The sequence below is a fragment of the Nevskia soli DSM 19509 genome, assembly GCF_000711955.1.
GTDB classification, from domain to species: Bacteria; Pseudomonadota; Gammaproteobacteria; order Nevskiales; family Nevskiaceae; genus Nevskia; species Nevskia soli.
The window spans coordinates 57,672-115,342 of sequence record NZ_JONR01000015.1 but is presented as its reverse complement, the minus strand read 5'-3'; the positions used below and the strand labels follow the sequence as shown (position 1 = coordinate 115,342).

Sequence of the window (57,671 nt, the reverse complement as noted above, 5' to 3'; positions counted from 1 at the left end):
GCTCAAGAGTGATTGGTATCAGTACCTTAAGGTGAACGACGATTTCAGTGGGGTTTTTTCCTACTCATTTGGCGAAGAGCCCATCACATTGCGATTTAGCCCCGGCGATGTGATGCACGAGGACGGTCTTGTGGTGATTCGCCTAAACCGCCCAGGAGGCTCTCCCTTCAGGCTGGTATTGGCAGGATGGCGGATGGCCAGCGGAGAAGGGCTGGTAACAGGGACATTGTTCATGTACCAAGAAGAACTTGGCCGCGAATATTTATTCAACAGCATCCCTGTAAGGCTTGAATGGTTAGTGCCGACGAGACTGAAACAAGATGCCGTTCCTACTATCCAAGATATCAAGAAGGGACTGGGCCGACAATGATCACCATCTCATCCTTCTACCTGGAACCATCAGTCCACGGCTCCGGGCAACCATTGAATTTTAACGCCTGATGCCTCTATAACATGCTAGCGCTCGACAGCCCCCGTTGGTCCGAGCTTCAGCACGCTTACGGCTCGGCGTCCGATATCCCGGCGTTGTTGCAACAGCTTGAGAAGTTCCCGGACGGAGATGGGCAGGAAGAGCCCTGGTTCTCTCTGTGGAGCGCCTTGGCGCATCAAGGCGACGTCTACTCAGCCTCGTTTGCCGCAGTTCCACATGTGATCGAAGTTCTCTCAAAGGCACCGGAACGAGCGGGCTCTGCTTATTTCCATTTTCCGGCATGGGTTGAAGTGTGCAGGCACCGCAAGGGTATCGCCATTCCAGACGATCTAGAATCCGCCTATACGGAGGCTCTGCGAAAAATCCCTGCTCTTGTAGCGACTGCCGCCACACGGGAATGGAGTGAAGACCTTCTTGTGTGCGCCCTGGCCGCCATTGCCGCAGCAAAGGGTTATGTTTCAGTTGCGGAAGCAACCATGGAATTGACTCCAGATGTCGCGACGGAATTCATGGAGTGGTTCTTTGAGAGGTAGCTCTTCAATTGTCGCCGTCTCGGGGCGATCTTTGGTCATGCAAAACTAGGTATTTAAGATGAAAGCCCTAGTCCAGGAAGAGCTTTCGGGTTGTGGTATAGCCAGCGTAGCCGTTCTTGCCGGCATCAGCTACAAACAATCGCAGCGTATCGCCAACAGACTCGGCATCCATGCCGAGGATACTCGTTTGTGGTCGGATACACGGCACGTTCGCACCTTGCTCAAGCAGCATAGGATTCAGTGTTCAGCGAAGGAAAAGCCGTTTACCTCTTGGGAGGCTTTGCCGGACACCGCCTTGCTTGCCATCAAGTGGCATCTCGAACGCAGCATTCCATTTTGGCATTGGGTGGTTTTCTGGCGCAGCCCGGAGGGGCCGCTGGTGCTGGATTCCAAAGCGGCGCTGCGTACCAATACCCGTACCGACTTCGGGCGCATCAAGCCGAAGTGGTTCATTACTATTAGCGGCGCGAAACTCCCGGCTGTCGATCCGGCCGCGCCAAGGCGCCAATGAAAATATCCACTGTAGCCGGCTGTGCCTTCCTGAGTTTGATCGGCGGCTGCATTGCGGCCTACCCGATCGACCACGCAAGAGTTAGCAACTACTGCGCAACGACGAAAGCAGGTGAATCGGCAATTAGTGCCCGACAGCGTGCCCTGGATCGATTCGAATTTGGCGCCACTCCAAACTCGGAGCATCAAGGCAAGATGTCCTTCCTTGTATATACCACTCTGTCATTCGGTCGATATGTGTGTTTCGTCGATAACGATGGCTCCAAAGTGATCACCACGCGATTCAATGATGTCGATTGACTTGAACGTGAGGTTGTGCCGAAATCAACTTGTAACAGCATTCCCCGCATCGCTGCGACAGCTGGAGCGAAGGGCAAACACCGAAGAAATTACCCAATACCTCTCGCATATCGTAGGGGAGCACATGGGCATGGGGCAATCAGGAATTACTTATTCCAGGCCACATGAGTTTGCTGAACACCTTCAACAATGGTTCTCAGGCAAATGGATTGGCGCCCACATCTGACCTCGAGACCATGCGACATGGGCGAGGACATCCCGCCTTACGAAAGTCCAGCATTAATACGGAACTAGGGAAACAATCGGATCCATGGGAATAGTGTTGTGCTCCAAGCATGGAAAACAGCAAGGCCCGATGTGGTGCAAACATGTGAGAGAAGCTTGTGTTGCATTGCGCACTCAATCGTTACACCGCTTGACCTTGATTCGATTCGATGTGGATATCCTAGACGACGGAACGTCTCTTTTGGATTTCGTCGTCTGCTCGAATTGCGCCAAGGACTATGAGTTGACTGACGAAACTGTTCTTCCCGGAAAGTATTTTGAAGAGGGCAGATTGTCCTATACCTCTCCGAGTTGTGAATTCTGCCTTGTGGACTTCATATCTAGTTTGGACGGCTAAAACCCATTCTGGATTCGACCGTCTCTTTACCAGGGATCGATGTAAGACCGCTTCCTACCTTCCCGCACATCCGCGGCAGGCACCGATGACAGGCCGCGTAGCAACCATTTGCGCGTATCCGCCGGGTCGATGACGTTGTCGATTTCCAGGTAGGAGGCGGTGCTGAGGGCCTTGCCGCGTTCGTAGAGGGCGGCGACGGCTTGTTTGAACATTTTCTCCCTTGCTTCGGGGTCCTGGATGGCTTCGAGTTGTTTGGCCAGGCCCAGGCGCACCGCCCCTTCGAGGCCCATGGCGCCGAATTCTCCGGTGGGCCACGCCACGGTGAACAAGGGGGAATGGAAGTGGCCGCCGGTCATGGCCTGGGCGCCGAGGCCGTAGCCCTTGCGCAGGACCACGGTCATGAAGGGGACCGTGAGGCTGGCGCCGACGACGAAGAGGCGCGAGGCGTGGCGGACCATGGCGGTCTTTTCCGAGTCCGGGCCGACCATGAAGCCGGGGGTGTCGCAGAGAGAAACAATGGGCAGGCGGTAGGTTTCGCAGAGCTGGAGGAAGCGGGCCATCTTGTCGGAGGCGGGGGCGTCGATGGCGCCGCCGAGGTGCCTGGGGTTGCTGGCGACGAGGCCCATGGGGCGGCCTTCGATGCGGATCAGGGCGGTGACGACGCCCGGCCCGAACTCGCGGCGCAGCTCCAGCACCGAGCCGGTGTCGGCCAGGGTTTCGATGACGCCGCGCACTTCGTAGGCCTGGCGGCGGTTCTCGGGGATGCACTGGCGCAGCAGGCGCTGGTCGGCGGCGCTCCATTCCTTGAGCGGGCCCTGGAAGTAGCCGAGGTACTGCTTCGCGGCGGCGACTGCGGCTGATTCGTCGGCGACGCGGATGTCGACCACGCCGTTGGCGCTCTGCACGGCGATGGGGCCGACCTCTTCCGGCCTGAAGCTGCCGAGACCGCCGCCTTCGATCATGGCGGGGCCGCCCATGCCGATGTTGGAATCCTCGGTGGCGATGATGACGTCGCTGCAACCAAGCAAGGCCGCGTTGCCGGCGAAGCAGCGGCCGGAGACGATGCCGACGAGGGGCGCCACGCCGCTGAGGGCGGCGTAGTTCTTGAAGCTGGGGGTGTCGAGGCCGCCGACGACGTTGAGGTCGGTGTCGTTGGGACGGCCGCCGCCGCCCTCGGCGAACAGCACCACCGGCAGGCGCCATTGCGCGGCGAGGCCGAGCATGCGGTCGAGCTTGCGGTGGTTGGTGAGGCCCTGGGTGCCGGCGAAGACGGTGAAGTCGTAGGCCATGACCAGGGCGCGGGCCTGATCGGCGCCGAAGTGGGCGGCGTTGACGGTGGCGGTGCCGCAGACGAGGCCGTCGGCGGGGCTGGTCTTGATCAGGGTGGAGACGGTCTGGGTGCGGCGCTGCGCCGCGAGGGCGAAGCCGCCGTATTCGCTGAAGCTGCCGGGGTCGCAGAGGTCGTCGATGTTTTCGCGGGCGGTGCGCTGTTGGCGCTTGCGGCGTTTCTCCACCGCGTCCGGACGCGCGGCGTCCATCAGGCCGGCGGTGCGTTGCAACACTTCGGCGAGGTCGGCGCGGATGTGGTCGAGGTCTTGCTCCTGCTCGCTGAGTGCGGCTTCGCCGGCAACCTCCGCCGGCTCGATGTGGAGCAGCGGCTGGCCTTCGACGATGGTGGCGCCGGGTGCGGCGGCGACCACGCGCACGATGCCGCTACTGGCGGCCTTGACCACGAATTCCATTTTCATCGCTTCGAGCACGGCAACGCCCTGGCCGGCGGCGACGGCGTCACCCTCGCCTACCGCCAGGCTGACCAGCACACCGGTGTTGGGGGCGTTCAGCGCCACCGTGCCGGGCGGAGCGTCCGCGACTGGCGCAGTGGTTGAGATCGATGCAGCCGCCTGGGCGAAGTACAGGTGTGGGTGGGCTTGCGTTTGCGGCGCCAGGAGTTGTTCGAGGTGCTGCCCGACGAAGGCCGTGCTGACGGTGTTGCTCGCCACTTCGGGCAGGCGCAGCAGGTTTTGCAGCAGGTGCAGATTGCTGGCCACGCCTTCGAGACGGAATTCGCAGAGGGCGCGGTAGGCGCGGCGCAGCGCCGCGGGATAGTCGTCGGCGTGGACGATGAGCTTGGCCAGCAGGGAGTCGTAGCTGGGGCTGACGGTGTAGCCGGCGTAGCCGTAGCCGTCCACGCGCAGGCCGGGGCCGCTGGGCGGCTCGTAGGCGCTGAGGGTGCCCGCGGCCGGGCGCGTAGTGCCGTCCGGGTTCATGCTTTCCAGATTGATGCGCAGTTGCACGGCGCAGCCTTTTGGCGGCGGGGCTTGCGACAGCTTCAGGTCCGCCAGCGTGTGCCCGGCGGCGAGCAGGATCTGGGTCTGGACGAGATCGACACCGGTGATCTGCTCGGTGACGGTGTGCTCGACCTGGATGCGCGGGTTGGCTTCCATGAAGCAGAAGACACCGGGCTGCTCGTTGTCGAGCAGGAATTCGAAGGTGCCGAGGCCGCTGTACTTCACCGCACCCGCCAGCTTCAGGGCGGCGGCGATGATGCGCTCGCGTGTTGCGGGAAGCAGGCCCGGACTGGGGGCGATCTCGACCAGCTTCTGGTGGCGGCGCTGCAAGGTGCACTCGCGCTCCCACAGGTGGCTAACGGCGCCGCTGCCGTCGCCCAGCACCTGCACTTCGATGTGTCGGGCGCTGCGCATCAGTTGCTCGACATAGACCTCGCCGCGGCCGAAGGCGGCGCGGGCTTCGGACTGGCAGCGGGTGTAGGCCTCGGCCAGTTCGCTTGCCGCGAACACTTCGCGCATGCCGCGGCCACCGCCGCCGTGCAGGGCCTTGAGCATCAGCGCGCCGCCGGGGCCGAGGCTGGCGAGGAAGTCGCGGGCTTCGTCGAGCGTGACTGCGCCGTTGATGCCTTTGAGCAGGGGAACCGCGCAGCTTTCGGCCAGGGCGCGGGCCTGGGTCTTGTCGCCGAACAGTTCCAGCGCTTCGGCGCCGGGACCGATGAAGCGGATGCCGGCGGCCTCGCATTGGCGGGCGAAGGCGGCGTTCTCGGCGAGGAAGCCGTAGCCGGGGTGGAGGGCGTCGCAGCCTTCTGCGCGCGCTATTGCGATGAGCTGCTCGGCGTCGAGGTAGGCGGGGACGCCACGGCCGCGCAGGGGAATGGCGTGATCGGCCTGGCGTACGTGCAGCGAGCCTGCATCGTCTTCGGCATGGACGGCGAGGCTGGGCAGGCCGAGGCTGGCGGCGGCGCGGGCGATGCGGATGGCGATTTCGCCGCGGTTGGCGATGAGGAGGCGCTTGAAGGGGGGCTTCATGGGTTGGCGCTCTGGATGCCTTGGCGCATCGATTCCGGATTGTTCTTGGATTGAGATACGCCCCTCACCCCGGCCCTCTCCCCATGTACATGGGGAGAGGGGGAACAACGGAGGTGTGGAGAGGGGAGTTTGGTGCTTATGCTGGAGTTCGCGTTCGATCCCGCAGGGCTTCAGGCCTGGGCTACTCGCGCCTTTCCGGTCAGGCCCTCGGTGGCGATGGTGGTGTCGCCGCCGTCGTCGGTGTTCCCGGCCGGCAGGACGCGGATCGGGACCGATTTGTAGGAGGGCGTGAGGCTGTCCGGGTCGCAGTGTTCCAGCGGGACCAGGCTGTTGGCTTCCGGGTAGTAGGCGCCGCAGCTGCCTTCGGGCAGCGGGTAGTTGACGACGGTGAGGCCGCGCAGGACGCGCGGGCGTGCGCCTGCCTTGGGCTGGTGGAAGGCCCAGAGGTCGACGCGGGCGCCGGGGGTGAGGCCGGCGCGCTGGATGTCCTGGGTGTTCATGAAGACCACGTCGCGGCGGCCGAACAGGCTGCGGTAGCGGTCATCCAGGCCGTAGATGGTGGTGTTGTACTGGTCGTGGGAGCGCATGGTGGTGAGGCGCAGGACCAGGGGGTCGTTGTAGTGCTCGTCTTCCTCGACGCCGCGGAAGGGGACGAAGTTGGCCTTGCCGGTGGGCGTCTTCCAGACGCGCTCGGAGGCGGAGTTGTAGAGGCGGAAGCCGCCTGGCTGGCGGATCTGTTCGTTGTAGGCGCGGAACAGTTCCGGGATCACCACCTCGATCTTGTCGCGGATCAGGTCGTAGTTGCCGATCATGCCATCCCAGTCCACCGCCGCCGAAGGCTTGAGCGTGGCCTTGGCGATGCCGGCGATGATGGCCGGCTCGGAGCGCAGGTGTTCGCTGGCGGGTTTGATGAAGCCGCGCGAGGCGTGGACCATGGACATGGAATCCTCCACCGTGACCGACTGCTGGCCGCCGGCCTGCTTGTCCATCTCGGTGCGCCCCAGGCAGGGCAGGATGAAGGCCTCGCCGCCGGTGAGCAGGTGGGTGCGGTTGAGCTTGGTGGCGATGGTGACGTTGAGCGAAAGCTGGCGGAAGGCGTCGAAGGACACGGCGGTATCCGGCGCCGCCACGGCGAGGTTGCCGCCGAGGGAGATGAGGGCCTTGCACTGGCCGTCGCGCATGGCGGCGATGGTGTCGACCACGGAACGGCCGGGCTGGCGCGGCGGCTCGAAGCCGAAGGCTTCGCCGAGCTTGTCGAGGAAAGCTTTCGACGGCTTCTCGGTGATGCCGACGGTGCGGTCGCCCTGCACGTTGGAGTGGCCGCGCAGGGGGCAGATGCCCGCGCCCTCGCGGCCGATGGCGCCGCGCATCAGCAGCAGGGCGACGATCTGCTCGACGTTGGAAGTGCCGGTACGGTGCTGGGTCAGGCCCATGCCGTAGCAGATGATGGGACGCTCGGCCTTGGCGTAGACCTCGGCGATGCCTTCCAGCGCCTCACGCGTAAGGCCGCTGGCGCAGGCGATGGCGCTCCACTCCGTGGTGCGCAGATCCTGAGCGAAGGTTTCGAAGCCGTGGGTATGCTCGGCGATGAAGGCGGTGTCGAGCACGCTGGGGCGGCCGGCCTGCAGCGCAGCGTCGTCGATGGCGAGCAGGGCCTTCATGATGCCCTTGAGCGCCGCGGCGTCGCCGCCGACCTTGACCTGATGGTATTGCGTGCTGATCGGTGTGGACGAACGCGTCAGCATCTCGATCGGCTCCTGCGGCGCTTCGAAACGCTCCAGGGCGCGCTCGCGGAAGGGGTTGATGACGATGATCGGCGCGCCGCGGCGGGAGGCCTCGCGCAGCGGCGTCATCATGCGCGGGTGGTTGGTGCCGGGATTGTGGCCGATGCAGAAGATCATGTCGGCGTGGTCGAAGTCCTCGATGGTCACGGTACCCTTGCCGATGCCGATGACGCGCGGCAGGCCCACGCTGCTGGCCTCGTGGCACATATTGGAGCAGTCGGGGAAGTTGTTGGTGCCGTAGAGGCGCACGAACAGCTGGTAGAGGAAGGCGGCTTCGTTGGAGGCGCGGCCGGAGGTGTAGAAGTCCGCGAGGTCGGGCGACGGCAGGCTGTTGAGGATCTGGCCGATGCGGCTGAAGGCTACCTCCCAGGAGACGGCGACGAAACGGTCGCTGGCGCGGTCGTAGGCCATGGGATGCGTCAAGCGGCCCTGGTCTTCGAGCCAGTGGTCGCTTTTCAGCCACAACTCGCTGACGGTGTATTTGGCGAAGAACTCCGGCGTGACGCGCTTGCTGGTCGCTTCCCAGGACACGGCCTTGGCGCCGTTCTCGCAGAATTCGAAGGAGGAGGTGTGCTTGGGATCGGGCCAGGCGCAGCCGGGGCAGTCGAAGCCGTCGGGCTGGTTCTGCTTGAGCAGCAAACCGGCGCCGGTCACCGAGTTGCGGGAGTGGGCCAGCGCCGCGGCGGTGGCGCGCAGCGCGCCCCAGCCGCCGGCGGGTTCGTGGTAGGGCTCGACGCCCTTGATGTCGGTTTCGCTCATGAGCGGCATCCTGGCAGTTGAAGCAGGTTGAAAGGGGTGCAAGCCGGTCCCCGCGAGGGACGGCACCAGCGTAGCACTGTGTGTTGGCGGTGAAGTGCCTTGATGAAATCTTGATCAAATCGGCGCCTAGACGGAGGTCCGGGGTTCGGTGCTTACGACCCCTGGATTCCGGCTTTCGCCGGAATGACGATTCTTGAAATTGTTCGGAGCTTCCCTAGCCCGCCGGCTGCGGCGCGGCGCGCGCATCGCGGGCCTGGCGACGGTAAGCCCCAGGCCCGACGCCGTAGTGCTGCTTGAAGACGCGGCCGAAGGCGGCCTGCGAAGCGTAGCCGCATTGCTCGCTGACGCGCTCGGCGGAGAGGCTTTCCTGGGTCAGCAGGCGGGCGGCGAGTTCCATGCGCAGGCTGGTGACCAGCTCCAGCGGAGTCAGGCCGCTGAGCTGGGCGAACTGGCGGGCGAAGGTGGCGCGCGACAGGTTGCACACGGCGGCCATGCCGGCGATGGTCCAGGGCTGGGCCGGTTCGCGCAGCACGGCTTCCACGGCGCGCGACAGGCGCGCGTCGCCGAGCAGGGCCAGCAGGCCGTGGCTGGCGCCGCGCTCGGCCATCAGGGCGCGCAGCAGCACGGTGAACAGGGCGGTGGAGAGTTCGCCGATGACGGCGGCGCCTCCGGCGTTCGCGGCCTCGCTCTCGTAGCGCATCATGCCGATCAGCGCGGCCAGCCAGGCGCAGTCGGCGCGCTGCGCGGTGCGGATCAGCAGGACTTCGGGCAGGGTGCGCAGCAGCGCCCCACCCGAGCCGCCGACGGCGAAGTTGCCGCACAGCATGTCCAGCGGCTGCCCCTCGCCTTGCAGCGTCACCTCGGTCAGCACGCCGTTGAAATGCCGCGCCGCCAGGCTGTTGTACGCCGGGTCCTCGCCGTCGCCGTCGCCACCGCCGACGCTGCGCAGGATGTGGGCGGCGCCGCGCGGGAACAGCAGCACGTCGCCAGCCTCCAGTTCCAGGGAGTCCCGGCCGATACGGGCGCGGCCGCGCCCTTCGAGGATGACGTGATACGGCACCTGCCCGGGCGGCGCCGGGTCGTGGGCGACGAACCAGTCGCCGGCAAAGCGGCAGCGCAGGTCCACCGAGCCGGTGGGCGCGAGCATGCGGACCAGGTGGCTGAGACTATCCATGGCAAGACGCGAGACGATCCAGTGTCAAATCGAGACTTTTATGTGCGGATGGTAGCACCCTGCCGCCCTAGGATGGCGCATCGCTGCATCGTCAGCAGCGCCCACGAAAGGAGCCGTCATCATGAATCGTCTGCATACCGTCAACGTCGCCGAGGCCGGCGAGGAAGCCGCCCCGTTGTTTTCCGCCATCCGGCAGGCCATGGGCAAGGTGCCTAATGCCTATGTCACCGTGGGCAGCAACGCCCCGGCGGTGCTGGGCCTGGCGCTGCAAGGCGCCGCCGTGCTGAAGCAGGGCACGCTGGGCGCGCGGCGGATTGAAGCCATCAACCTGGCCGTGAGCGAGGCCACCCGTTGCGACTATTGCGTGGCGGCGCACACCATGGCGGCCAGGGCCGCCGGCTTCACGGCCGAGCAGGCGCGCAAACTGCGCAGCGGCGCTTACGACGAGGATGCCAACATCGACGCCCTGGTCCATTTCGCCGCGAACCTGGTGAAAACCTCCGGCCCGGTGCCGGCCGAGGCGGTGGAGCGCCTGCATGCCGCCGGTTACGACGACCGCCAGATTGTCGAGGCGATCTACACCATCAGCCACATCTTCTTTACCAACATGGTGAACCGGGTCAATGACACGCCGCTGGATTTTCCGAAGGTGGCTTGAGGGGCCGGGAGCCACGTCTTTTCCCGGTCGCGGGAGAAGGTGTGGTGGAATATTCGTAGGGTGGCCCGTGGCCGCCCTACCGCTGAGCGCGTGGCTTTTTGATGGTGTGCGGCCAGATCCTTCGCTCCGCTCAGGATGACAATGGGCGGGGTTTTGGGGCGGGGTTTTGCTGGCCTGGCAGGAAGGGTGTGGATAGCAGCGGACTGTAATGAGCCGCGTGCTAAATTAGGGACATGCTCGAACAGTCCGCGGAAAGAGTGTTCGCCTCGATCATGGGCGCGCACCAGATCTCCGCCCGTATCACCGATAACGTCACCTACTGCGGCGAGTGGATCGAACGCGAGCCGCAGATGGATCGCGGCATCTTCCACCTGATCAGTTCGGGCAGTTGCCGCGTGGAGGCGAGTTACCTGCCCGCTCCGCTGACCCTCGGCGCCGGCGACCTGATCGTGTTTCCGCGCGGCGGGCCGCATACGCTGTGCCAGGTGATGCGCACGGGAGCCGAGCAGCCGGCGGATACGGCGATGCTCTGCGGTGAATTCACCTCGCAGGGCGGCAAGCGCAACGCGGTGCTGGATTCGCTGCCGGAGTTCTTCGTGGTGCACGAACCGGACGAGGCCGGGCATTTCCGCGCGCTGGGGCAGATGATGGCGGCACAGTCGAGCCAGTCGCTGTTCGGCAACCAGCTGGTGCTGAACAAGCTGGCGGATTCGCTGCTGGTGCTGGCGATCCGCAGCCATGTGGTGAAGGATCTGCCGCGGCAGGGGTTGCTGGCGGCGCTGAACGATCCGCGGCTGTCGCGGGCCCTGGCGGCGATGCATGACGATGCGGGGCGCAACTGGAGCATCGCCGAGCTGGCGGAGATCGCGCTGCTGTCGCGCACCGCGTTCTGTGAGCATTTCTCCGAGGTGCTGGGCGTGGCGCCGATGCAGTACCTGACGGAGTGGCGCATGGCCGAGGCGGTGCGCCTGCTGCGCGATCCGAACCAGAGCGTGGCGCGCATCGCCGAACGCCTGGGCTATCAGACCGAGGCGGCGTTCCGCCGCGCCTTCAAGCGGGTGCAGGGTTTCGCACCCGGCAAGGTGCGACAGGAGGCCTAGCAACCGACAAAAAAAGGACGGCGGTCCGCAGTCCCCCTGCGGACCGCCGTCACGCTTCAGGGCGCCTTTTCGCCTGAATTGTTGCCCTGGCCGGGAGCGCGATCACGGCCAGGGCCGCCCGGGGGAGGGAGTTCGTTGAGATGCTGCAGGCTTTCGTCCAGGCTCTGCTTGAGCGTGGCGACGGCCTTGTCGGTATCCGCCGGCCGCAATTGCGCGTGGGCGATGGCCTCGTAGGCGAAGTGGCGTACCAGGGGGTCCTTGGTCTTGCCCAGCACGCCCTGGTACAGGGACACGACTTCTTTCGAACGGCCTTCCTCGCGGTACAGGCGCTCGATCTCGATCAGGGTGTGGATGACTGCATCCGCGGGGCCGTCGAAGCCTGGGCCACCCATGCCAGGGCCGGGACCCGCGCCGGGGCCGAACCCGGGATTCCCGAACCCAAGCTGCAGCCGCGGGCCGTGGGGTGGCGCGTCCGGTGCGAATGGCTGGCCGGGGCCAGCGATGGGCGGCGGATGCCCCTCGCCGGGCTCATCGGCACTGGCGATGGCAGCCCAGCCAGACAGGCCGATGGCCGATGCCAGCAGCAGGCTGCCCAATGTTTTCTGGTGCATGGGTCTCTCGCGTGTTGAGCCGAGGTCGCCACGTTACGCGCGGCGGAGGCCGCGGCCGGCGGAATTTACATGAGGTTTACCAATCGGCGGCGAGGTCCCCGGCCGCCCCCGCATCCAGCAGTCGCAAGGCCCGGACCTGGGCGGCCGGGGCCTTGCGACCAAACGCGATACAGCGTACGTCAGACCTGCGCGACCCCACCGTCGACGAACAGCTCGATGCCGGTGATGAAGCTGGAATCGTCCGAGGCGAGGAACACGGCGACGGTGGCGATCTCGTCCGACTCGCCCATGCGCGCCATCGGCACACCGGCGACGATCTGGGCGATGGCTTCCTTGGGCAGCGGCGCCAGGATCGGCGTGTCGATGGTGCCGGGGCTGATGACGTTGGAGCGGATCTTCCGGTCCTTCAGCTCCAGGGTCCAGGTGCGGACGAAGGAGCGGATGGCGGCCTTGGTGGCGCTGTAGACGCCGAAGGCGGGAATGCCTTTGACGCTGGCAATGGAGCCGGTGAGGATGATGGAGCCGCCGTCACGGAACAGCGGCAGGGCCTTCTGCACGGTGAACAGGGTGCCGCGTACGTTGACGCCGAAGGTCTGGTCGAAATGCTCCGGGGTGATGGCGCCGATCGGCAGGAATTCACCGATGCCGGCATTGGCGAAGAGGATGTCGATGTGGCCCTTGCCCGCCTTGACCGTTTCATAGAGACGGTCGAGATCGGCGAGGTTGGAAATGTCGCCGCGCACGCCGGTGACGTTGGAGCCGATCGCCTTGACCGCGGCGTCGAGCTCGGCCTGGCGGCGGCCGGTGATGTAGACGTAGGCGCCTTCCGCGACGTAGCGCTTGGCGGTGGCCAGGCCCATGCCGGAACTGCCGCCGGTGATGACTGCGACTTTGCCTTGCAGCTTGCCCATGTTGTATCTCCTTTGATTCGAAGTGCTGGTGAGCCTTCGCGGCGGTCTGGGCCGGTCCCGGTTCACCCTGGAACGCAGTCTCCGCCGATTGCCGGTGTCTGATAAGTCCATGGGAAAGGCATAATATCCATGCTTGTACTGCATGAATCACTTCCCCGACGAGGCTGCGCCATGGACCGCTTCCTGCTGATGCACAGCTTTGCCCGCGCGGTGGAAACCGGCAGCTTCTCGGCGGTGGCGCGGGAGCTGGGTACCGGCCAGCCCAACGTGAGCCGGCATATCGCGGCGCTGGAGGAGCACCTGGGTACCCGGCTGTTGCACCGCTCGACGCGCAAGCTGACGCTGACGCCCGAAGGCGAGCGCTACTACACCGAGGCGCGGCGGGTGCTGGATGCGGTGACGGAGGCGGAGTCGAACGCGCGCGGCGAGGACCAGCTGGCCGGGCTGCTGCGCATCGCCTGCCCTACCGTGCTGGGACGCACGCACCTGCTGCCGCTGATGCGGACGGTGTTGCAGCGTTATCCGCAGCTGGAGCTCGACGTGCAGATCAGCGACCGCTTCATCGACCTGGTGGAGGAAGGCGTGGACCTGGCGATCCGCATCGGCACGCTCAGGGACAGCGCGCTGAAGGCACGCCGCATCGGCACCGCCGAGCGGGTCTGCGTCGCCACGCCGGGCTACCTGGCCGGGCATCCGACGCCGCGCGTGCCGGAAGACCTGGCGCGGCATGACTGCATCGCCTACACGCTGGCGAGTGCGGGCAACCGCTGGATGTTCCGCGACGGCGAGGTGACGGTGGGCGGCCGTGTGCGGGTGAATACGCCGGACGGGATCTACCGCGCCGCGCTCGACGGGCTGGGCATCGCCTATACGCCGGTGTGGCTGTTCGAGGAGCCGCTGCTCGACGGGCGGGTGCAGCCGCTTCTGCTGGAACACATGGGGCCGCCGGTTCCGATCCACATCGTCTACCCGGCCAAGCGCCTGCTGCCGCGGCGCGCCAGCGTGTATATGGATTTCATCGCCGAGGTGTTCGGCGGCGATCCGGGGCTGAACGAAGGCGCCCTGGCGGCGTTGCTGAAGCGCCGCGCCGCGACGGCGCACAAGCTCAGCCGGCGGCGGCGAGCCTGACTTCGGCCTCGAAACCGCCGCCTTCGCGGTTGCGCAGGACCACGCTGCCGCCGCAGGCTTCGATGCAGCGCATGACGATGGCCAGGCCCAGGCCGGTGCCGCCGCTGTCGCGGTCGCGCGAGACTTCGGGCCGGTAGAAGGGCTCGCCCAGCCGGGCCAGCGCTTCCGGCGGCACGCCGGGGCCGCGGTCGCGCACCAGGATATGGACCAGGCCCTTGTCGCGCGCCGCCGTCAGCTCCACCGCGATGTCGCTGTCGCCGGCGTAGCGCAGGGCGTTGCGCACCAGGTTGGCGATGGCGCGCTCCAGCAGGGCCGGACGCGCCACGGCGCGCAGGCCATCGGCGCCGTCCACGCGGACGCGCTGCTGCGGATCCTCGCGCTGGAGGACCTGGCGCAGCAGCGGGTACAGGTCCAGGGCCAGGGCCGGCGCGCGCTCGGCTTCCATGCCGGCGCGGGAGAACAGCAGCAGCTCGTTGAGCAGGCGCGACATCTGCTCGGCCTCTTCCTGCACGTCCCGCAGGGTGCGCTGGGCGTCGTCGCCGACGCGCGACTCAAGGATGCCCAGGCCCATCTGCATCCGCGCCAGGGGCGAGGTGACTTCATGGGCGACGTCGGCGAGGAACTGCTTCTGTCCGGTAACGTAGCTCTGCAGGCGCTCGGCCATGCGGTTGACCGAGTCGGCCAGGCGGCCCAGTTCGTCGCTGCGGCGGGTGCCGATGCGCGTTTCGAAACGGCCGGCGGCGATATGCTCGGTGGCGTCGGTGACGCGCACCACGGTGCGGGTGATGCCCCAGACGAAGGGCCACCACAGCAACGCCGACAGGCCGATCACCAGGGCCGCGAACAGCAGCCACTCGGTGACGCCGAGAAAGCGCAGCAGCTGGCCCAGGCCGGCGGCGCGCGCGTCCAGGATGATGGGCCGCGAAGGCTCGGCGCTGCGCTCCACCGTGGCGGGGATGCGCACGTCGTAGGGATCGAAGGAATGCGGGTGGTTGATGGCGATGAGGTTGCCGCGCATCCTGCGGTTGGCGAACGGCGGCAGGCCGCCGTGGCCGAGCATGCCGGCCGTGGCGAAGCCGATAGCCGGACCGGGGCCGCCGTGAATGCCGCGCTCGTCGCGAGAGGATGGAGGCGGCCCGGACGGTGACTCCGGGGCAGTGGCGGACGGCGCAGGGCGATCCGTCGGCGGGGCCGGGCCGTTACGGTAGAGGAAGAAGGGAACGCCATCCTGCACGCCCATGGCGCCGCCATCGAAGCCAGGGGCCTCACGCGGGTCGAGGCCATCCGGTGGCTGCAGGAACGGCGGCGGTAGCGGCAGGCTGTCGCGCCGATCAATGGACAGGGTCACGCCGTACTCGGCGCTGTAGGCTTCGAGCACCTGTTCCCAGCCGGCCTCCGGCGTCAGCGACAGGTCCTTGCCGATGCGTTCGCCGATGGTCAGCAGGCGGTCGCGCACCGGCTCCGACAGCAGCATGTTCCAGCCCATGCCGGAGCGTCCGGGGAAGGCGAAGAACAGGGCGCCGATCAGCAGCAGGTCGAGCAGCAGCCACAGCAGCAGCTTGGCATAGAGCGAACTGCGCAGCTTCATCGGCGCCGGCTCATGGCTGCGGCCTCACGAGGCGGCGCTGTCCGCGTCGACCAGCATGTAGCCGACAGTGCGCACGGTGCGGATATAGCGCGGCGTGCGCGGGTCGTCGCCCAGCTTGCGGCGCAGGCTGGCGACGTGCACGTCGATGGAACGGTCGAAGGCTTCGAATTCGCGGTCGCGCACCTGCTCCAGCAATTGCTCGCGCGAACGCACGCTGCCGCGGTAGCGGGCCATGGCGAGCAGCAGGTCGAATTCCACCGGGGTCAGGCTCAGCGGCACGCCGCCGAGGCTGGCGCTGCGCGCCGCGCTGTCGATACGCAGTGCGCCGGCGACGATCTCGCGCGAGCGCTCCGCCGCCGGCGCGGCGGCGGCGGAACGGCGCAACACGGCGCGAATGCGCGCCAGCAGTTCGCGCGAGGAGGCGGTCTTCGGCACGTAGTCGTCCGCCCCGCCCTCCAGGCCGTGGATGCGGTCCTCGTCGCCGCCGCGGGCGGTGAGCATCAGCACCGGCACCTGCGAGACCTGGCGCAGCACGCGCAGCACTTCGAAGCCGTTGACCTTGGGCATCATCACGTCGAGCACGATCAGGTCCCAGGCCTCGGCCCGTGCGCGCGCAGCGCCTTCGGCGCCGTCGTGCGCGGCCGCGACCTGGTAGCCCTGCGCTTCCAGGTACTCCGCCAGCATGCGCACCAGCTTGCGATCGTCGTCGATCAGCAGGATCCGCACCAGGGTGGATTTCTCCTCGAGCTTCATCGGTCTGGAGGTGAAGGGGTTGGAAGTATTCATTTGATAGGGGAAAGCGCCGGATTGCAAAGGTGGAGCCGCCACGACGGGTGACGGAGGCCCACAGGGCGGGCGAAAACCGGGGAGTGGCGCGCTGCGCGGAGTCGGCTTTGGCCCTGGGAGACAACCCGAAAAATGGGAGGCGCCAGCGAGGCAGGGGGACTACGTTTCGCTGACACCTCCCCGCTGGTTGGCGAATGGGGAAGACGCCAACCGGGCCACACACCATGGGCAGGGAATACCGCATGGTGAGTCCTGCATGCGAGCGGGCCTGCGGGCCGCTGCGCAAATTCCTGAAATCCTGCAAGCAATCCAGAAAGCTTGATACGGCACCGGTGCTGTCGTGGACGTTTTCCGTTTCGTCGCTGCGAGCGCCACCGGTGCAGCCATGCTAAGTCCATCGTGTGACGCACTGCGGCATCTTTACTCCAGCTTTACAAACGCTTCGCAGAGGCATCCGACAGCGTCGCTCAACTGCCCGCCAATGCCAGCGAGATCAGCGTCTGCTCGCCGTCGCCGATACTGCCTACCTTGGACGCGGCGCCGCTGCCCAGGTCGATGGTATACAGCGCGGCGCCGCTGCCGCTCTGTTGCAACACCGCGTACGCCGTGTCGTTGCCGGACTGGATGGAGAGACCGGCATTGGCGGTGAAGCTGACGCCAACGCTGCCGATGGTGTGAAGGTCGCCACTGTCCACGCTGGTGGTGGCGCCGGCGTCGGCATCGCCGACGCGCAGCAGGCTTTGCGTGGTCACGTCCAGCGCGTAGAGCGTGGTGGAGGCGGCGCCCGCGGCGGGATTGCCGTAGGTGATGGCGGCGAGCTGCGGCGTCTTGCCGCTGTAGGTATCGCCGCTGTCGAAGGCCACCTTGGTAGCGGATTGCACGTGGGCGCCGGCGGCGGTGACGCGCAGGTTGTATTCGGCGGTGACGACGCGCAACTGGTCGTGCACCGGGTCGAAGCCGATCGCCGGGCTGGAGATGGTGTCGCCGGTGAAGGCGCTGCTGCTGACCAGGGTGGCCACGCCGCTGCCTGGATCCACGCTGCACAGCAACTGGTCGCTGGTGATGCCATAGATCTTGCCGTCGGCCGGGCGATAGACGATCTGCACCAGGGTCTCGCCCGAGGCGAGGCCGCTCACCGTCTTGGTGGCGGTGATGCTGGAAGGCGAGTCGGTTTTGAAGGTGATGATCGAACCGGTGCTGGTGAGGGCGTAGGCGGTGTAGTTGTCCTGGCAGGCGCAGAGCAGGGCTGTGGCCAGCAGGGTGGCGCAGCGGACGTATGCGGTGTGCATCGCGGTCATTTCCCGGGGTGGTTGCGGCGACGGTGCAGCAGCAACGCGAACGCCGCGAGCAGCAGCGGATCGAATGCGCCGCCGGAGCCGCCGTTCGAAGCGGCGCCGCTGGAGGAGGAACTGCTGGAACTGCCGGAGCTTCCGCTGGACGACGAGCTGCTGCTGCCGGAGGAACTACTCGAGCTGCTACTGCTGCTACCGGAACTGCTGCTACTGCTGGAGCTGGGAGAACTCGCGACCCACTGGTCGGCGAGGTTGAAGCCGTCGATGCTGCCGAGACCGGTGACGAGGTCGTAGCCGGCGGCGGCGTTGTAACCGATAGTGCCGGCGCTGCCGCAACCGGTGCTGCCGCTGCTGCATGGCACCTTGTTGTCGCCGCTGGTGATGTCGTGGAACACGCTGGTGGACGACGCCGCCAGGGCATAGAGTCGGCTGTTGATGTTGCCGAGCGCGCCACCGCCGTTCTTCTGGCTGAGCAGGGCGAGGATGGCGGCGAAGGCGGGTGCGCCGAAGGAAGTGCCGCCGGCCACCGTCAGGTAGTTGCCGCTGTCGCGGAAGCCGTTGCTGCAACTGCCTTCGGAGCAGTAGAGGTAGCCGTCGTGGTTGGGGCTGGCGGCGAGCGCGATGTCCGGCAGGTCGCGGACACCGTCCGCCGGCACGCCGCTGCCGCTCTGCCAGGAGGGCTTGGCGAACAGCACGCTCTTGCCGCCGCCGCTGGCTTCGAGGCCGACGCTGTCGGAGGTGTCGTTCCAGGCGGTTTCCGGAATGTAGGACTGGGCCGAACCGTTGTAGCGGTCGTTGCTGCCGCTCCAGTAGCTGCCGCTGCCCTCGCTCAGGGTGGTGCCGCCGACCGCGGTGGCATAGGCCGAGGAGGCGGGATAGTCCACCGCCAGGCCGTGACTGGCCGCGGTCACCGTTTCGCTGTCGGTGCTGTAGTCGCAATCCGCCGCGCCGCTGTCGCCGGAGGCGACGATCACCGTTTGCCCCTGGGCGCTGGCCTGCTTCAGGGTGCTTTCCAGGGTGGCGATGTCGGCGCTGCTGTAGTCCGGCTCGCAGTCGCCGTAGCTGAGGCTGATGATGGGGGCGGTGTCGTTCTCGACGGCGTAGACCAGGGAGTCGAACACGCCGTAGTTGGTGCTGCTGCCGGTGTAGACGAAGCTGATCGAAGCGTCACGCGCGATGGCGCCGGACCATTGCAGGTCGAGGTCGGATTCCGCTTCGTCGCCGGAAGCGGCTTGCACGGTAGCGCTGCCGCTGTGCGGCACCAGCACCATCGTCGGCAGATTGGCGCCCAGGCCGGCGGCACTGCGGAAGGCGCTGAGATCCGCGCTCTGCACCGCGCTCTGCCCCAGTATGGCGATCTTCTGGCCGGCGCCGGTGATGCCGGCGCTGTACAGGGATTGCAGATCGTAAATGGTGGCGAAGTCGTCCGGCGCGAGGTAATGGTTGCCGGAGATGCTGGAAGTGAAATGCGCCGTGGCCGCACGCGCTTTTTCGGCGAGGCGCAGGGCCCGCGCGCGCGGACGGAACTCGCTGAGGTTGCGCAGGCCCAGGGTGACGGCGGAGAGCGCCGCCGGCAGGGCCGGCGCGCCGGCGTTGGCGATGCGGCTGGCGCCGGCCACCCGGTAGCGATGCATCTCGGTATGGAAGGCCGCCTCGATCTGCGCCACGCTGCCGCTGAAGCTGATGCGGTTGGCGTTGGGGGCGATGTCCTCGATCGAGAAGCCCTGGGTGCGCAGCCAGTTCTGCACGGTGGTCAGGTCTTCCTGGCTCATGCCGAAGCGGCTGCGGTATTGCGCCGGGCTCAGCCAGGCGTGGTAGCTGGACGAGGCGGGGTCTTGCTGCTGGCGCAGCAACTGGTCCAGATCCTGTTGCTGCGTGTCGGACAATTTGAAATGCAGGGAAACGCCGTGGATCACCTGGTCGGCATCGGCGCGGCCGCGGTCGTACGCCGCCCGCGCCAGGGGGGAGACGTTGCCGGGCAAGGCCGAGAGGGTGGCATGGTCGAGTGCTTGGGCCAGGCGGGTGGCCGAGCCGGCGGCGGACGCCGGCCCGCCCGCCGCGATGACGGCGACGCACGCCAGGCAGGCCAGCGCCGCGCCGCGATAGCCGCCGTGACGGGGCGCAGCGTGCTTGCCATGCGACGAGGATTTCATTCGATGCTCTCCCTGCTCTGCGGTGTGCGGGCGCCCGCCGCACCCATGCCTGACCCGGTGGGCGCAGCATAGGCAGCGCGGCACCCCGCCCCGCCGGCTTTTACGATTGCTTCACAAACCGAGGCGGAGATTCAGCGCCTGTGTCATGCCCGGCCCGGTCAGGGGGTGGTGGCGACGCACAGGGAGGTGTCGGTGCCGTTGACGCCGCCGTCGCTGGCGTACTGCAGGATGCGGTTGTTGCCGGAATCGGCGACGTACAGCACGCCGCCGGAAGTGGCGTAGACGCCCTTGGGGCTGTGCAGGGTGTTGGCGGTGGGGTCGGTGTTGGTCTGGCTGTTCTGCTGGTCGCCGTTCTCGCCGTTTTGGTCGTCGTCGTTGTAGGCGGTGTGGGTGAAGTCCTGCTGGCCGAAGACGTACTCGGCGTCCGCGCCCGAGGCGAGGGAACTGAGGGAGAACTGCAGGACGCGGTTGTTGCCGGTGTCGCCGACGAAGAGGTTGGAGCCGTCCGAGTAGACACCCCAGGGCGAGTCGAGATGCTGCGCGCCGGAGGAGGCGCTGTTCTGGCCGAAGGCGGTCTGGCCGATGACGTAGGTGGCCTGCGGATTGTTGCCGGTGGGCACCACCGAGTAGTACAGCACGCGGTTATTGCCGGTGTCGGCGATGAACAGGTTGCCGCGGCCGTCGGTCCACAGGTCGGACGGCTGGTTCATCGACATGCTGTAGGTGAGCAGGGTCGAGGAATAGGTGTCGATGCCGGAGGTGGCGGTGGTGAAGCCGGTCTGCCCCAGGACCAGATCGGCGGCGGTGTCGTTGGCGGTGGGGATGCTGTTCCAGATCAGCACGCGGTTGTTGTTCTGGTCGACCACGAACAGCTTGCCGTTGGCGATCATCGCCGAAGTGGGGTTGCTGAGCGTGCTGGCGGTGGGCGCGGAGGCGCCCTGGTTGGGCGAGTCGCCGTCGTAGCCGGTCTGGCCGATGACGACGTCGGCCGCGGTATTGGCGGTAGGCAGGGAATTCCAGATCAGCACGCGGTTGTTGGCGGTGTCGGTCACGACGAAATAGGTCGTGCCGCCGCTGGTGGCGATGGAGACCTTGCTCGGATTGGCCAGGCCGTTCTCGCCGCCGTTGGTGCTGTTGTCGCTGAAGTCGGTGCCGGTGGCGTCGCCCTGCCCCAACTCGAACGAGGCGGCACCGGCGATGCCGCTGGGCACGGCATTGTAGCCGAGGATGCGGCTGTTGAGCGTGTCCACCACGTACAGGGTGGTACCGCTGATCGCCACCGAGCCGCGCGGCCCGCTGATGTGCCGGCTGTCGACGCCGTCGGGATTGGCGGTGGCGGTGGTATAGAGGGTTTGCCCGATCAGGCCGGTGGCGAGGGACAGGTTCCAGCAGGTAGTGGAATCGCTGCCGCAATCGGCCAATCCGACCAGCCCTGCGACGAGCAGCAGCGGCGCGATGCGGCGCGCACGACCGGGAGGAGACGTCTTCTCGGCAGCGTGTTTCATCAAATCGTTTCCTTGAGGATTGGGGAAAGCAAGTGCCGCGTGGCACCGTCGCCATGAGCAGGCCGGCCGTGACGGCAAGCCGCGGATGGGCGGTACTCTGGCGCAGAAGCCGCGCAGTGCCGGCGCTCTTTACGAAGGGTTTACACGCCGCCGTGATGCCGGCGGCAGCGATGACCGCGGACGTAAAGGCCTTGTTAAAACGCGGGGCGGCGTGGAAGACCGGTGTTATCAATGTCACGCCGCTTTCGCCCCGGCCCTGTGCCCCGCCGACGTGGGTTGTTCGTTCCGTGACAACAACCTGCAACAGGGCCGGGCGAAAGCGGCACCCGGCGGGTACGCGACGGCAGCCCGCGGCGATCCGCGCCCGTCCGTGCGGGGCATCCGCCCTTCGGTCCTGCCCGATCCTTCCCCCAATCCTTCCGATCTCCGCCGATGCGTTACCGTTCCGTGTCCACGCGCTCCTTCCTGGTCCTGCTGTTGTGCTGCCTGCCGGCCGCCAACACCTCCGCCGAAAAGAACGGCGCGGAAGTCACGCTCAATCTGAAAGAAGCGGACATCGCCACGCTGATCGCCACGGTGAGCGAGGTGACCGGCAGGAATTTCGTGGTCGATCCGCGCGTCAAAGGCAAGGTGACGGTGGTCTCCTCCAGCCCGATGGATGCGGATGCGGTGTATGCCACCTTCCTCTCGGTGCTGGCGGTGAACGGCTACGCCGCGGTGCCCGCTGGCGCGACCGTCAAGATCGTGCCGGACGCCAATGCGCGCAGCGAGGGCGGGGCCGGCTCCGGCGGCGGCGCGGGCGGCGACGAACTGGTGACCCGCGTGTTCGACATCCACAACGGCTCGGCGACGCAGCTGGTGGCGATCCTGCGGCCGCTGGTGGCGCAGTCGGGCCAGATCGCCGCCTATGCCTCGGGCAACAGCCTGATCGTCTCCGACCGCGCCGCCAACGTCGAGCGGCTGCGGCTGCTGATCGGGCAGATGGATCGCGACGGCGACCGCGGCACCGAGCTGGTGGCGCTGCAGAATGCCGGCGCCGATGAGGTGGTGCGGGTGCTGACCGCCCTGACGCAGCAGGCGCGGCAGGCCGATCCCGGCGCGGCGCAGCCGGTGGTGATCGCGGACACGCGCAGCAACAGCGTGCTGGTCGGCGGCGACGGCGCCGAGCGCGGCAAGCTGCTGGCGCTGATCCGGCAGCTGGACCAGCCCGGCCGCGACGGCGGCGACACACAGGTGGTGTACCTGAAGTACGCCGACGCCGAGAGCCTGGCGCCGATCCTCACCGGCAATGCGCAGCCGGCGGCCAGGAGCACCGCATCCACATCGGGCGGTTCGTCGATGTTCGGCGGCAGCAGCGGCGGCCCGTCCTCCGCCGCGTCCTCGTTCGGCGCCGCGTCCAAGTCCTCGGGCAGCGGTGCTGCTGCTTCCGGCGGCGCTTCGGGCTCGAACGCGACGGTCTACAACGGCAGCGGCGCCAATGCCGACCTGCGCGTCATCGCCGACCGGGATACCAATGCCCTGGTGATCACCGCGCCGCCGAAGACCATGCAGCAGATCCGCAACGTCATCGCCCAGCTCGATATCCGCCGCGCGCAGGTGCTGGTGGAAGCGGTGATTGCCGAGGTGAGCGCCGACAAGTCCAGCGATATCGGGGTGGATTGGCTGGCCTACAACCCCAATGCCATCGCCGCGGCCGGAATCCTCAATTCCAGCACTTCCAGTGCGCTATCCAGCGCCGCCTCGTCGCTGAGCAGCTCCAGCAGCTCGACCATCAGCACCAGCACGCTGGCATCGGCGGCGGCCAGCGCACTGGGCACCGGCGGCACGGCGCTGGTCGGCATCAGCACCTCCAACGGCTCGATCTACGGGGCGCTGATCAAGGCCCTGCTCAGCGATTCCGATACCAACATCCTGTCGATGCCATCGCTGGTCACGCTGGACAACCAGGAAGCGAAGATCGAGGTTGGCCAGTCGGTGCCGGAGGTGACCGGCTCGTATTCCAATACCGGCACTTCCAGCAACGGCTCGGTCAACCCGTTCCAGACCGTCGACCGCACGGACGTCGGCCTCAAGCTCGGCATCACCCCGACCATCGGCGAGGGCAATACCATCCGCATGAAGCTGGAATTCGAGAATTCGACCATCGCCAGCGGCACCGCCGGCACTTCCAGCCTGGTTACCAACAAGCGCACGGTGAGCAATACGGTGAGCATCGAGGGTGGCCAGATCCTGGTCATCGGCGGCCTGATCGACGACCAGGTCGACGATGCGGTGACGCGCATCCCGCTGCTCAGCGATATTCCCTGGCTGGGCGCGCTGTTCAAGTCGCGCTCGGTCAGCCGCACCAAGCGCAATCTGATGATCTTCCTGCACCCGGTGATCCTGCGCGAACGCCAGGAGAGCGACTATTTCACCCGGCGCAAGTATGAAAGTACGCGGCAGGCGCAGACCGAAGCCGCCAACGGCCCGGCGCCGGTACTCGGCGGGCGGCCGCCGGTGCTGTACCACTACGATGAATACATGCAGCGCAACAACCTGCCCCAGGCGGGCGCGCCGGAAAGTGCTGCGCCGGAGGATGCGCCGCCGACGCCGCCGTAGGCACCCCTCAGCGCGTAGCGCTGAGCAGCCAGTCCCAGGGACGCTGCGGCAGGCGTCGGTCGAGTCCTTCGAAGGACTCGGAATCCCAGGAGTATTCCGCCCGGGCGAGGCTGTCGAGCTTGAGGCGCCGCGCCTGCAACAGCAGCGGGATTTCGTCGGCGGAATAGTGCTTGGTGGGCTGGCCGTTGATGGCGATGACGCCGGGATCGAACACGCCGCCGGCCGGCCGCGCGTAGGCGGAGACGCGCTTGCGGGTGTAGGCGAGGCGCACGGCCTCGGCCAGATGCACCGATTCGATCGCCGGCACCAGCAGCAGCAGGGTACCACCCGGGCGCAGGCGCGCCAGGGCCAGGTCGAGAATCCGGTTGCGGATCTTCGCGTCGGCATGCAGCAGGACGTTGGCCATCAGCACCACGTCGAAGCGCGCCCCGGGGGCGCTGCGGGCGAATTGGGTGGTGGTGTGCGTCCGCACGTTGGGCAGGGTGCGCGTGAGGGCGCCGGCCTGCTCCACGCACAGGCGGGAGTAGTCCACGCCCACCACCTGCTCGAAGCTGCGCGACAGCAAGGGCAGATAGCGGCCGACGCCGCAGCCGTAATCGAGGATGCTGCGGTGACTGGCGGCAACGGAGGCGATGAGGGCGGCAATGCTGCCGTTCACGTTCTCCTCCAGGGAACTCATGATGTGATCGTCCCAGGCGCCGGCCACGCGGTCCCAGTCGCGCTCGTTCATTGCTTGCTCCGCTTGGGCGCCAGCGCGCCTGGTATGGGGTGGTTCAGGGGATGGTCCAGGCCGCCGCCTGGAGGCTGTTCCCTGGGGAACAAGCCGGAGAATCGGGGGTGGCGCGCAGCGACGCTACCGCGCGGCGAGGCGCACGGCCGGTGTCTGCTGGGAGGAATCCGGACCTGCTGGCAGACCCGTGGTGTTGCTGAACAGCGGCCCGGGCTGTGCACCCGGGCCGCCCAATGCGCAGCTTCAGCTGATGTGCTTGCTGACCAGCTTGGTCATCTCAAACATGTTGACCACCGACTTGCCGCCGAAGATCTTCTTCAGCTTCTCGTCGGCATTGATCATGCGCTTGTTGATCTTGTCCTGCAGGCCGAACTTCTTGATGTAGGCCCAGAGGTTCTTGGTGATCTGGCCGCGGGGAATGGGCTTGGAGCCGACAATCTCCGCCAGCAGGGCACTCGGGGTAACAGCCTTCATCAGCGCGGCGCTGGGCTTGCGCTTGGCCTTCTTGGCAACGGCCTTTTTCGGCGCTGCCTTCTTCGCTACAACCTTCTTCGCAACTGCTTTCTTCGCGGCGGGCTTCTTTGCGGCTGCCGCCGGCTTCTTCTTGCTGGCTTTCGCCATGGTGTCGTCTCCCTCGAACAATGGACCCATTTGGGCATGGGTATGCTAACGGAACTGGCGCAAGATTGTGAACAGGCCATGACAACTCAATGGATATACGGTTGCGACGCAGGGCACCAAGGGGCGTTTGGGTCCCCCTACTCCGCTCCCTGACGGAACCTCGCGGCGAACTCGCCGCGAATGCTTTGCTCGGCCAGGGCGGCCACTTCGTCCGGCGTTTTTCCGGCCGGCTCGATCGCCGGCAGCACGGTCCAGCCGATGCGTTCTCCTGGGGACATGGGGAATCTGCCGTAGCGGTTGAGCTTCCAGGTGCCGTGGATGTAGACCGGCACCACCAGGGCGCTGGGCGCTTTCTTCAGCAGGATCTTGATGCCGCCGGTGGCGAAGGGCTGCATCTCGCCGCTGGTGGAGCGGGTGCCCTCGGGAAAGATCACGGCGGAGGAGCGGGTCTGCTCGATCAGCTGGGCCAGACGGCCGATTTCGCGCAGCGACTGGCGGGTGTCGCTGCGGTCGATCAGGGCGGCGCCGCTGTGGCGCAGATTGTAGGAGATGCTGGGAATGCCCTTGCCCAGTTCGATCTTGGAGACGAACTTCGGCGCGTGGCGGCGCAGGTACCAGCTGATGCCGGGGATATCCAGCTTGTTCTGGTGGTTGGCGACGAAGATGATCGGGCGGTCGGACGGCAGGGCCTGGGTGTAGCGCACGCTGATGCGGGTACCGAGAATCCACAAGGCGTGGATCAGGCAGAAGTTGAGCAGGTCGACGCAGCGCCGGTGGGCATTCGGCCCGAAGCCGCGGAAGGCGATGACCTGCGCCACATGGAACAGGTTCAGCAGCAGGCCCCACACCAGCAGGAACAGCGGGGTGAGGAGGATGCCGAGAAGCTTTTTCACCGTAGGGTATGCGTGCGTGCGACGGGATTGTCGGTTCGGGCGGACGGCAGTCCGCTGCGCGGAATGACGACCGGGCGCCTGTTATAACACCCCTGTCGCTGCAAGGGTTTGTCCGCGGACAAGCTCCAACCGGGACAACAGGAGTCGGCGAACCCCTACTGGACCACCAGTTGTTGCTTCGCCGAGGTCACGTTCTGCGCGGCGCTGTCGCTGCCGGTGATGGTCACCGAGCTCTGCGCGGTGATGCCCAGGGCCTGGCCGATGCTGTTGCCGCTGCTGCCGATGGTGGCGGCCGTGGCGTCGCTGGAGGCCCAGGTTACCTGCCGGGTAATGTCCTGGGTGAGGGTACCGGCGTCGTAGGTGCCGATGGCATGGAACTGTACCGGGGTGAGGCTGCCGGCGACGACCGTGGCGCCGCCCTGGGTGGCCGGGCAGGTGCTGAAGGCCGCGAGTACGGCGGTCCAGCAGATGCTGACCGTCTGCAGCGTGGCGGTGGCGGTGCTGACGGTGATCGAGGGCGCGGTGTAGGTGACGCCGGCGCCGGTGAAGCTGGCGCCGATAATGGCGGGGCCGCCGGCCGCCACCGCGCTGAGCTGGCTGCTGGAAACGGCGACGATGCCGGTATCCGAAGAACTCAGGGTGGCCAGGCCATTGAGGTTCTGCGCGTAGCCGTCGTCGAGGGTGGCGACGACGTTCATCTTCTCGGTGTTGCCGACGATGAGCTGCGGATTGCCGCTGAATTCCGGCTCGATGGCGATGCCCTGGATGTGCTGCACGGTGAAGTCGAGGGCGTTGGACGGATCGCTGAGGTTGTTCAAGGTGCAGGGGGCGAAACCCGCCACCGGCGTCAGCAACTGGCTGCCGGCACCGACGGCGGTGATCAGGCCGCTGCCGGCATTGATGGTGGCTTCGCTGTCGTTGGGCTGGAGCAGGCTCCAGCCGGCATAGCCGCTCACATCGGTCTCCACCCCATCCAGCCAGGCGGTGACCTGGAGCGACTGGGTGGTGCCGGCGCCGAGGCTGAAATACTGACCGTCCGGCACGATGTAGTTGCCGTCGTGCAGGGTCTTGACGGTGATCGACTGCGGCGTGCCGATGCTGATGGCGATCTGCGCGCTGATGCCGTCGTAGTCGGCGGTGGCGATGACGTTGCCCGAGGTCACCGGCACCAGGGTGCCGGCGGCATAGTAGGAACCGCTGCCGTTCGCCACGGCGATGTCGCCGTTGCTGATTTTCAGGGTGCCCGGATCGGAGCTGCTCCAGTGCACGCGCGCGGTGAAGTCGCCGCTGCTGCCGTCCTGGAAGTACATGGTGGCGGCCAGGACGGAAGGCAGGCATTCGTACATGCGCAGGCTGGCCAGGCTGGCCGTCTCGCTGGCGCTGACGCCGGACCTGGAGATCACCAGCAGCTTCGGCGCATTGCCCTGCCCCACCGCGCCGCTGCAGGCGGCCAGCGGCAGGCACAGGAAATACGGCGCTGCGCGCCGGAGCGCGTGCAGCGCTTTTTGAAACAGGTGATTCATGCATGCGGCCTTTCGGTAGGCGGGGATCGACGCAGGCTGCGGCCGCGAAAGCGGATGCAGGCAGCCGCCGGCGCTTGCCGGACACGCGCTCACACTAGGGCTGCGGCGCCGCGGAGGCGCCGGGATTTACAAGGTTTTTACATGCGGGACACAGGCGGGGTCACGGGCAGGCTTTTGACGGGCGGCGGGTTTTGCAAAAGCCCGGGGCGCGCGATGGCGCCACCGTTTCAATAACGCGGATAACGGCTGTTTTCTTCGCCGAACAGCTCGGCGCGACGCCGTGCCTCGCCGACGCTGCGCAGGAAATCCTGCCACTGATGCCATTGCGAGGAACTGAGGGTGGTGGCGAGATCGTGCTCGTAGGCCGCTCGCGTCTTCATCTCGTCGCCGTTGACCTGCGCCCATTGCGCCGCCAGCGCATCGACCTGCTGCACATAGTCCGGCGCGGTGCGGTCGAGCCCGTTCCACTGCGCGATGACCTGCTTGGCGGTCTTGTCCAGCGCCACCAGCTGGCTGTTGCGGCTGTCGTAGGCATTGAGGACGGCGATGCGCTGGGTGTCGGTGGCGGCGACCTTGGTCAATGCGGCGAGCACCACTTTTTCGGGAGTCGGGCCGACATCCACGCGCCGCACCTCGGGTTCGGTGGAACAGCCGAGCAGGAGCGCGGCCAACGCCAGCACGACCACGGTACGCTTCATCCAGTCTCACTCCAGGCTATTGCGGTAGCGGGCAACGAAGGGAGCCAGGGGATGTGGCCGCGATCGTTGCGCAGACGGCGTCTGCGCAACGATCATCACGCATCGGCGCCCATTCCGGCAACGCGGCGCGGCCAGCGAGTGTAAAGCTGGTGTTAAGCCTCGGGAAAAAGCCGCGATGCCGGTGAACGCCCGCTTGCGGCGGTAAGGTTCGCGTAAGACCTTTTCTCCGTTGCCGGAACGCTTGCAGTCGAAATCAGAACAGCAGCAACTAGACCTTGCCTGCCCCGCCATCGAAGCGCGCCAGATCCAGGCTGCGTTCGAACTGTGCCAGGCGATCGGCGCCGAAGTAGCCTTCGCCGCCGTGGAACCAGAAGGGCGAGCCCCATACGCCGCGCTGTACCGCCTCGGCGTTGGCCTGGCGCAGGGCGGCCTTGCCCGCTTCCGCCTGCGCCGCCTGCTGCACCTGCTGCGGCGCCAGGCCGATGACGGTGGCGGCTTCGCCCAGCACCGCGGGATCGGCGATATCGCGGCCGTCGACGAAGTAGGCCTTGAACAGGGCCGCGACCAGATCGCCCGCCTGTGCGGACCAGCCCCGCGGCGCCTGCGCGTCCAGCGTGTGGAACAGGCGGGCGGCGGCGTGACTGGATACCGGGAAGCCCGGCGGCAACTGGAACGGCAGGCCGAAATAGACGGCGGAGCGCCGCATGTCGTGTTCCATGTAGCGCCGCTTGGCCGGCTGCTCCATCGGCGGCGGCATGCCCAGCTCCTTCAGGATGGCCCATAGCAGCACCGGGCGGTAACGCAGGCGCAGTCCGTGGCGACGGGTCAGCGCGACGAGGGTGCCGTGGGCGAAGTAGGCATAGGGCGAGGCGAAGTCGAAATAGAAGTCGACCGTGGCGGCCTCGGCCGGTGCGGACTCGAGCGGCGCGTCGCTCATCTCAACCCGCCAGCGCGGCGGAGGGGCCGCGGCCGCAGGCCGCGCGGTATTCCGCCGCCAGGCGCGCGACGATCCCGGCGACGGAGGGAACGTCGTGGATGGTGGCGATGCCGTGGCCGGCGGTCCACAGGTCGCGCCACACCTTGGCGGTGGTGTCGGTGAGCACACTCAGGTCGGGCGTCTTCGGCGGCAGCGTTGCGGGATCGACGCCGTGCCGCGCCAGCGAGGGCTTGAGGAAGTTGCAGCCGATGCCGGAGAGGCGGTCGGTGTAGACCAGGTCTTCGACGCCGGACTCGACCAGCATGCGCTTGTAGTCCTCGCTGGCGGCGGACTCGCGGCTGGCGATGAAGCGCGTGCCCATGTAGGCGAAGTCGGCGCCGAGCATTTCGGCGGCACGCACCTGCCAGCCGTCGTTGATGGAGCCGCCCAGGACCAGGCAGCCGTCCCAGAATTCACGGATCTCGCGCACCAGGGAGAAGGCGCTCTGGGTGGGTGCGTGGCCGCCGGCACCGCCGCCGACGCAGATCAGCCCGTCCACACCCGCCTGCGCCGCCTTGCGCGCGTGGGCGGCGTTGGTGACGTCGCTGAACACCAGGCCACCGTAGGCGTGCACCCGCCCCACCACCTCGCCCGGATGGCCCAGCGAGGTCAGCACCAGGGGCACGCGGTGGCGCACCACGGTCTCCAGGTCCTGCTGGAAGCGCGGGTTGGTGCGGTGGACCACGAGATTGACGCCGAACGGCGCGGCAGGCCGGTCCGGATGTTCACGGCGATGCTGTTCCAGCTCCGTTTCCAGCTGGGTCAGCCACTGCTCGAACTGCTCGGCCGGACGGGCGTTGACGTGGGGGAAGGTACCGACCACGCCGGCCTTGCACAGCGCCGCCACCAGCGGCGGGAACGACACCAGGAACATCGGCGCCCCGATCACCGGCGCCGCCAACTTGCCCCTCAGGGCCTGCGGGATGGGCATGCGAACGCTGCCGCCGCGCTCAGCCTGCGGCGCCGACGTGGCGGCCGGCGAGCCAGCCGAAGGTCATGGCGGGCCCCAGGGTGGAGCCGGCGCCCGGATAGGAGCCGCCCATCACCGAGGCGGTGCAGTTGCCGGAGGCGTAGAGGCCGGCGATGACCTTGCCCTCGGCGTCGAGCACGCGGGCGTTCTCGTCGATGACCAGGCCGCCGTTGGTGCCGATGTCGCCCGAGTAGATGGGGAAGGCGTAGAACGGCGCCTTGTCGATCACCGCGAGGTTGGGGTTTGGGGTGACCTTGGGATCGCCGTAGTAGCGGTCGTAGGCGGCCTCGCCGCGGCCGAACTGCGGATCCTTGCCCTCGGCGGCGCCGGCGTTGAAGGTTTCGACGGTGCGCTTGAGCGTGTCCGCCGGCACGCCCATCTTCCGCGCCAGTTCATCCAGGCTGCCGGCCTTGAGCAGGATCGAGCGCACCGCCCTGGGCAGGATCCAGTCCGGGAACTTGGGAATCACCGGGCCCATGGGGTAGTTCCAGCGGTAGCGCGCGTCGAACACCGCCCAGGCGCTGGCGCTGTCGGCCTTGATCATTTCCTGCGCCGAGATGTGGTACGAGGCGGCCTCGTTGTGGAAGCGCCGACCGGACTGGTTGACGATGATGTTGCCGGGCAGTGCGCGCTCGTAGGTGCACAGCCGCGCCGATTCCTCGCCGGGGATCTTGAATACCGGCGCGTACCAGGCCGACCCCATGTTGCGCACCGCGGCGCCGGCTTCCTGGCCGATGCGGATGGCGTCGCCGGTGTTGTAGGGATGGGCGCCGCTGTTGCCCGGCTCGCCGCTGCCCGGCAGATATTGCTTGCGCATCTGCGCGTTGCGCTCGTAGCCGCCAGCCGCCAGCACCACGCCCTTGCGGGTGCGGATGCGCTGGGTCTTGCCGTCGCGCTCGACCACGGCGCCGACGACGCGGCCGTCTTCCTTCACCAGCGACACCAGGCGGGTATTGAGCCAGATCGGCACGCCGCGCTGGTTCAGCGAGATGCGCAGGCGGCCGACCAGGGCGTTGCCCAAGGTCAGGAAGCGGTCGCGCGGCGAGCGCAGGCGCTGCGCCACGTCACCGTAGTAGCGCCACATGATCTTGAGGAAGACCTTGATCCAGCCGGCCGGCCGGTTGAGCAGCATGTGCGCTTCCATCAGGGTCCAGTTGATGCGCCCGAACAGGTTGGCGGCCTTGGACGAGGGCCGCAGGATCTGCACGTCCCCGCCCAGCACGCGGCCGTCGATCTCCAGCGGCATGTGGGTGCGCCAGCCCGGCTTGCCGCCCGGCAGTTCGGCGTGATAATCGGTATAGGGCACGCTGAAGAAGCGCACTTCGGTGTTGGCCTGGACCCAGTCGAGCATCGCCGGCGCCTGGTGTACGTAGGCGCGGATCAGACTGTCCGGTACGTTCGGCGCGGCCAGGGCGCGGATGTACTGGAAGGCTTCCTCGGGGCTGTCCTGGGCGCCGGCTTCGCGGGCCTGGCTGCTGACCGGAATCCAGATGGCGCCGCCGGACATGGCCGAGGTGCCGCCATAGAGCCCGCTCTTCTCGACCACCACCACCTGGGCGCCCTGGTCGGCCGCCGCGATCGCCGCGGTCTGCCCGCCGGCGCCCGATCCCACCACCAGCACGTCGGTGGTGACATCCCAAGTTTCGGAAACCATCATTCCCCCTCATCGGTTTATTGGTCGCGGAACGGCCCGCAAGCATCCGGACGCCTGGGGCGTCCGCGGGCGGCAAGGTCCACGGCCCATCTTGCGGCAAGCGCGCCCGCTGCATCTCACACAAACGGAGTAGCGCGACAGCCGTTGCGGGCCCGGGACAAACTGTCACGGCGGTGTTCTATTCATGGAACTTTCACGGCCGCTTCACAGTCGCCAGAGACCAGGCCTGTATAGTGAATCGGTATCCCTTGCGGGGACTGCGCAGAAGCAGCACGGCATGACGGCCGCGACGGCGCAGACCATGGACGGCCCGATCCTTGCAAGACCTCATACGGCCATACGGAAGACTGCCATGACCGAACCTGCGATGAGCGAGCCGATGAGCGCTGTGGATCGCGCCTGGCTCGATATGGACGACCCGTGCAACCCGATGGTGATCAGCGCCATCTTCCAGCTGGAGGGGCCGGTGGACGCGGCCAACCTGCAGAAGGTGATGGTCGAGCGCCTGCTGCGCTATCCGCGCTTCCACCAGCGCGTCGACCGCAGCCAGGGCGCACCGCGCTGGGTCACCGACAAGAACCTCGATTTCCGCCACCACGTGCATGTGCGGCGCTTGCCGCATGGCGCCAACCAGCGCGAGCTGCGCAAGGCCATCTCGGCCGAAGTGTCGCGCGAACTGGACCACAATCGGCCGCTGTGGCGGCTGCTGCTCTACCCCTGCCCCAGCGGCCCGGTGACGGTGCTGTTCCGCGCCCACCATGCCCTGGCCGATGGCATCGCCCTGGTGACGCTGCTGATCGACAGCACCGACCGCGGCTTCCAGCGCGCGCCGGAGCCGCAGACCGCGGCCGTGCCGATGATCCGGCCCGGGCCGCTGGGCGGCCTGATCGATACGCTGGAGCTGCTCAACCACGGGCTGATCAAGCTCGGTTCGCTGGCGCGCAGCCGCGCCGGGCGCTCAAGACTGCTCACCCAGTTCCATGAGGGGCGCGATGCGGTGGCGGCGGTGCGACGCGTGCTGACACTGCCGGAAAACAATCCGCCGTTCCTGCACAAGCCGCTGTCCGGCCATCGCGGCGTGGCCTGGGCCGACGAGATTCCGCTGGAGCCGATCCGCCGCCAGGCCAAGGCGCTGGGCGTGCGCGTCAACGACCTGCTGATGACGGCGCTGGCCGGCGCCTTCAACCGCCAGTTGCAGCACACCAGCGCGGAACTGGCCGAGGAGCAGAACCTGCGCATCTCGGTACCGGTAAACCTGCGCAGCGGCAAGGGCCGCTCGCTCGGCAACCATTTCGGCCTGGTGCTGCTGGACCTGCCGGTGGGGGTGCGCAGCCCGCGCACGCGCCTGCACCTGGTGGCGCAGCGCATGACCGCGCTGAAGGAATCGCCGCAGGCACGCGCCACCATGCTGGGCCTGGCGGCGGCCGGCCATCTGCCGGTGCCGCTGGAGCGCAAGCTGGTGGACCGCATCGGCGCCAAGTCGGTGGCCGTGGTGTCCAGCCTGCCCGGGCCGCGCCGCCACGTGCATATCGGCGGCGCGCGCATGCGCAACCTGGTGTTCTGGCCGCCACAGTCGGGCGGCATCGGCATCGGCCTGAGTTTCTTCAGCTACGCCGGCCAGCTCAGCTTCGGCGTCTCCACCGACCTGGCGCGCCTGCCCAACCCGCGCGGGCTGCTGGAAGCGTTCCGCAGCGAGCTGGAGGAGCTGCAGCGCCTGACTCCCGAACCGGAGCCGACGACGTCGGAGCCGCTGCCGGACGTAATGGGTTGAGGCGCGGCACCACCGCTCCAACGCTGAATTGAAAAAGGCCGCGGTGAGCGGCCTTTTTCAGGCTGCAGGTGCCGGGAGGGCCCGGAGCACCTTGAAGCCGCGCCTAGTGCCCGGCTTCCGCGACGGGTGCGGCAAGCACCGCATCCGCTGACGCGATGACGGGCGGCGCGGATACGGCCGGCTTCTTGTCGCCATACAGTTTCTTCGCCGCGCGCGGAAAATCGGCGCGCAAGCGGATCTCGACCGCCTCGACCACGTCCAGGGCCTGCAGCCTGAGGGCATTGTGATGGAGGGCGACCAGCTCTTTTTCCGGCAGGCCGGCGCCGCGGACTTTCTCGAGGATGCGGTCGGTGGAGGGCGGCGGCTTGACCGGGGCGGACTGTTTCTTATTCATGGATGGCGTCCTGGCTGAGGAAGGCGAAAGGTCCCGCGGCGCCTGATCTGTATGGCAGCCGCCGGGTGCCTCAATGCTCCACTGTAGTGCTTTCCGGGGGAGCGTGCGCTGCGCGGCCAGGCCGGAAGCCGCGCGCAAGGCGCCAGGGCGGCGGGTCCGGGACGATCCGCCCGCGGCGGGAAGGCAGTATCCGGTGGGGATTGCGCGCGTTTGACTCTGGACCCCGCTCCAGGAATTGAAGTAGCGTCAAAGTGTCCCCTGGAATGCACGCCGGCGGGATGATTGGACATATCCGGCGAACATCCAGCCGAGCCGGGGGAACTCTGGATTCGGCTACACTGGGGCATGATTTCGGTTCGGCCCAGCATCGTCGTCTTCGTCGTTGTCGCGCTTTTGTTCGCGCGGATGGCGGGTACGCATTTGCATCTGTGCTTCGATGGCCTGGAACCTCCCACCTCGGTCCAGTCGCAGATGTACGATCTGGGCGATGGTTATATCCACAATACGACTTCCAGCGAAGTCCCCAGGCAGGATATCGATATCGATCTGGTTGGCGAGCTGTTGACCAAGCTCGCCAAGATCAGCCCTGACTTCCCGGTATTGATCATCGCGGTCGCGCTGTTCTTGCTGTCTCCCCGGCCGTTGCCTTCGTACGGTCGGGCCATTGCCGCATCCTTCGTACCCAATTCGTGGCCACGCATCCGGCCACCGTTGCGCGCACCTCCCCGCTGAACCTCCCCGCGGCCTGATGGCCGCACGCCCCGGTGTTTCCCTGGCGCTTCCCCGCGCTTGCCCGATTTGGGAGGTTTCTCGATGTTTCTCGTTCCCACGCGCCTGTTCGCGTGTCTGCTCGCCGTTTTCGCGGCCTTAGCCGTCCCTGTTGCCCGGGCCGCCGATGGCCTGAGCCTGTCCGCAGCGCTGGCGCGCGCATTGCGCGACAGCCCGGAACTGCGGATCTATCCCTACCAACGCCGCGCTGCGGAAGCCGACCGGCTGCAAGCCGGCCTGCGGCCCAATCCGGAACTCGGTGCTGTGCTGGAAAACTTCGCCGGCACCGGCGCCGTGCGCGGCGCCAAGTCGCTGGAGACGACGCTGACCCTGTCCCAACTCATCGAGCTGGGCGGCAAACGCGGGCGGCGGGTCGAAGCTGCCGAAGCGGCGCTGGGCAGTGTTGCCGCCGACTACGACGTGGCCCGGCTCGACGTGCTGTCCGAGACCACGCGCCGCTACGTGGATGTGGCCGAAGCCCAGGCCGGATTGGAAGCGGCCCGGCGTGCGGTTGATCTGGCCAAGCAGACCGGCGAGGCCGTGGAACGCCGCATCCATGCCGGGGCCGCTTCCACCGCCGAGCGCAACCGCGCCAATATCGCGCTCCTCCGCGCCGGGCTCGACGTACAGCGCGCCGAAGGCGAACTCGACGCCCATCGCGTAGCGCTCGGCGCCATGTGGGGCCAGGGCGCACCGGACTTCAGCAGCGTCTCCGGCGATCTCTACGCCATCCCGCCGTTGGCCGATTTCGCCACGTTCGCCGACCGGCTGCAGACCAGTCCGGATTTGGCGCGGTTTGCGTCGGAGCGCCGCCTGCGCGAAGCCGAGGTCAGGCTGGCGCAAGCCGAAGCGGTGCCGGATTTGACCCTCGGTGCCGGCGTGCGCCGTCTCAACTCCGGCGCCGAAGTCGGCGGTACGGGAGCGGACTACGGCCTGGTTGCCTCCCTCAACCTGCCGCTGCCGCTGTTCAATCGCAACCAGGGCAAGATCGCCGCCGCCCAGGAGCGCGCCGGGCAAAGCGATGCCGAGCGTGACGCCGCCCTGCTGCGCACCCGAGCGGTGCTTTACGGTCTGTACCAGGCAGCAGCGCAAGCCCGCCGCCAGTCCGAGGCGCTCCGTGGCGAAGCAATGACCCAGGCCGAGCAGGCCCTGACCCTGACCCAGCGCGGCTTCGTCAACGGCCGCTTCTCCTTCCTCGAACTCGCCGACGCCCAGCGCCAGGTGTTGGAGCTGCGCAGCCAGGCCATCAGCGCCAGTGCCGACGCGCAACGCATCGACGCTGAAATCGAACGCCTTACCGCGCAGCCCATCGTCGCTGCCGCCGCCTCTGCCGGAGCCGCCCCATGAGCCCCCAAACACGCAGCCTGATCCTCGCCCTGTGCCTGGGCTTCGCCGCCTGTTCCGGCAAGCCGGAGCCTCAAGCCGAAGGCCGAAACGAAAAACAAGAGGTCGCGGCGAGTGCAGAAGCCCCGCAGGCGGCCGCCATCACCCCCGAGCACGCCACAGCCGCCGGCATCGAGACCGCTGTCGCCGGGCCCGCGGAAATCCGCGAGACCCTGACGCTCTACGGCTCGATCCGTCCCAACGCCGAGCGCCAGCAGGAAGTGCGCGCCCGCTATCCCGGCGTGGTGCGCACCGTCGCCAGGCGTCCCGGCGATGCCGTCGGCAAAGGCGAGCTTTTGCTGAGCATCGAGTCCAACGACAGCCTGGAGCCGTACGCCATCCGTTCACCGATTGCCGGCACCCTGCTGGAGCGCCGGGTCAACCCGGGCGAAGCGGTCGACGGCAGCACCACGCTGATGGTGGTCGCCGATCTGTCCAGCGTCTGGGCCGAGTTCGCCGTCTTTGCACGCGATCTGGGACGCATTCGCGCCGGCATGCCGGTACAGCTCAAGACCAGCGACGGTGAAACCGGCGGCACAGCGAAGATCGCCTATGTGGCGCCGTCCGGCAGCGGCGATACGCAGAGCGTGGTCGCCCGCGCCGTAGTGGACAACAAGGGCGGCCGCTGGATTGCGGGGCAGTTCGTGACCGGCGACGTGGTGATTGCCGATCTCCGGGTGCCGGTATCCGTGGTCCCGGCCGCATTGCAGAAGCTGGGCGACAACGCCGTGGTGTTCGTGCAGACCGACAAGGGTTTCGAACCGCGCAAGGTCGAAATCGGCAAGCGCGGTGCCGAGGCCATGGAGATCAGGCAGGGCCTGGCCGCCGGCGAGCGCTACGCGGCGAAAAACAGCTACCTCATCAAGGCGGAGTTGACCAAGGGCGAGGGAGACGAGGACTGACATGATCGACCGACTCATAGACTTCGCCATCCGCCAGCGCTGGCTGGTGATGGCACTGGTGGCCGGCTTCGTCGTCTTCGGCGTATTCGAATACAAGCGCCTGCCGATCGACGCGGTGCCGGACATCACCAACGTACAGGTGCAGATCAACACCCGCGCGCCGGGTTATTCACCGCTGGAAGTGGAGCAGCGCGTGACCTTCCTGGTCGAGACCGCGATGGCCGGAATCCCGAAGCTGGAAAGCACCCGTTCGATCTCGGTCTACGGACTGTCGCAGGTGACCGTGGTGTTCAAGGACGGCACCGACATCTACTTCGCACGCCAGCTCGTCAACGAGCGGCTGCAGGATGTGAAGAGTGAGCTGCCGGATGGCACGCTGCCGGAAATGGGCCCGGTGGCCACCGGCCTGGGTGAAATCTTCCTCTACACCATCAGCGCCGAACCCGGTGCGCGCAAGCCGGATGGCTCTCCGTATACGCCGATCGACCTGCACGCGGCACAGGACTGGATCATCAAGCCGCAATTGCGGCAGGTTCCGGGCGTGTCCGAGGTCAACTCCATCGGCGGCTTCGACAAGCAGTACCAGGTGGCGCCCGATCCCGCACGCCTGCTGGCCTATGGCGTGACGCTGCGCGACCTGATCCAGGCTCTGCAAGCCAACAACGTCAACGTCGGCGCCGGCTATATCGAGCGCAACGGCGAGCAATCGCTGGTGCGGGTGCCGGGCCAGTTGAGCGATCTCAAGGCGATCGGCGAAGTCGTCATCACCACCCGCAACGGCATCCCGGTGCGGGTCGGCGACGTGGCCGAGGTGGGGATCGGCAAGGATCTGCGCACCGGCGCGGCCACCCTGGACGGCGCGGAGACCGTCCTGGGCACCGCCATGATGCTGATCGGCGAAAACAGCCGCACCGTATCCCTGCGCGTGGCCGACAAGCTGGCGCAAGTGGCCAGGCGCCTGCCGCCGGGCATCAAGGTCGAAGCCGTCTACGACCGCACCGTGCTGGTCAACCAGACCATCGCCACCGTGCAGAAGAACCTGGCCGAGGGGGCGTTGCTGGTGATCGTGGTGCTGTTCCTATTTCTGGGCAACCTGCGCGCGGCGCTGCTGACGGCGATGGTGATCCCGCTGGCGCTGCTGGCCACCTTCACCGGCATGGTGGAGAACCGGGTCAGCGGCAACCTGATGAGCCTGGGCGCGCTGGATTTCGGCCTGATCGTGGACGGTGCCTTGATCATCGTCGAGAACTGCGTCCTGCGCCTGGCGCAAGCGCAGCACCGGAAGGGACGCACGCTGGAACGAAATGAGCGCTTCGAAGTCGTCGGCCAGGCCACGCGGGAGGTGTTCAAACCCAGCCTGGTCAGCGTCGCGGTGATCGTGCTGGTCAACCTGCCGATCTTCGCCCTCGGCGGTGTCGAGGGGAAGATGTTCCATCCGATGGCCTTCGCCGTCATCGCGGCGCTGATCGGCGCGCTGGTGTTCTCGCTGACCTTCGTCCCGGCCGCCTGTGCGCTGTTGCTGACCGGCAATATCGCCGAGAAGGACAACGGGCTGGTGCGCGCCGCCAAACGCGGCTACGCACCGCTGCTGCGCGGCGCGTTGCGCGCGCGCTGGCCGGTCGTGGCGGGCGCCGTGGCGTTCGTCGTGCTGTGCGGCTGGTCCGCTTCGCGCATGGGCGCGGAATTCATTCCCCAGCTCGACGAAGGCGACATCGCGATAGGGGCTACACGACCGCCCGGAACCGGCATCGAACAGGCCGTCAGCATGCAGAAACACCTCAACCTAGCCATCAAGGCATTGCCGGAGGTCGACTTCATCTTCGCGCGCAACGGCACGGCGGACGTGGCAACCGATCCCATGTCGCCCGGGCGGTCCGATGTGTTCGTGCGGTTCAAGCCGCGCGCACAGTGGCCGGATCCCGGGAAAGCCAAGGCGACGCTGATCGAGGAAGTCGAGACCGCCGCCCAAAGCGTTCCCGGCACCGCTTTCGAGTTTTCGCAGCCGATCCAGATGCGCATGAACGAGCTGATCTCCGGTGTCCGCAGCGACGTCGCGGTGAAGGTCTTCGGCGACGACTTCGGCGAGTTGCTGCGGGTGTCCGAGGAGGTGCGGCGGGTTCTGGCCCGCGTGCCAGGCGCGGAAGCGCCGAAGGTCGAGCAGGTGTCCGGATTGCCGCTGGTGACGGTCGAGTCCCGGCGCACCGCGCTGGCCCGCTACGGACTGACCGTGGCCGATGTGCAGGATGCCGTGTCCGTGACGCTGGGGGGCAAGGAGACCGGTTTGATCTACGAGGGCGATGCCCGCTACCCGCTGGAGGTGCGGCTGGCGGAGCGGCTGCGCACGGATCCGGAGGTGCTGGCGCGGCTGCCGCTGGCGCGCGAAGCGGGCGGCTATGTCCCGCTGGCGGAAGTCGCCGACATCAAATCGACCGAGGGACCGAATCAGATTTCTCGCGACAACGGCAAGCGCCGCATCGTGGTCATGACCAATGTGCGTGGACGCGACCTGGCCGGCTTCGTCGCCGAGGCGCGGAACAAGATCGAACGCGAGGTCAAGCTGCCGCCGGGCTACTACATCGAGTATGGCGGCACCTTCGAGCAGCTCGCCTCGGCTTCCAAACGCCTGACCGTGCTGGTGCCGCTCGCGCTGGCGCTGATTTTCGGATTGCTGTTCATGACCTTCGGTTCGGTCAAGGACGCCGTGCTGGTGTTTTCCGGGGTGCCGCTGGCCCTGACCGGCGGCGTGCTCGCGCTGCTGCTGCGCGGAATCCCGCTGTCCATCACCGCCGGCGTCGGCTTCATCACCCTGTCCGGGGTGGCGGTGCTGACCGGCGTGGTGATGGTCTCGGCCATCCGCGACCTGATGCGGGATGGCACGCCGCTGGAGCAGGCCATTGTCGATGGCGCGCTGCTGCGCTTGCGGCCGATCCTGATGATCGGCCTGGTGGCGTCGCTGGGGTTCCTGCCGATGGCCCTGAACACGGGAACCGGCGCGGAGGTGCAGCGGCCGCTGGCGACGGTGGTGATTGGCGGCATCATCTCGGCTACGCTGCTGACCCTGCTGGTGTTGCCGGCCCTATACCGGCTGGCGCACGCTCCCGGGCGTACCGAACCTCCAATTTGAACCATGGCGCGCAGCGGTCGTATTTTCGATAACGCTTGACCCTGGACCCCGCTCCAGGGATTAGAGTGCATCCCGACTGAACCGGACCGGCTTTGTCCGACTGGACGTTCAGGCATAGTCGCCGAACGACCTGGAAGGGACAACCGGGCCGGGACGGTTCAAGATATGTCCCATGCCCGACCCGGCGCGGACCCTGGCAACGTAACAACGAGGCGAGTTAACCCGTCACCCATGCGTATCCGGCAATTCATCGCGGCGATCATGATCCTGCTGAGCCTGTCGGCCCAGGCCAGGAGCGCGTTCGCCTGCGGCATGATGCCGGGTGCCGCGCTGACCCACTGCTGCTGCCCTGGGGAAGGCAAGGACCAATGCCCGCCGGGCGCGAGCGGTCAGCACTGCTGCGATCCGGTGGCGCCGGCCGATGCCCCGTTGAGCCACGCGGCAATCAGCGCTTACGGTCACCAGCATTCGCCGCTCGACCCGATTGATCCGCCGCCGGTTGCCGCGGTGGAATCCCATTTGCTGCCGGTGTCATTCGATGCCGGCGGCAAACGCTATCTATCCCCACAACTCGATGCCAGCCGGCACCGGGTTCGTCCGCTATACCTCCAGACGGCGCGCCTGCGCCTGTAGCTCGATGGTCTCGCGGCTCCCACGCGGAGTCGCCTGAACCGCGGTTTCTCCGAACGGCCCACCGGGCCGCTCCAGACCATCGAACCCCCGGGGGTGTTTCCCATGTTCCAGCATCATGCCACGCGGCGCGCGTTGTTCGCCGCGGCTATCGGCCTCAGTTTCATTGCTCGTGCGGAAGAGCCGGCTTCCGGCGCTGTTCCCCTCGCCCATGAGCATCCGTTCGACGGCAGCGCGATTGGTGCCGGCGAACCGTTGTCGATTGCGGATGCGGCAAGGCTGGCGCTGACCGACCAGCCGATCCTGAGCGGACGCGAAGCTTCTATCGACGCCGAGGAGCAGCTCGCGGTATCGGCGGCGCAACTGCCGGACCCCAGGCTCACGGCCGGAATCAAGGATTTGCCGGTGGACCGCGGTGAAGCCTTCAGCGTCCGCGACGACAACTTCACCATGTTTTCCGTCGGCATCAGCCAGGACTTTCCGCGCGGCGACAAGCGCCGGCTCAAGGGCGAGCGCAAGCGCCTGGAAGCGGCGATGGACCGTCTCGGGCTGGACAACGACCGCCGCTCCATCGGCCGCGATGCCGCGCTGGCCTGGCTCGACGTCTATGAAAGCGAGCAGGCGCTGGCCCTCGCCCGCCAGCTTTCGGCCGAATCGGCCTTGCAGGTCCAGGCGCTGGAAAACGACTATCGCAACGGCCGCGCCGCGCAAGCCGACTGGCTGGCCGCGAGAGTCGAAGCCAGCCTGGTCAACGACAAGGCACACGACTGGCAGCATCACGTCGAACGCATGCGCGCCGGCCTGTCGCGCTGGATCGGCGAGGCAGCGCAACGGCCCCTGCTTGCCGATCTTTCTTCGCTGCCGCCGCCTGCCGATTTTCCCCGGCTCGCCGCGGAGGTGGAGCATCACCCGGTCGTGGCCGGCCTGCAGAAGCAGATCGAGACATCCGACACGGATGTAAAGCTGGCGCGGCAGGCGTACAAGTCCGACTTCTCGGTCGAAGGCTACTTCGGCTACCGGCCCGACTACGCCGACTTCGCAGGCGTCCAGGTCTCGCTGGACCTGCCGTTCTTCACCGCCAGGCGCCAGGACCGCGATCTCGCCGCGGCCTTGCGGCAGTCCGATGCCGCGCAGGATCGCAAGGCGGATGCCTTGCGTGAGCTGCATGCCGAGGCCACCGAGGATTACATCGACTGGCATCACGCGCGCGAACGTAGCGCCAGCTTCGACCGGGACATCATTCCCGATGCGCAGCGGCGCGTGGATGCCGCGCAGGCCGCCTACGCCGCCGGCGGTGGCGCCTTCGATGCCGTGCTGACGGCGCGGCGCAGCCTGCTCGATACACAACTCCAGCGCTTGTCCCTCGCGGTCGATGCCGCGCGCGCGCAAGTCCGCCTTCAATATTTCGCTCCGGGGAACTGAGCCATGCGTGAATCAAGAATGCTGTTGCTGTGTTTCCTGGGCGGCCTCGCGGTCCTGATCTACCTGCTGGCGGCGCACTTTCGCCATCACGAAGATGGCGGCCGGATGGCCGGGGCCGCGGCTGCCCCGGCGGCGGCTGAAGGCGGCAAGCCCCTGTACTGGTATGACCCGATGTTTCCCAACCAGCACTTCGATCATCCGGGCAAGTCGCCCTTCATGGACATGCAGCTGGTGCCGAGAACGGCGGACCAGGGGACAGTGGGAGCCGCATCCGGCGCCGGCAGCGTGTCGATTGATCCGCGCGTGGTGCAGAACCTCGGCGTGCGCCTCGCGGCGGTGGAACAGGGGCAGTTCGCGCGCGTGGTGGACACGGTCGGCCTGGTGGCCGTCGACGAGCACCGCATCCAGGCGGTGCAGGTACGCGCGCCCGGCTGGGTCGAGCAACTGGCAGTGCGGGCGGTGGGCGATCCGGTGCGGCGGGGCCAGTTCCTCGCCGGCGTCTATTCACCCGAGCTGCTGGCGGCGCAGCAGGAATTCCTCATCGCCCTGGGTTCGGGCGACGCGGGCCTGGCGCAGGCGGCGCGCGCGCGCCTGGGCCTGTTCGGCCTGACGGAGGGCCAGGTCAGCCATATTGCGAAAACCCGGCAGGCGGAGCGGCGTGTCGGCTACTACGCCCCGGCGGACGGTTATGTGATGGAACTCGGCGTGCGCCAGGGTGCGGCGGTGCAGCCGGGCACGACGCTGTTCCAGCTTGCCGACCTCGGCACGGTCTGGATCAACGCCGAAGCGGCGGAGACGCAAGCCGCCTGGATCAAGGCGGGTGACCGCGTGCAGGCGGAGGTGCCGGCCTTGCCGGGCGTGCGCTTCGACGGACAGGTGGATTATCTGTATCCCGAACTGAGCGCGGCGACCCGCACGCTGAAGCTGCGGCTGGTGGTCGGCAATCCGGGCCAGCGGCTGCGCCCCGGCATGTTCGCCTCGGTGCATCTGCTTGGCGCGCCGAAGGAAGCCGTGCTGATGGTGCCGACCGAGGCGGTGATCAAGACCGGCGCGCGCAGCGTGGTGATCGTGGCGGACGATGGCAGCCACTTCCACCCGGCCCTGGTGCAGGTGGGTGCCGAGTATGCCGGCAGGTCCGAGATCATCGAGGGATTGACGGCTGGACAGCAGGTGGTCGCTTCCGGGCAGTTCCTGATTGACTCCGAGGCCAGCCTGCGCGGCGCCTTCGACAACCTCACCGGCGCCGGCGCGGGCCAGGGCGGCAATGTCGATCCGCAGCTGATGCCGGCGCCCGCGGCCGGGGAGCGCTGAGATGATCGCGCGACTGATCCACTGGTCGATCCACAACCGCTTCCTGGTGTTGATGGCCACGGCGCTGCTCGGCATCTGGGGCGCGCACGCCGCGCTGAACACGCCGCTCGACGCGATTCCCGACCTGTCCGATACGCAGGTGATCATCCGCACCGAATTCCCCGGCCAGGCGCCGCAGGTGGTGGAGGACCAGGTCACCTACCCGCTCACCACCACCATGCTGTCGGTGCCCGGCGCGCGCACGGTGCGCGGCTATTCGTTCTTCGGCGACTCCTACGTCTACATCATCTTCGACGACAAGACCGATCTCTACTGGGCGCGCTCGCGCGTGCTGGAGTATCTCAGCCAGGTCACCGGCCGGCTGCCGGCGACGGCGAAGCCGACCCTGGGGCCGGACGGCACCGGCGTCGGCTGGATCTACGAGTACGCGCTGGTCGACCACGGCGGCCATTACGATATCGCGCAGCTGCGCGCCTTGCAGGACTGGTTCCTCAAGTACGAGCTGAAGAGCGTACCCGACGTCGCCGAGGTGGCCAGCGTCGGCGGCCTGGTGCGGCAATACCAGGTGGTGCTCGATCCGGACCGGATGCGTGCGCTGGGCGTGCCGATCGCGCGCGTGGTGCAGGCGCTGAAGGACTCCAACAACGAGACCGGCGGCTCGGTGCTGGAGCTGGGCGAGGCCGAGTATGCGGTGCGCGCCACCGGCTACCTGAAGAGCCTGGACGATTTCCGCTCGGTGCCGGTGGGCCTGGGCGACGGCGGCACGCCGGTGCTGCTGGGCGATGTGGCGCGCATCCAGATCGGCCCGGAGATCCGCCGCGGCATTTCGGAACTGGACGGCAAGGGCGAGGCGGTGGGCGGTGTCATCGTGATGCGCGCCGGCAAGAACGCCTTGCGGACCATCGACGCGGTGAAGGCGAAGATCGCCTCCTTGCAGCAGGGACTGCCGAAAGGCGTGGAGATCGTGCCGACCTATGATCGCTCGGAGTTGATCCACAAGTCGGTCAAGACCCTGCGCGATCGACTGATCGAGGAATTCGTCGTCGTCACGCTGGTCTGCGCGCTGTTCCTGTTCCACCTGCGTTCGGCCTTCGTCGCCATCGTCAGCCTGCCGCTGGGGATCCTGGCCGCGTTCAGCGTAATGAACTGGCAGGGCGTCAACGCCAACATCATGTCGCTGGGCGGCATCGCCATCGCCATCGGCGCGATGGTCGATGCGGCGGTGGTGATGATCGAGAACGCGCACAAGCATGTGGAGGCCTGGAATCATGCCAATCCGGGGCGCAAGCCCGGTTCCGGCGAGCAGTTGGCCATCATCGCCGGCGCGGCGGCGGAAGTCGGCCCGGCGCTGTTCTTCAGCCTGCTGATCATCACCCTGAGTTTCCTGCCGGTGTTCACGCTGGAGGCGCAGGAAGGCAAGCTGTTCGGTCCGCTGGCGTTCACCAAGACCTATTCGATGGCGGCGGCGGCGGGGCTGTCGGTGACGCTGATCCCGGTGCTGATGTTCTATTTCATCCGCGGGCGCATCCCGGACGAGCGCGGCAATCCGCTCAACCGGCTGCTGATCGCGCTGTACCAGCCGCTGCTCGACGCGGCGCTGCGCGCGCCGTGGCTGACCCTGGGATTCGCCGGCATGGTGCTGTTGTTCACGGCGATCCCGCTGACCCGGCTGGGCAGCGAGTTCATGCCGCCGCTGATCGAGGGCGACCTGCTGTACATGCCCTCGGCCCTGCCCGGCCTGTCGGCCGACAAGGCGACGCAGCTGCTGCAGCAGACCGACAAGGTACTGATGCAGTTTCCGGAGGTGAAGCGGGTGTTCGGCAAGGTGGGACGGGCGGAGACCGCCACCGATCCGGCGGGGCTGGAGATGTTCGAGACCACCATCGAGTTCAAGCCGCAGTCGGAATGGCCCAGCCACATGAGCCAGGACGAGCTGATCGACAAGATGAATGCGGCGCTCAACATCCCCGGCCTCGCCAACCTGTGGGTGCAGCCGATCCGCAACCGCATCGACATGCTCTCCACCGGTATCAAGAGCCCGGTGGGAGTGAAGATCGCCGGGCCGGACCTGAAGGTGATCGAGCGCATCGGCGAGCAGGTGGAGACGGTGCTGAAAAGCGTTCCCGGCACCCGCTCGGCCTATGCGGAACGGGTGCGGGGCGGGCGCTATGTCGAGGTGCATATCGACCGGCTGCGCGCGGCGCGCTTTGGCTTGAGCCTCGCGGAAGTGCAGCAGGTGGTGGCGCTGGCCATCGGCGGCGAAAACGTGGGCGAGACGGTGGAGGGCCTGCAACGCTTTCCGATCAACGTGCGCTATCCGCGCGAACTGCGCGACTCGGTGGACAAGCTGCGTACCCTGCCCATCGTCACCGACCGCGGCGCCACCACGACGCTGGGCGCGGTCTCCGACATCGTCGTCACCGACGGGCCGCCGCAGCTGCGCAGCGAGAATGCCCGCCTCAACGGCTGGGTCTATGTGGACATCTCCGGCCGAGACCTCGGCGGCTATGTCCGGGACGCGCAGAAGGCGGTGCAGGAACAGGTGGAGTTGCCGGCGGGCTATTCCATCGCCTGGTCGGGACAATTCGAATACCTGGAACGCGCGGCGAAGAAGCTGCAACTGGTGATTCCCTTCACCCTGGCCATCATCTTCGTGCTGCTGTACCTGACCTTCCGCAATTTCGGCACGGCGGCGCTGATCATGGGCACCCTGCCCTTCGCCCTGGTGGGCGGCCTGTGGCTGCTGTACCTGCTGGGCTACAACCTGTCGATCGCCTCCGCCGTGGGCTTCATCGCGCTGGCCGGCGTGGCGGCGGAGTTCGGCGTGGTGATGCTGCTCTATCTCGACAATGCCATCCGCAAGCGCAAGGAACAACAGCGCTTCGATTCCGAGCGCGACCTGATTGCGGCGATCGAGGAAGGCGCGGTATTACGGGTGCGGCCCAAGGCAATGACCGTGGCGGTGATCGTGGCCGGCCTGCTGCCGATCATGTTCGGCGGCGGCACCGGCTCAGAGGTGATGCGGCGGATCGCCGCGCCGATGGTGGGCGGGATGATCACGGCGCCACTGCTGTCGATGATCGTGCTGCCGGTGGCGTACCTGCTGCTGCATCGCAGGGCGTTGGCGCAGGCACGAAAAGGTGGAGAGTGAAACGGATCCCGGCGAGCAAGGCGCGCCGGGATCCGGGAGATGGAGGAAAAGCCGCCGCCGGCTTGATCAGTTGCGGCGCGCGGACTCCCCTTCCAGGGTTCGCGCGCCGAGCTCATCCACCAGCACGCGGATGTTTTCGCTGTAGTCGATGGGCACCGCAACGAGGTGTACGCCGCCGGCGTCGAAGGCGGCCTGCAGCGTCGACGCCACGCCTTCGACGGTGGTGACATTGTGGCCGCGGGCGCCATAGGCTTCGGCGTATTTGACGAAGTCCGGATTGTTGAAGGTCATGCCGAAATCGGGGAAGCGGTCGACGGCCTGCTTCCAGCGGATCATGCCGTAGGCGGAATCGACGATGATCAGTACGACCAGATCCAGCTTCAGGCGGATGGCGGTCTCCAGTTCCTGGCTGTTCATCATGAAGCCGCCGTCGCCGCATACGGCCAGCACCTTGCGGTCGGGGTGCAGCAGCTTGGCCATGATGGCGGCGGGCAGGCCGGCTCCCATGGTGGCCAGCGCGTTGTCGAGCAGCAGGGTATTGGCCATGTGCGTGCGGTAGTTGCGCGCGAACCAGATCTTGTACATGCCGTTGTCGAGGCTGACGATGCCGTTTTCGGGGACGACGGCGCGGACATCGCGCACCAGGCGCTGCGGCGTGACAGGGAAGCGATCTTCCCCGACCCTTTCGTTGATGTGCGACAGGATGGTCTTGCGCAAGGCCTGCATTGCAGGATCGGTCTGGATGCGGCCGTCGAGCCGCTGCGCCAGCGCGGCGACGCTGGCGCCGATGTCGCCGATCAATTCGGCATCGGGGTAGAAGACCTGTTCGACGTTGGCGGGCACGAAGCCGACATAGACGACCTTGCGGCCCGGCGCGGCATGGCCCATCAGGAACGGCGGCTTTTCGACGGTGTCGTGGCCGATGGCGACGATCAGGTCGGCCCGGTCGATGGCATCGTGGACGTAGTCGCGCTCGGTCAGGGCGGCGGTGCCGATGTAGAGGTCGGAGTTGCCGGTGACCGCGCCCTTGCCCATCTGGGTATTGAAGAACGGAATCCGCGCCCGGCGCACGAAATCGGACAGGGACTCGACCAGGCGCGGGCGGTTGCCGGCGGCGCCGATCATGATCAGCGGGCACTTCGCCCGCAGGATCATCTCGGCCACCCGCTCTACCGCGGCGGCGGAGGCCACGGGCCAGTTGATCAGGTGTGCCGGCACCAGGGGCACATCGGCTTCTTCGGCGGCGATGTCCTCAGGCAGTTCGAGGTGGACCGGGCCGGGGCGCTCCTCGGTGGCGATGCGAAAGGCGTCGCGCACCGTGGCGGGGATCGAGGCGGCGGAGACGATCTGGCGGCTCATTTTCGTCAGGGGGCCCATGGTGCGGACGATGTCGACGATCTGGAATCGCGCCTGCCGGGCGCTCTTGATCGGCTTCTGGCCGGTGATCATCAGCATGGGCATGGCGCCCAGGTGCGCATAGGCGGCGCCGGTGGTGAAATTGAGGGCGCCCGGCCCCAGGGTGGAGAGGCAGACGCCGGGGCGGCCGGTCAGGCGCCCTTGCGTTGCGGCCATGAAGGCCGCTGCCTGCTCGTGGCGCGTCAGCACCAACTCGATTTTCGAATTGCGCAGGGATTCGACCACATCGAGGTTCTCTTCGCCCGGGATGCCGAAGATCCGGTCGACGCCTTCATTCTCGAGTGCCGCAACCAGCAGATCGGAGCCCTTGCTCATGTTCTGGCTCCGGCGATGCCGTGTGCGCCAATCCGGCTGGAGACACCAACGTCGTGAGTGGTGTGGCTTTTCATACCTGACTCCTTTTAGGATAGGCGTGCGCTATTGAACGCTCGCATTCCCGGGCGGAGCACAGCACCGCCCGGGCCGGCCCGAACGGCGCCAGTGTCCGCCAATACGACACTCGCGGACAAGCGCGGAGGCCTGCCGGTTCAGGCAAGCTACAGGGCAGATAGACGCCCAGGCTTCGTTGATCCATCAAACGCTCGATCATGTCCAATTTCACATCGCTGCTGGCCGAGGTTCGGGCGTGCCGGATCTGCGCGGAGCAGCTGCCGGTCGAGCCTAGGCCGGTGCTGCAAGCGCTGCCTTCCGCGCGCATCCTGATCGCGGCGCAGGCACCCGGGCGGAAGGTGCATGCCTCGGGTGTGCCGTTCGACGACGCCAGCGGCGAGCGGCTGCGGGCGTGGACGGGTTTGTCGCCGGAGGTGTTCTATGATCCCGCGCGAGTTGCGCTCGTGCCGATGGGGTTCTGCTACCCGGGAACCGGGCCGGGCGGCGACTTTCCGCCGCGACCGGAGTGCGCACCCAAATGGCGGGCAAGGCTGCTGGCGCAACTCGGCAGCATCGAGCTGACGTTGGTCATCGGCAGCTACGCCCAGGCCTGGCACCTGGCGGGGCGGCACCCGTCCCTGACCGGGGCGGTAGCGGCCTGGCGCGGCTATCTCCCCGCCCTGGTTCCCTTGCCGCATCCCAGCCCGCGCAACAATCTGTGGCTGAAGCGCAATCCCTGGTTCGAGACCGATCTGTTGCCGGTGTTGCGGGCGCGGGTGGCGCAGGCTTTGAAGTAATTGGCGGTGCTTGTTTTTTTCGCCGCATGGGTGGCGCAGATCCGCCGAGAGCGATCGTCGCCCGGGTTCAGCTGCGCCGTTCGGAGAGCACGAGGGATCCCAGGACAGCCATCTATTGCGGCCCGAGTGTGGGGCAAAGCGGCGGCAGGACACGGCCGCGCACCGAAATATGGCGCGGAATGAGAGCGGCCTTTCTCAAGAATGCCCGATCGCTCATCCTCCGATAGCACTCCATGCCACTCCGCGTGCACTGTCATGAACCACTCTGGAATCATGAGTTTTCGTGCAGGTAAACCTGATTTAGACGGCTCAAAATCTGCTCACCCTACCTGGCATCCGAAATATTTATCAATTCGTTAAACACCCGGATTCGCATGGAAGTTTTTTGGAGGAAAATCTTCCAGGAAGGGCGGACAAATCACCGGTCCGGCAAGGGTTTTGCGGCTATTTTGACGCTGCGTTCATTATTACGATTTGTCCGGCACGACTCTTGCTGACTTCGCATTACGGTGTTGCTGATTGGGAGATTCAACTCGGGGATGCATGGCGCACCGGTTTGGGGCGCATCCTTTGCCGAGCGAAGTCATTCAGGCCTTGGGACTGATTCGATCTCACTTGTATATGAACGATTTATCCGAGCACGCATACGTGATTGACATTCCGCTTGATGCTTCAATGTCTGCCCATACGCATGCGGCGTTATCGGTCGAAGACGTCATCCGCAGCCATCACAGCTCGCTCATCCGGTTTCTGCGCAAGCGTCTGCGCACACCGGACGACGCCTCCGACGTGGCCCAGGAAACCTACATCCGCATGATGCAATACAACGGCTCCAGGGAAGTGCAGTCGCCCTCTTCGATGCTGTACCGGATCGCCATCAACGTGGCCAACGATCTCGGGCGCTCGGAGCAGGTACGCAGGGTTTCCGACCAGATGCCGATCGACGAGATGGAACTGGTGTCGGACCAGCCGCCGCCTGAGCGCGTGGTGTCCTCGATGCAGGACCTGTCCCTGCTCTACGACGCGATCGCGCACCTGCCGCCGAAGTGCCAGCAGGTCTTTCTGTTAAGCCGAGTCCGGGAGATGACTTATCCGGAAATTGCGCGGCATTGCGGAATTTCAGTTAAAATGGTTGAAAAGCACATAGGTCGCGCATTGTCCGCCTGCCTAAAAAAAGTAGGGGGGGCATAACAAACATAAAGAAAGACACCATCAAGTATGTTCACGGATAGCAAGAGTGCAGTTCTGGAGTCAGCGGCCCGATGGTACGCACGGCTTAACGCGCCCGATTGCACCGACGTCGAGCGCGCCCGCTTCCAGAGCTGGAAGCAGCAGGATCCTTCGCACGCAGAAGCCTACGCCGCAGCCGAGCAGTCTTCGCGCGCGGTGTCTTATCTGGGCGCCACCGATCCCCGGCTGAAGGCCATGGCCGACCGGGCCTTCGCCATGGGCGCCGCCGATACCCCCTTCCGCAGCAAGCGCAACTGGCGCCGCGTTTCCGTCTCGATGGCGCTCGCCGCCAGCGCACTGGTCGCGGTGCTGGGCATCAGCTTCATGAATGGCAACCTGTCCGCCACGCCGGAAACCACCTACACCACGGCGGCGGCTGAACACCGCGACATCACCCTGCAGGATGGCTCGGTGGTGCATCTCGACGTGGCCAGCAGCATCAGGGTGCGCCTCAAGGCGCATCAGCGGCAGATCGAACTGACCAGCGGCCGCGCCTTTTTCGAAGTGGCGCATGACGCCACGCGGCCGTTCACGGTCTCGGTGTACGGCGAACACGTGACGGCGCTCGGCACCCGCTTCCAGGTGGAGCGCGACGACCAGTATCTGCTGGTGACCCTGGCCGAAGGCTCGATTGCCGTCACCGACGATGCATCCGGCGCCGCCGCGCATCGTGATGTGCTGGTCCCCGGCGAGCAGCTCAAGATTGCCTGGGCCGACAATGTCCGCAACAAGCAAACGGTGGATGCCGAATCGGCAACGAGCTGGTCGCATGGCCGACTGGTTTTCCGCGCCACTCCCCTGGCCAGCGCGCTGGATGAAGTCAACCGCTATGCCACCCGGAAGGTACGCATCGCCGATCCCGCCCTCGCCCAGCTGCCGGTCAGCGGCAGCTTCATCATGGGCGACAGCGCGCTTACGGTCTCGGCGCTGGTCGCCGTGCTGCCGGTCCGCGCCGTCGACGCGGGGCAGGAAATCATGTTGTTTCCGCGCCAGGGCGGTTGAGCTTCGACACCCCGGCGTCATTCGCATCCGCATGAGCGCCCGGCAACCGGGCGCAGTCGTTTCCCCTTCCGAGAAGCGCCCTGCCGACGGATGTCGTTCCGTATCTCCGGGTAGGGTATTGCGCGAAATCTCCGTCTTATAGGGTGTCCATGCGCGCAAGCGCAGGGGCGGATTTTGCCGCCGGCCTTGGGAACAATATCAACGAACACCGGCAGCAGGGGCATTGATGGCACGTGCACCGCGTCACCCGTCCTTGAGTAGGCACCACGGCCGCAGGCTTGCCCGTGCGACCGGGGGACGCCTGAAGCAATGAGCCTTCAAGACGGTAGAGGTCTGAATATTGCATAGCTGCCTATGTGGGCTTTGAAACCCGCATCCGCAGCCGGGGATGAAATCCATCCAGCTCCGCTGGCGACTTTTCAATATTGCAATGATTCATTGTGTGACCGGGGACTTTATACAGCTTGCCGATCAATGGGGGATAGCCCTGCGCCTGTTTGACTGGATTACCGGGGATTTCTCAGAAGGACGCCGACAGGCGCATCGACGACCTTCACAACGCCGCCGCGATGACATTTCAGCATCCGTTCAAGATTCCCAAAGTCCGCACGATGCATGCAGCGGGCGGCACAATCGATTGGCCGGCGAATAGTCCGTACCTACAGCTTTCATCAAGCCGGTCGTACCGGCCGACGACGGCATCGCACGAGAGTCAAGCGGAACGCGCGGAGCGGGAACATCCGCAGCCGCTTCCGGAATTGGCGCGTTGCAACTCGCTGCCCGCCTTGCACAAGATCATTGCGCGAGCGAACGCGGATGCGGTGACCGCCTTCAACTGCATGACGGTCTCCGGAAGATTCATGGCGGCCTGCCTCGTTGCGACTTCGGCCGCGCTGGTTTTTGTAAGTCCATCACGGGCGGAATCGGCCACAACGGTCATGGAATTCGATATCCCGGCTGGAAAGCTGGCGGACGCGCTGGACCGCTTCGGCGAACAGAGCGGCTTGCAGGTCGCCTACGACCAGGCAACCGTGGAGGGAAAGCGGGTGGTTCGTGTGACCGGCCCGATGCCGACTGCCGAAGCGCTCAACCACCTGCTGGCCAATTCGGGGCTGTCCTGGAAGTACGTCAACAGCAAGACAGTCATCCTGAACGCTCCCGCCACCGACACGGCAAGCACCCGGCCGGTGCCGCCCCCCGAAAGCCCGCATGCCGCCACAGCCTCGAAAAAGCATGGGGATGTCGTGGTTCTCAACGACATCACGGTGGTGGAGAGTCTGCCGCCCACCGCGACGCAGCCGAGCAACTTCGCGCTGGGTTTCAGCAAACCCCTGCTCGAAACACCGCGGTCCGTGTCTTCGATCCGCAGCGATCAGATGACCAGCCAGGGCATCGCGACCATCGAGGACATCCTGCGCGTGGTGCCGGGCACCTTCACCACCACGCGCTACGATCTTCAAGGCGGGATCAATGTGCGCAGCGTGGCCTCCGATGTGTACTTCCGCGGCATGAAGCGGCTGACCATGCAGGGCCATGCGCGCACCGATCTGAACGCCATGGATTCGATCGAGATCGTCGAAGGGCCACCTTCACCGATCTACGGCATGGGCAATATGGGCGGCTACACCAATCTGATGCCGAAGTCGGCGCGCGCCCTGTCCGGTGCCTACCTGACGGATTTGAAGGGGTCCGGCGCGGTCACCATCGGCTCGTACCAGAAAACACAATTCGAGGCCGGCGTCGGCGCGCCCTACTCCATCGGCGGCCGGCAAGGTGGCTATTACATCTTCGCCCTGCTCGAGGACTCCGGCGACTTCGTCGAGCAGGTCCGGGTGCGGCAGAAGTTGCTGCAGGCGAGCTCGAGCCTGAACAACTTCGTGGGACCGTTCCGCATGGAAACGGGCATGCAATATCAGAATTCGGTGACCTCCGGTTCCTATATGAACCGGGTCACGCAGAGCCTGATCAACGGCGGACGTTATGTGCAGGGCATGCCGCTGGCACAGTTGGACTCCAACGGCGACGGACGCATCGGTTTTCTGGAGATGCAGCAGAATTCACCGGTGAAGGGGACCATCACCCCGGGCAACCAGCCGCTGCTGCAGAATTACCCCTGGCCCACCGACGCCACCGGCAAGCCTTATCAGGTCGGACGGTTTCCCGTGATCGCGGGCATTCCGCAGACGATGATGGACTACCTCAACGCACACCCGGAGGCCGATCCGACCGGCTTGCTGCGCGCTCAGGGCGTGGGCGGCCCCCTGCCGACTTCGGGACAGTTACCGATCGGCTTCGTGCTGGATCCGCGCACCACCGGGTATACCAGGGTGGACTGGCACCGCAACGGCGCCTTCGAACGGATGCAGGACGCGGACCTGTGGCTGTGCTACTTCGATCTGGTCGACGACGCGGATCCGAATTTCACCATGAAGAACCAGATCTTCCTGGACAACCTGGGGCAGACCAAGGACTCGTACCTGCCATACGGGGAATTCCTCGACATGCACGCGATCGAGGACAAGTTCATCGTGACGCGCCGCCTGCCGGCCGAACTGCTGCCGGCCTGGCTGCGCGTCAATGCCATCGGTTCGCTCGACTATCGCCTGACCCGCGCCGCCATCCTCAGCTCTGGCGACGACTTCGACTACCGCCAGGATGTAATGGGAGCGAATTCCGGCACGCTGGTTCCCAACACCAGCTTCTGGAACTGGGTCACCAATCCATCCTATGACACCGGGGCACCGGCCACCATCAACCGCAAGAGCGCCTACGATCAGTTCGGCGTCGGCGGCATGCTGGATGTGGATGTATTGCAAAACACCAATCTCCTGTTGGGCGGGCGCTGGGACGGCTCGACGGTCGACAGCGTCAATTACCAACGCTTCAACCAATCGACCGGCACCCTGGGAAATGCCGGAGGGACCATCCCCGAGGACCGGGCCAACGGCCACGACAGCGGCACATCCTGGAGCATCAGCCTGTCGCAGCGCCTGCCTTACGGCGTGCGCCCGTATATGACGCTGGCGCATTCATCGAATGTGCTGGAGGACATCAACAATATCGTCAGCGTCCCCATCGTCAGGGCGCCGGGGGGCTATATCGGCGGCTCCAAGCTGAAGGAGGCCGGCATCAAGGCCAGCCTGTTCGGCGGCAATCTGTTTGTTTCCAGCGCTGTGTATCAGCAAACCCGGGCCGATATCTCGCCGCCCAGCGATCCCACCGGATCGGCCTATCGCACCAGTTCGCTCGCACGCGGCTGGGAAACCCAGTTCAAATGGGTGCCGCTATCGAGATTCGATATATCCGGCTATGCGCTGTTCCAGTCCTCCAAATATCTGCAGAACAGCCAGGAAGTGGTGGAGCTCAATGCCCGCCAGCTGGGCTTCAAGGACGTGGTCGATCCCGCCAGCGGCCGCGTGATCTATCCGGCCGAAGCCTTTCTCTACGGCGGCCGCACGCAGATGAACATTCCTGCCGCACTGCTCGCCCAGTTCGCCAAGAGGACCGGGGATCCGGAAAAGCAGTTCGGCCTGAACCTGAGCTACAGCTTCGCTTCGGGCTTCGGCATTCACGCGGGAAGCAATTTCCTGTCGTCCGCCTTCCTCGATCGCACCCAGACCACCGTGTTGCCGCGGTCCATCGTGGTCAACGCCGGCGTCAGCTGGGATGCGGACCGCTGGCACTTCAAGCTGAACGGCTACAACCTCAACAACGAGCTGTACTTCCGGGCGCGCAGCACCGACGCCAGCGACAACATGGCCACCGTCCTTCCGGGACGTCGGATCGATTTCTCCGCCAAGGTCGATTTCTGAACCGCCGCCGAAGGGCTTTCCACCGCGCACCCCGACTTCTGACGGCGTTCGTCAGCGCCTGCATCAACCTATTCGCGCCTTGATCGCCGAAACATTCAATTGCTGAACTTTGCAAGGTAGGGGGTGTCGGCGATCTGCCGTCTCAATGTAAGGAAGGCTTGCTCACAACCTCGGCTTGAGCAGCCTCATCAACATTGGGAGACAACGTGCGCAGCAGCAGAACAGGTATCGATGTTGGAACGCTTCCGCAGATCGTCAGCAGCGTGCTGGCGATGCCGCTGGCGGCAACCCTTGTCGCGCTCGGCATACCGGCACTCGCGATGGCGCAGGGCACGGACGCGGGAGGGTCCGCCCCGCAGGCGCCGGCGATGCTGGTTCCCACGCCCGGAGGTGATCAAAAGGCGGCGACGCCGAAGAATGCGTCGGAACTGTCGACGCTGAGCGTCAACGCCGATGCGCTGACGGCGATCTCGAATCCAAGCAGCGGCTCCTCGATCGGCTTTTCCAAGCCGATCCTGGAAACCCCGCGCTCGGTGTCCTTCCTCGACCAGGATCAGCTCAATACGCTGGGCATTTCCAAGGTGGAAGACCTGACACGCGCGGTGCCCGGCACCTACACCACCACGCGTTACGGCTTGCAGGGCGGCATCAATATCCGCGGCATCCAGGCCGACGTGTACTGGCGCGGCATGAAGCGCCTGACCATGCAGGGCCACGAGCGCACCGACCTGAACGGTCTCGAATCGCTCGAAGTCGTGGAAGGGCCGCCCTCGCCGATCTACGGCATGGGGGAAATGGGCGGTTACGCCAACGAGACGCCGAAGTCGGGGCGCGCCGTCAACGGGGCGTATCTGTCCGACGTCACCGGCTTCACCCAGGGCACTGTCGGCTCCTATCAGAAGGCGGAAGCGCAGATCGGCGTCGGCGGTCCGCTGGATGTGCTCGGCAAGCAGGGCGGCTACTACGTGTTCGGCCTGCTGGAGGATTCCAACACTTTCGTCGACCAAGTGAAGGCCAAGCAGAAGATCCTGCAGGCGACCAACTCCGTCGACAATGCCATCGGCCCGTTCCGTATCGAGAGCGGGGTGCAGTACCAGAATTCGCAGACCTCCGGCGCCTTCGTCAACCGCGTCACCCAGGATCTGATCAGCAGCAACAAGTACATCACCGGTAGTCCGCTGGTCGATCTGCGCGTATTCAACAATCCGGCGACCAACCCCAACTACACCGGCCAGATCTACAACCCGAGCAACTACAACACCGTCGGCTTCCGCCAGATCCACATCAACTCGCCGCTGGGCAGCGACAGCGGCACCACCGCGGGAACCTGCGCTTCCGCCGCCACCGTCTCCTCCCAGGCAATGACGCCTATTCCCGGCGGCATGCAGCAAGGCGGCTGCGCCCAGCCCTACTCGGTCACCAGCCTGAAGCTGCTGGACGGAAGCGTTGCCGCGGGTACGGCGACAGTCAACAACCAACCGCTCAACCAGACTTTCCAGTGGCCGATCGATCCGGTCACCGGCAAGTTCTTGCGGCCCGGCCACTTCCCCAAGGTCCAGGGTATTCCGCAGTCGATGTACAACTACCTGGTCGCCCACCCGGAGGCCGATCCCACCGGCCGGCTGCGCGCGCAGGGCGTCGGCGGCCCGGAGCCCGTGTCAGGCTGGCTGCCGGTTGGCAACGTGCTCGATCCGCGCACCACCGGCTACGCCCATCCGAACTACCACAAGGATGGCTCGTTCGAGCGCTTGCAGAACGCCGTGCTGTACCTCGGCTACTACGACATGATCGACGACAAGGATCCGAACTTCACGATGAAGAATCAGATGCTGTCGGATAACGTCGAGGCGACCAAGGACTCCTACCTGCCCTACGGTGAATACCTGACCCAGCACTCGCTGGAGGACAAATTCACCGCCACGCACACACTGCCGGAGGAATACCTGCCGAGCTGGCTCGCGGTCAACACCCTGGGCTCCCTGAACTATCGCGTCACCCACGCGGTGATCAAGGACGCCGGCGGCGACTTCGACTGGCGCCAGGACATGCTGGCCACGCAGGGCAACGATGTGCAGCTGGCCAACAACAACTTCGCCAATCCGCTGAACAACCCGAGCTACGCCACCGGCGCGCTGAATACCGTCGACCGCACCAGCTGGTACAACGACTTCGGCGCCGGCCTGCTGTTCGATGTGGACATCTTCAAGAACACCAACGTGGTTCTCGGTGGTCGTTGGGACGGTTCTTCGGCGCACGGCGGCGACGCCCGCCGCTTTAACGAAACGCCCAACAATCCGCTGGTCACTTCGTCGACCATCGCCTCCAGCGATCAGCCCATTTCCGCGCAGTTCCTGAATTCGGGCGC

The 57,671-nt window shown here is 66.4% G+C and carries 44 protein-coding genes (2 of these 44 cut by a window edge); 23 read left to right on the top strand and 21 right to left on the bottom strand.

Annotation, left to right across the window (positions count from 1 at the left end):
* The 4 genes from BP26_RS29375 to BP26_RS29370 form a co-directional block, all read left to right on the top strand.
* A protein-coding gene (locus BP26_RS29375) for a hypothetical protein (protein ID WP_169740674.1) crosses the window boundary here: on the top strand, nt 1-370 show its 3' portion. 137 nt of this gene lie to the left of the window's left edge; only the last 370 of its 507 coding nucleotides appear in the window; its start codon lies off the left edge, out of view; it ends in the stop codon at nt 368-370.
* An 83-nt stretch (nt 371-453) separates the two neighbouring features.
* The gene (locus BP26_RS0109180; RefSeq protein ID WP_029920282.1) at nt 454-963 is read left to right on the top strand and encodes a hypothetical protein; all 510 of its coding nucleotides are present in this window, start codon (nt 454-456) and stop codon (nt 961-963) included.
* A gap of 58 nt (nt 964-1,021) precedes the next feature.
* Nucleotides 1,022-1,474, top strand: a complete 453-nt coding sequence (locus BP26_RS0109175; protein WP_051748725.1) for a hypothetical protein — start codon at nt 1,022-1,024, stop codon at nt 1,472-1,474.
* A complete protein-coding gene (locus tag BP26_RS29370; RefSeq protein WP_157572437.1) occupies nt 1,471-1,773 on the top strand; it encodes a hypothetical protein in 303 nt (100 codons plus the stop codon). The genes BP26_RS0109175 and BP26_RS29370 overlap by 4 nt, the downstream gene beginning before the upstream one ends.
* Before the next feature lie 648 nt (nt 1,774-2,421).
* Here BP26_RS29370 and BP26_RS0109170 read toward each other — a convergent pair.
* The 3 genes from BP26_RS0109170 to BP26_RS0109160 form a co-directional block, all read right to left on the bottom strand.
* Entirely contained in the window at nt 2,422-5,712 is a 3,291-nt protein-coding gene (locus BP26_RS0109170; protein ID WP_029920280.1) for a carboxyl transferase domain-containing protein, read from the bottom strand.
* 170 nt (nt 5,713-5,882) lie between these two features.
* A complete protein-coding gene (locus BP26_RS0109165) occupies nt 5,883-8,255 on the bottom strand; it encodes an FdhF/YdeP family oxidoreductase (RefSeq protein WP_029920279.1) in 2,373 nt (790 codons plus the stop codon).
* Between the two features lie 214 nt (nt 8,256-8,469).
* Nucleotides 8,470-9,429 (bottom strand): AraC family transcriptional regulator, encoded by a 960-nt coding sequence (locus BP26_RS0109160; protein ID WP_029920278.1) that lies wholly within the window; start codon nt 9,427-9,429, stop codon nt 8,470-8,472.
* Between the two features lie 121 nt (nt 9,430-9,550).
* On the opposite strand from BP26_RS0109160, the gene BP26_RS0109155 reads away from it, so the two are divergent.
* Both BP26_RS0109155 and BP26_RS26545 read left to right on the top strand, forming a co-directional pair.
* Nucleotides 9,551-10,087, top strand: coding sequence for a carboxymuconolactone decarboxylase family protein (locus BP26_RS0109155; protein WP_029920277.1), 537 nt, complete (start codon nt 9,551-9,553; stop codon nt 10,085-10,087).
* Between the two features lie 233 nt (nt 10,088-10,320).
* Nucleotides 10,321-11,187 (top strand): AraC family transcriptional regulator, encoded by an 867-nt coding sequence (locus BP26_RS26545; RefSeq protein WP_029920276.1) that lies wholly within the window; start codon nt 10,321-10,323, stop codon nt 11,185-11,187.
* A gap of 56 nt (nt 11,188-11,243) precedes the next feature.
* Here the strand turns inward: BP26_RS26545 and BP26_RS30325 are convergent, their stop codons facing one another.
* Nucleotides 11,244-11,798, bottom strand: a complete 555-nt coding sequence (locus BP26_RS30325; protein ID WP_051748723.1) for a tetratricopeptide repeat protein — start codon at nt 11,796-11,798, stop codon at nt 11,244-11,246.
* Nucleotides 11,799-11,977: 179 nt separating this feature from the next.
* The gene (locus BP26_RS0109140; RefSeq protein ID WP_029920274.1) at nt 11,978-12,709 is read right to left on the bottom strand and encodes an SDR family NAD(P)-dependent oxidoreductase; all 732 of its coding nucleotides are present in this window, start codon (nt 12,707-12,709) and stop codon (nt 11,978-11,980) included.
* A gap of 171 nt (nt 12,710-12,880) precedes the next feature.
* Here BP26_RS0109140 and BP26_RS0109135 point away from each other — a divergent pair, with 171 nt between their 5' ends.
* A complete protein-coding gene (locus BP26_RS0109135; RefSeq protein WP_084182942.1) occupies nt 12,881-13,837 on the top strand; it encodes a LysR family transcriptional regulator in 957 nt (318 codons plus the stop codon).
* Here the strand turns inward: BP26_RS0109135 and BP26_RS27490 are convergent.
* The 5 genes from BP26_RS27490 to BP26_RS0109110 all read right to left on the bottom strand — a co-directional run bounded on the left by BP26_RS27490 (nt 13,815) and on the right by BP26_RS0109110 (nt 21,161).
* Entirely contained in the window at nt 13,815-15,425 is a 1,611-nt protein-coding gene (locus BP26_RS27490; RefSeq protein WP_051748721.1) for a sensor histidine kinase, read from the bottom strand. The genes BP26_RS0109135 and BP26_RS27490 overlap by 23 nt on opposite strands.
* Nucleotides 15,426-15,449: 24 nt before the next feature.
* A complete protein-coding gene (locus BP26_RS0109125) occupies nt 15,450-16,211 on the bottom strand; it encodes a response regulator transcription factor (RefSeq protein WP_211254875.1) in 762 nt (253 codons plus the stop codon).
* A gap of 467 nt (nt 16,212-16,678) precedes the next feature.
* Nucleotides 16,679-17,500, bottom strand: coding sequence for a DUF4394 domain-containing protein (locus tag BP26_RS0109120; protein WP_169740673.1), 822 nt, complete (start codon nt 17,498-17,500; stop codon nt 16,679-16,681).
* A 5-nt stretch (nt 17,501-17,505) separates the two neighbouring features.
* On the bottom strand, nt 17,506-19,656 hold the full coding sequence (locus tag BP26_RS0109115; protein ID WP_051748719.1) for a S53 family peptidase: 2,151 nt from the start codon (nt 19,654-19,656) through the stop codon (nt 17,506-17,508).
* 158 nt (nt 19,657-19,814) lie between these two features.
* Nucleotides 19,815-21,161: an NHL repeat-containing protein gene (locus BP26_RS0109110; RefSeq protein ID WP_029920268.1), complete on the bottom strand. Its 1,347-nt coding sequence runs from the start codon at nt 21,159-21,161 to the stop codon at nt 19,815-19,817.
* 432 nt (nt 21,162-21,593) lie between these two features.
* Between BP26_RS0109110 and gspD the strand changes: the two genes are divergently transcribed.
* A complete protein-coding gene (gene gspD, locus BP26_RS0109105) occupies nt 21,594-23,759 on the top strand; it encodes a type II secretion system secretin GspD (RefSeq protein WP_051748717.1) in 2,166 nt (721 codons plus the stop codon).
* Nucleotides 23,760-23,766: 7 nt separating this feature from the next.
* On the opposite strand, the gene BP26_RS0109100 is transcribed toward gspD, so the two are convergent.
* The 8 genes from BP26_RS0109100 to BP26_RS0109065 all read right to left on the bottom strand — a co-directional run bounded on the left by BP26_RS0109100 (nt 23,767) and on the right by BP26_RS0109065 (nt 31,827).
* The gene (locus BP26_RS0109100; protein ID WP_029920266.1) at nt 23,767-24,489 is read right to left on the bottom strand and encodes a class I SAM-dependent methyltransferase; all 723 of its coding nucleotides are present in this window, start codon (nt 24,487-24,489) and stop codon (nt 23,767-23,769) included.
* Between the two features lie 243 nt (nt 24,490-24,732).
* Nucleotides 24,733-25,110, bottom strand: coding sequence for an SWIB/MDM2 domain-containing protein (locus BP26_RS0109095; protein WP_029920265.1), 378 nt, complete (start codon nt 25,108-25,110; stop codon nt 24,733-24,735).
* A gap of 137 nt (nt 25,111-25,247) precedes the next feature.
* Nucleotides 25,248-26,003, bottom strand: a complete 756-nt coding sequence (locus BP26_RS0109090) for a lysophospholipid acyltransferase family protein (protein WP_029920264.1) — start codon at nt 26,001-26,003, stop codon at nt 25,248-25,250.
* A gap of 155 nt (nt 26,004-26,158) precedes the next feature.
* The gene (locus BP26_RS0109085; protein ID WP_029920263.1) at nt 26,159-27,526 is read right to left on the bottom strand and encodes a hypothetical protein; all 1,368 of its coding nucleotides are present in this window, start codon (nt 27,524-27,526) and stop codon (nt 26,159-26,161) included.
* A 227-nt stretch (nt 27,527-27,753) separates the two neighbouring features.
* Nucleotides 27,754-28,224, bottom strand: coding sequence for a hypothetical protein (locus tag BP26_RS0109080; RefSeq protein ID WP_029920262.1), 471 nt, complete (start codon nt 28,222-28,224; stop codon nt 27,754-27,756).
* Nucleotides 28,225-28,492: 268 nt separating this feature from the next.
* Nucleotides 28,493-29,161 carry a 2-hydroxychromene-2-carboxylate isomerase gene (locus tag BP26_RS0109075; protein ID WP_051748714.1) on the bottom strand — a complete coding sequence of 223 codons (669 nt, stop codon included), beginning with the start codon at nt 29,159-29,161 and terminating at the stop codon, nt 28,493-28,495.
* Between the two features lies 1 nt (nt 29,162).
* Entirely contained in the window at nt 29,163-30,131 is a 969-nt protein-coding gene (locus BP26_RS0109070) for an NAD(P)H-dependent flavin oxidoreductase (RefSeq protein ID WP_029920260.1), read from the bottom strand.
* A 19-nt stretch (nt 30,132-30,150) separates the two neighbouring features.
* Nucleotides 30,151-31,827, bottom strand: a complete 1,677-nt coding sequence (locus tag BP26_RS0109065; RefSeq protein WP_029920259.1) for an FAD-dependent oxidoreductase — start codon at nt 31,825-31,827, stop codon at nt 30,151-30,153.
* 349 nt (nt 31,828-32,176) lie between these two features.
* On the opposite strand from BP26_RS0109065, the gene BP26_RS0109060 reads away from it, so the two are divergent.
* A complete protein-coding gene (locus BP26_RS0109060) occupies nt 32,177-33,595 on the top strand; it encodes a wax ester/triacylglycerol synthase family O-acyltransferase (RefSeq protein ID WP_029920258.1) in 1,419 nt (472 codons plus the stop codon).
* 103 nt (nt 33,596-33,698) lie between these two features.
* Here the strand turns inward: BP26_RS0109060 and BP26_RS0109055 are convergent, their stop codons facing one another.
* Nucleotides 33,699-33,989 carry a hypothetical protein gene (locus BP26_RS0109055; protein WP_029920257.1) on the bottom strand — a complete coding sequence of 97 codons (291 nt, stop codon included), beginning with the start codon at nt 33,987-33,989 and terminating at the stop codon, nt 33,699-33,701.
* 282 nt (nt 33,990-34,271) lie between these two features.
* Between BP26_RS0109055 and BP26_RS0109050 the strand changes: the two genes are divergently transcribed.
* The 8 genes from BP26_RS0109050 (at nt 34,272) to BP26_RS0109015 (ending at nt 46,680) form a co-directional block, all read left to right on the top strand.
* Nucleotides 34,272-34,721 carry a hypothetical protein gene (locus tag BP26_RS0109050; protein WP_029920256.1) on the top strand — a complete coding sequence of 150 codons (450 nt, stop codon included), beginning with the start codon at nt 34,272-34,274 and terminating at the stop codon, nt 34,719-34,721.
* An 81-nt stretch (nt 34,722-34,802) separates the two neighbouring features.
* A complete protein-coding gene (locus BP26_RS0109045; protein ID WP_029920255.1) occupies nt 34,803-36,104 on the top strand; it encodes a TolC family protein in 1,302 nt (433 codons plus the stop codon).
* Nucleotides 36,101-37,042: an efflux RND transporter periplasmic adaptor subunit gene (locus tag BP26_RS0109040; protein ID WP_029920254.1), complete on the top strand. Its 942-nt coding sequence runs from the start codon at nt 36,101-36,103 to the stop codon at nt 37,040-37,042. Before BP26_RS0109045 ends, BP26_RS0109040 begins: the two co-directional genes overlap by 4 nt.
* A 1-nt stretch (nt 37,043) precedes the next feature.
* Nucleotides 37,044-40,166 (top strand): efflux RND transporter permease subunit, encoded by a 3,123-nt coding sequence (locus tag BP26_RS0109035; protein WP_029920253.1) that lies wholly within the window; start codon nt 37,044-37,046, stop codon nt 40,164-40,166.
* 261 nt (nt 40,167-40,427) lie between these two features.
* Complete coding sequence (locus BP26_RS0109030; RefSeq protein WP_157572435.1) at nt 40,428-40,799, top strand: hypothetical protein; 372 nt, start codon at nt 40,428-40,430, stop codon at nt 40,797-40,799.
* A gap of 102 nt (nt 40,800-40,901) precedes the next feature.
* A complete protein-coding gene (locus tag BP26_RS0109025) occupies nt 40,902-42,218 on the top strand; it encodes a TolC family protein (protein ID WP_029920251.1) in 1,317 nt (438 codons plus the stop codon).
* Between the two features lie 3 nt (nt 42,219-42,221).
* A complete protein-coding gene (locus BP26_RS0109020; protein ID WP_084182940.1) occupies nt 42,222-43,529 on the top strand; it encodes an efflux RND transporter periplasmic adaptor subunit in 1,308 nt (435 codons plus the stop codon).
* A gap of 1 nt (nt 43,530) precedes the next feature.
* The gene (locus tag BP26_RS0109015; RefSeq protein WP_029920249.1) at nt 43,531-46,680 is read left to right on the top strand and encodes an efflux RND transporter permease subunit; all 3,150 of its coding nucleotides are present in this window, start codon (nt 43,531-43,533) and stop codon (nt 46,678-46,680) included.
* Nucleotides 46,681-46,746: 66 nt separating this feature from the next.
* Here the strand turns inward: BP26_RS0109015 and BP26_RS0109010 are convergent, their stop codons facing one another.
* The gene (locus BP26_RS0109010) at nt 46,747-48,411 is read right to left on the bottom strand and encodes an acetolactate synthase large subunit (RefSeq protein ID WP_029920248.1); all 1,665 of its coding nucleotides are present in this window, start codon (nt 48,409-48,411) and stop codon (nt 46,747-46,749) included.
* A gap of 272 nt (nt 48,412-48,683) precedes the next feature.
* On the opposite strand from BP26_RS0109010, the gene BP26_RS0109005 reads away from it, so the two are divergent.
* From BP26_RS0109005 to BP26_RS30115, 4 genes are all read left to right on the top strand, one after another.
* The gene (locus BP26_RS0109005) at nt 48,684-49,262 is read left to right on the top strand and encodes a uracil-DNA glycosylase family protein (RefSeq protein ID WP_029920247.1); all 579 of its coding nucleotides are present in this window, start codon (nt 48,684-48,686) and stop codon (nt 49,260-49,262) included.
* Between the two features lie 621 nt (nt 49,263-49,883).
* Complete coding sequence (locus BP26_RS0109000) at nt 49,884-50,453, top strand: RNA polymerase sigma factor (RefSeq protein WP_169740672.1); 570 nt, start codon at nt 49,884-49,886, stop codon at nt 50,451-50,453.
* Between the two features lie 27 nt (nt 50,454-50,480).
* Entirely contained in the window at nt 50,481-51,494 is a 1,014-nt protein-coding gene (locus tag BP26_RS0108995; RefSeq protein WP_051748708.1) for a FecR family protein, read from the top strand.
* A gap of 388 nt (nt 51,495-51,882) precedes the next feature.
* Nucleotides 51,883-52,146 (top strand): hypothetical protein, encoded by a 264-nt coding sequence (locus BP26_RS30115; RefSeq protein ID WP_169740671.1) that lies wholly within the window; start codon nt 51,883-51,885, stop codon nt 52,144-52,146.
* Nucleotides 52,147-52,206: 60 nt separating this feature from the next.
* Here BP26_RS30115 and BP26_RS30110 read toward each other — a convergent pair whose 3' ends face one another.
* A complete protein-coding gene (locus tag BP26_RS30110; RefSeq protein ID WP_169740670.1) occupies nt 52,207-52,434 on the bottom strand; it encodes a hypothetical protein in 228 nt (75 codons plus the stop codon).
* On the opposite strand from BP26_RS30110, the gene BP26_RS0108990 reads away from it, so the two are divergent.
* Together BP26_RS0108990 and BP26_RS0108985 are read left to right on the top strand one after the other, a co-directional pair.
* Nucleotides 52,433-55,306: a TonB-dependent siderophore receptor gene (locus BP26_RS0108990; RefSeq protein WP_029920244.1), complete on the top strand. Its 2,874-nt coding sequence runs from the start codon at nt 52,433-52,435 to the stop codon at nt 55,304-55,306. The two genes, BP26_RS30110 and BP26_RS0108990, sit on opposite strands and share 2 nt — an antisense overlap.
* Nucleotides 55,307-55,512: 206 nt before the next feature.
* Nucleotides 55,513-57,671, top strand: the 5' portion of a protein-coding gene (locus BP26_RS0108985; protein WP_157572434.1) for a TonB-dependent receptor plug domain-containing protein. The gene runs 871 nt beyond the window's last position; the window shows 2,159 of its 3,030 coding nt (coding positions 1-2,159); its start codon is at nt 55,513-55,515; its stop codon lies beyond the right edge, outside the window.

Bases quoted from the DNA above. Each gene is read 5' to 3' on its own strand.
- BP26_RS0109030 (WP_157572435.1), top strand. From the start codon at position 40,428: ATGATCCTGCTGAGCCTGTCGGCCCAGGCCAGGAGCGCGTTCGCCTGC.
- BP26_RS29370 (WP_157572437.1), top strand. From the start codon at position 1,471: ATGAAAATATCCACTGTAGCCGGCTGTGCCTTCCTGAGTTTGATCGGC.
- BP26_RS26545 (WP_029920276.1), top strand. From the start codon at position 10,321: ATGCTCGAACAGTCCGCGGAAAGAGTGTTCGCCTCGATCATGGGCGCG.
- BP26_RS0109155 (WP_029920277.1), top strand. From the start codon at position 9,551: ATGAATCGTCTGCATACCGTCAACGTCGCCGAGGCCGGCGAGGAAGCC.
- BP26_RS0109065 (WP_029920259.1), bottom strand. From the start codon at position 31,827: ATGATGGTTTCCGAAACTTGGGATGTCACCACCGACGTGCTGGTGGTG.
- BP26_RS0109040 (WP_029920254.1), top strand. From the start codon at position 36,101: ATGAGCCCCCAAACACGCAGCCTGATCCTCGCCCTGTGCCTGGGCTTC.
- BP26_RS27490 (WP_051748721.1), bottom strand. From the start codon at position 15,425: ATGAAGCTGCGCAGTTCGCTCTATGCCAAGCTGCTGCTGTGGCTGCTG.
- BP26_RS30325 (WP_051748723.1), bottom strand. From the start codon at position 11,798: ATGCACCAGAAAACATTGGGCAGCCTGCTGCTGGCATCGGCCATCGGC.
- BP26_RS0109165 (WP_029920279.1), bottom strand. From the start codon at position 8,255: ATGAGCGAAACCGACATCAAGGGCGTCGAGCCCTACCACGAACCCGCC.
- BP26_RS0109085 (WP_029920263.1), bottom strand. From the start codon at position 27,526: ATGAATCACCTGTTTCAAAAAGCGCTGCACGCGCTCCGGCGCGCAGCG.
- BP26_RS0109005 (WP_029920247.1), top strand. From the start codon at position 48,684: ATGTCCAATTTCACATCGCTGCTGGCCGAGGTTCGGGCGTGCCGGATC.
- BP26_RS0109045 (WP_029920255.1), top strand. From the start codon at position 34,803: ATGTTTCTCGTTCCCACGCGCCTGTTCGCGTGTCTGCTCGCCGTTTTC.
- BP26_RS0109140 (WP_029920274.1), bottom strand. From the start codon at position 12,709: ATGGGCAAGCTGCAAGGCAAAGTCGCAGTCATCACCGGCGGCAGTTCC.
- BP26_RS0109180 (WP_029920282.1), top strand. From the start codon at position 454: ATGCTAGCGCTCGACAGCCCCCGTTGGTCCGAGCTTCAGCACGCTTAC.
- BP26_RS0109035 (WP_029920253.1), top strand. From the start codon at position 37,044: ATGATCGACCGACTCATAGACTTCGCCATCCGCCAGCGCTGGCTGGTG.
- BP26_RS0109020 (WP_084182940.1), top strand. From the start codon at position 42,222: ATGCGTGAATCAAGAATGCTGTTGCTGTGTTTCCTGGGCGGCCTCGCG.
- BP26_RS0109015 (WP_029920249.1), top strand. From the start codon at position 43,531: ATGATCGCGCGACTGATCCACTGGTCGATCCACAACCGCTTCCTGGTG.
- BP26_RS0108995 (WP_051748708.1), top strand. From the start codon at position 50,481: ATGTTCACGGATAGCAAGAGTGCAGTTCTGGAGTCAGCGGCCCGATGG.
- BP26_RS0109115 (WP_051748719.1), bottom strand. From the start codon at position 19,656: ATGAAATCCTCGTCGCATGGCAAGCACGCTGCGCCCCGTCACGGCGGC.
- BP26_RS0109125 (WP_211254875.1), bottom strand. From the start codon at position 16,211: ATGAATACTTCCAACCCCTTCACCTCCAGACCGATGAAGCTCGAGGAG.
- BP26_RS0109095 (WP_029920265.1), bottom strand. From the start codon at position 25,110: ATGGCGAAAGCCAGCAAGAAGAAGCCGGCGGCAGCCGCAAAGAAGCCC.
- BP26_RS0109170 (WP_029920280.1), bottom strand. From the start codon at position 5,712: ATGAAGCCCCCCTTCAAGCGCCTCCTCATCGCCAACCGCGGCGAAATC.
- BP26_RS0109000 (WP_169740672.1), top strand. From the start codon at position 49,884: ATGAACGATTTATCCGAGCACGCATACGTGATTGACATTCCGCTTGAT.
- gspD (WP_051748717.1), top strand. From the start codon at position 21,594: ATGCGTTACCGTTCCGTGTCCACGCGCTCCTTCCTGGTCCTGCTGTTG.
- BP26_RS0109175 (WP_051748725.1), top strand. From the start codon at position 1,022: ATGAAAGCCCTAGTCCAGGAAGAGCTTTCGGGTTGTGGTATAGCCAGC.
- BP26_RS0109100 (WP_029920266.1), bottom strand. From the start codon at position 24,489: ATGAACGAGCGCGACTGGGACCGCGTGGCCGGCGCCTGGGACGATCAC.
- BP26_RS0109075 (WP_051748714.1), bottom strand. From the start codon at position 29,161: ATGAGCGACGCGCCGCTCGAGTCCGCACCGGCCGAGGCCGCCACGGTC.
- BP26_RS30115 (WP_169740671.1), top strand. From the start codon at position 51,883: ATGAAATCCATCCAGCTCCGCTGGCGACTTTTCAATATTGCAATGATT.
- BP26_RS0108990 (WP_029920244.1), top strand. From the start codon at position 52,433: ATGGAATTCGATATCCCGGCTGGAAAGCTGGCGGACGCGCTGGACCGC.
- BP26_RS0109120 (WP_169740673.1), bottom strand. From the start codon at position 17,500: ATGCACACCGCATACGTCCGCTGCGCCACCCTGCTGGCCACAGCCCTG.
- BP26_RS0109055 (WP_029920257.1), bottom strand. From the start codon at position 33,989: ATGAATAAGAAACAGTCCGCCCCGGTCAAGCCGCCGCCCTCCACCGAC.
- BP26_RS0109060 (WP_029920258.1), top strand. From the start codon at position 32,177: ATGACCGAACCTGCGATGAGCGAGCCGATGAGCGCTGTGGATCGCGCC.
- BP26_RS0109080 (WP_029920262.1), bottom strand. From the start codon at position 28,224: ATGAAGCGTACCGTGGTCGTGCTGGCGTTGGCCGCGCTCCTGCTCGGC.
- BP26_RS0109010 (WP_029920248.1), bottom strand. From the start codon at position 48,411: ATGAGCAAGGGCTCCGATCTGCTGGTTGCGGCACTCGAGAATGAAGGC.
- BP26_RS30110 (WP_169740670.1), bottom strand. From the start codon at position 52,434: ATGACCGTTGTGGCCGATTCCGCCCGTGATGGACTTACAAAAACCAGC.
- BP26_RS0109110 (WP_029920268.1), bottom strand. From the start codon at position 21,161: ATGAAACACGCTGCCGAGAAGACGTCTCCTCCCGGTCGTGCGCGCCGC.
- BP26_RS0109025 (WP_029920251.1), top strand. From the start codon at position 40,902: ATGTTCCAGCATCATGCCACGCGGCGCGCGTTGTTCGCCGCGGCTATC.
- BP26_RS0109135 (WP_084182942.1), top strand. From the start codon at position 12,881: ATGGACCGCTTCCTGCTGATGCACAGCTTTGCCCGCGCGGTGGAAACC.
- BP26_RS0109160 (WP_029920278.1), bottom strand. From the start codon at position 9,429: ATGGATAGTCTCAGCCACCTGGTCCGCATGCTCGCGCCCACCGGCTCG.
- BP26_RS0109070 (WP_029920260.1), bottom strand. From the start codon at position 30,131: ATGCCCATCCCGCAGGCCCTGAGGGGCAAGTTGGCGGCGCCGGTGATC.